The sequence below is a fragment of the Kitasatospora sp. CM 4170 genome (genome assembly GCF_032110285.1).
Taxonomy (GTDB): domain Bacteria; phylum Actinomycetota; class Actinomycetes; order Streptomycetales; family Streptomycetaceae; genus Kitasatospora; species Kitasatospora aburaviensis.
In genome coordinates this window covers 3,731,452-3,777,500 of record NZ_CP134877.1, presented here as the reverse complement: position 1 = coordinate 3,777,500, position 46,049 = coordinate 3,731,452, and the positions used below count along the sequence as shown (strand labels likewise).

Sequence of the window (46,049 nt, the reverse complement as noted above, 5' to 3'; positions counted from 1 at the left end):
GTTAGGGGTGAAAGGCCAATCAAACTCCGTGATAGCTGGTTCTCCCCGAAATGCATTTAGGTGCAGCGTCACGTGTTTCTTGCCGGAGGTAGAGCACTGGATAGGCGATGGGCCTCACCGGGTTACTGACCTTAGCCAAACTCCGAATGCCGGTAAGTGAGAGCGTGGCAGTGAGACTGTGGGGGATAAGCTCCATGGTCGAGAGGGAAACAGCCCAGAACACCGACTAAGGTCCCTAAGCGTGTGCTAAGTGGGAAAGGATGTGGAGTCGCAGAGACAACCAGGAGGTTGGCTTAGAAGCAGCCACCCTTGAAAGAGTGCGTAATAGCTCACTGGTCAAGTGATTCCGCGCCGACAATGTAGCGGGGCTCAAGCACACCACCGAAGTCGTGTCATTGCAGCATGAAGGGCCAACGCCTGCTGTGATGGGTAGGGGAGCGTCGTGTGCCGGGTGAAGCGGCGGTGGAAACCAGTCGTGGACGGTATACGAGTGAGAATGCAGGCATGAGTAGCGATACAAGAGTGGGAAACTCTTGCGCCGATTGACCAAGGGTTCCTGGGTCAAGCTGATCTGCCCAGGGTAAGTCGGGACCTAAGGCGAGGCCGACAGGCGTAGTCGATGGACAACGGGTTGATATTCCCGTACCCGCTTTGAAGCGCCAACGCTGAACCTCTTGATGCTAAGCCCGTGAAGCCGGCCCGGAGTCTTCGGACAAAGGGACGTGGTGGAGCCGGTGACCCAACGGGGTAGTAGGTGAGCGATGGGGTGACGCAGGAAGGTAGTCCAGCCCGGGCGGTGGTTGTCCCGGGGTAAGGGTGTAGGCCGTGAGGTAGGCAAATCCGCCTCACATTAAGGCTGAGACCTGATGCCGAGCCGATTGTGGTGAAGTGGATGATCCTATGCTGTCGAGAAAAGCCTCTAGCGAGTTTCATGGCGGCCCGTACCCCAAACCGACTCAGGTGGTCAGGTAGAGAATACCGAGGCGTTCGGGTGAACTATGGTTAAGGAACTCGGCAAAATGCCCCCGTAACTTCGGGAGAAGGGGGGCCATTCCTGGTGACGAGTCTTGCACTCTGAGCTGGGGGTGGCCGCAGAGACCAGCGAGAAGCGACTGTTTACTAAAAACACAGGTCCGTGCGAAGCCGTAAGGCGATGTATACGGACTGACGCCTGCCCGGTGCTGGAACGTTAAGGGGACCGGTTAGCTCCATTTCGGTGGGGCGAAGCTGAGAACTTAAGCGCCAGTAAACGGCGGTGGTAACTATAACCATCCTAAGGTAGCGAAATTCCTTGTCGGGTAAGTTCCGACCTGCACGAATGGCGTAACGACTTCTCGACTGTCTCAACCATAGGCCCGGTGAAATTGCATTACGAGTAAAGATGCTCGTTTCGCGCAGCAGGACGGAAAGACCCCGGGACCTTTACTATAGCTTGATATTGGTGTTCGGTTCGGCTTGTGTAGGATAGGTGGGAGACTTTGAAGCAGCAACGCCAGTTGTTGTGGAGTCGTCGTTGAAATACCACTCTGGTCGTGCTGGATGTCTAACCTGGGTCCGTGATCCGGATCAGGGACAGTGTCTGGTGGGTAGTTTAACTGGGGCGGTTGCCTCCTAAAGGGTAACGGAGGCGCCCAAAGGTTCCCTCAGCCTGGTTGGCAATCAGGTGTTGAGTGTAAGTGCACAAGGGAGCTTGACTGTGAGACTGACGGGTCGAGCAGGTACGAAAGTAGGGACTAGTGATCCGGCGGTGGCTTGTGGAAGCGCCGTCGCTCAACGGATAAAAGGTACCCCGGGGATAACAGGCTGATCTTCCCCAAGAGTCCATATCGACGGGATGGTTTGGCACCTCGATGTCGGCTCGTCGCATCCTGGGGCTGGAGTAGGTCCCAAGGGTTGGGCTGTTCGCCCATTAAAGCGGTACGCGAGCTGGGTTTAGAACGTCGTGAGACAGTTCGGTCCCTATCCGCTGTGCGCGTAGGAGTGTTGAGAAGGGCTGTCCCTAGTACGAGAGGACCGGGACGGACGAACCTCTGGTGTGCCAGTTGTTCTGCCAAGGGCATGGCTGGTTGGCTACGTTCGGGAGGGATAACCGCTGAAAGCATCTAAGCGGGAAGCCTGCTTCGAGATGAGCACTCCCACCTCCTTGAGAGGGTAAGGCTCCCAGTAGACGACTGGGTTGATAGGCCGGATATGGAAGCCCTGTGAGGGGTGGAGTTGACCGGTACTAATAGGCCGAGGGCTTGTCCTCAGTTGCTCGCGTCCACTGTGTTGTTCTGAAACAACGACCCCCACCGCTCTGCGGGTGGGCGGCAGATAGTTTCATAGTGTTTCGGTGGTCATAGCGTGAGGGAAACGCCCGGTTACATTCCGAACCCGGAAGCTAAGCCTCACAGCGCCGATGGTACTGCAGGGGGGACCCTGTGGGAGAGTAGGACGCCGCCGAACAATTCTTCTGAAGAACCCCCATCCGGGTCCCGGATGGGGGTTCTTCGCATTTCCGGGGACTGCCCGGTGCCGGCAGAAGGAATGCCGAGGAAGGGCATGCCGCAAGGGGCGCCCGTCGCCCGTCGCCAGGCACGTGCGAGGGACCATGAGGGGCCCACGGGAGACTGCGAGTGCCCTATGCCCTATGCCCTATGGCCTCCACTCCCCGTAGAGGTCCGCTCCCGCCGACCGCTCCGAGGCCCCTCGGACGGGCCAGGAGAACTCCTGAAGAGCCGGACCGGGAGACCCCTGAGACCCCTGAGCAGGCCGGAGCAGGCCTGAGCCGGCCGGAGTCGACCCCCGGCCCCGAAGGTGCACAGCCGTACACAAGAGCCCCGCTGCATCACGCAGCGGGGCTCTGGCATATCAGCGGTGGCGCCGTTGGTCAGAGGCGGCCGGCGGCCTTGAGGGCGAGGTAGGCGTCGGCGAGGGCCGGGGCCACCGAGGCGGGCGGGGCGTCGAGGACGGTGATGCCCTGGCGGGTCAGGCGGTCGGCCGTGCGGCGGCGGTCGGCGCGCGTCTGCTCGGCGGCGGCCGCGCCGTACACGGCCTCGACGGTGCCGCGGCCGGCGGCCAGCTCGTCCAGGCGGGGGTCGGAGACCGAGGCGAGGACGACCTCGTGGCGCTTGGTGAGCATCGGCAGCAGCGGGAGCAGACCGTCCTCCACGGGAGCCGCGTCGAGCCCCGTGAGCAGGACGATCAGCGAGCGGTGCGGTGCCATCTTCAGTGCGGTGGCCACCATCGACCGCATGTCCGTCTCGTAGAGGGCGGGTTCCAGGACGGCCATCGCGTTGGTGAAGGCCGGCAGGATCTCGCTGGGGGAGCGCCCGGCCACGGAGACGCGCTTGCGCAGGTCGTGGGCGAGCAGGTCAACCCGGTCGCCCGCCTTGGTGGCGAGCGCGGTGAGCAGCAGTGCGGCGTCGAGCGAGGCGTCGAGGCGCGGCGCGTCGCCGACCCGGCCGGCGGAGGTGCGACCGGTGTCGAGGACGACCAGGATGTGGCGGTCGCGCTCGGGGCGCCAGGTGCGGACCGCGACGGTGTGCCGGCGGGCGCTGGCGCGCCAGTCGATGGAGCGGACGTCGTCGCCGGCGAGGTACTCGCGCAGTGAGTCGAACTCGGTGCCCTGGCCGCGGGTCAGGACGGAGGTGCGGCCGTCGAGTTCGCGGAGGCGGGCGAGCCGGGAGGGCAGGTGCTTGCGGCTGTTGAACGGGGGCAGGGCGCGGACCGTCCAGGGGACGAGGTGCGAGCCCTGACGGCCGGCCAGGCCGAGCGGGCCGAGGGAGCGGACCGTCACCTTGTGGGCGTGGTGGTCGCCGCGCCGGGTCGGGGTGAGGAGCGTGGTCACGCGCCGCCGCTCGTGACCCGGGATGCGCAGGCTGTGCCGGGAGGCGGTGAGCTCGGTGCCGGGCCGCCAGGCGGAAGGGGCCCAGGCGTCGCGGACGCGGGCGCGGAGCGGGCGGCCGGAGGGGTTGGTGACGGTCAGTTCGACCGACGCGGGCTCACCGAGACGGACGTTGGTGTCGCCGCCGCGGGCGAGCCGGAGGCTGCGGACCGGGGCGGCGAGCACCAGATCGACGACGACGGCGAGCAGGACCGTGCCGGTGACGGCGGCGAGGCCGGCCGCGGACGGCAGGAGCAGGCCCACGACGAGCGCGCCGAGTGCGGCGAGGAGGGCGGTACGCCCGGTGAGGGCCATGCGGTGCGCTCCTTCGTCGAAGCGGGGTCGTCAGGAATGGGGGGCGTCAGAACTGGGACGGGGAGCGGGCCATGGGGGCCGGCGGCGCGGCGCGGTGGGGCGGGCGTTGCGCACCCGCCCCACCCGGGGTGCGTCAGCGCGGGGCGGGCGTCTGCGCGAGGACGGCCTGGATGACGGAGTCGGCGGTGACGCCCTCCATCTCCGCCTCGGCGCGCAGCGCGACGCGGTGGCGCAGGGTGGGCAGGGCGAGTGCCTTGACGTCGTCGGGGGAGACGTAGTCGCGGCCGGCCAGCCAGGCCCAGGCGCGGGAGGCGCCCAGCAGGGCGGTGGCGCCGCGCGGGGAGACGCCGATGGAGAGCGAGGGGGACTGCCGGGTGGCCCGGCAGAGGTCGACGATGTAGGCGAGGACCTCGGGCGAGACGGTGAGCTTGGCGATCTGCTCGCGGGCGGCGGCGATGTGCTCGGGGCCGGCCACCGGGCGGACGCCGGCGGCGCCGAGGTCGCGCGGGTCGAAGCCGGCGGCGTGCCGGGCGAGGACCTGGAACTCCTGGTCGCGGTCGGGCAGTGGCAGGACCAGCTTCAGCAGGAAGCGGTCGAGCTGGGCCTCGGGCAGCGGGTAGGTGCCCTCGTACTCGACCGGGTTCTGCGTCGCGGCGACCAGGAACGGGACGGACAGCGGGCGGGGTTCGCCGTCGACGGTGACCTGGCGCTCCTCCATGGCCTCCAGCAGGGCGGCCTGGGTCTTCGGCGGGGTGCGGTTGATCTCGTCGGCGAGCAGCAGGTTGGTGAAGACCGGGCCGGGCTGGAAGGAGAACTCGGCGGTGCGGGCGTCGTAGACGAGGGAGCCGGTGACGTCGCCGGGCATCAGGTCGGGGGTGAACTGGATGCGCTTGGTCTCCAGGCTGAGCGCGGTGGAGAGGGTGCGGACCAGCAGGGTCTTCGCCACGCCGGGAACGCCTTCGAGCAGCACGTGGCCGCCGCAGAGCAGGGCGACGACGAGGCCGGTGACGGCGGCGTCCTGGCCGACCACGGCCTTGGCGATCTCGGCGCGCAGGGCGGTGAGCGCCTGACGCGGGTCACTGGTGGTGCCGGGGGTGGCGGGCGCCGTGCCGGGGGTGATGCGGAGCTGGGCGGTGGCCTGTTCGGTCACGGCTTCCGTACCTGCCTTTCGAGGGTGTCGAGGTCGTCGGCGAGCCGCAGCAGGGCGGCGTCGTCGGTCGGGGGCGGGCCGTACAGGAGGGCCTGGACGTCGCCGGCGGGGCGGTCGGGGAGGCGGTCGAGGACGGCCGCGCAGAGCGCGGTGGGGTCGGGGACCCCGGCGTCGAGCGGGACGCCCAGGGCCGGGGCGAGGCGGTGCGCGGCGGCGCGGCGCAGGGCGTCGGCGGCGCGGCCGCGGGCCTTGGCCCGGCGGTAGAGGCGGGCGCGGCCCTCGGTGGTCTCGGCCGCGCGGACCACCACCGGCAGGTTCTCGCTGATGACGGGGCCGAGCCGGCGGGCGCGCCAGAGGGCGGCGAGCAGGACGGCGACGACGAGCTGGTAGCCGCCCCAGCGCCAGCCGTCGGGGACGAAGTCGCCGAACTCCTTCCGGCTCCCGCCCTCGGCGAGCAGGGCGCCGTAGTCGGGCAGGTGCCAGGTGACGCTGGGCCGGGAGCCGAGCAGGCCGAGCGCGAGCGCGGCGTTGCCGTCCTTCTTGACGAGCTCGTTGGTGAGGAAGTCGCCGCTGCCGAGGACGACGACCTCGGCGTCCCGGCCGGTCCGGAGCGTCACCAGCGGGTAGCCGTGGCCGCGCGGGTAGCAGCCCTCGCCGCGGCTGCCGGCGGTGTAGAGCAGGCCGCCGAGGTGGGCGGTGCCGGCCCGGACGGCCTCGGGGAGCGAGCACTGGGCGGCGGTGCTGCGGACGGCCGCGTAGGGGGCGCCGCCGCCCTCGTCGGAGGGGCGGACGCCGGGGACCAGGGCGCTGAGCGCGGCCGGGCCGGGCGAGAGCAGGACCAGGCGGGTGTGCTTGGCGGCGGCGAGGGCGCGCAGCTGCTCGGGGGTGAGCAGGTCGGGCTCGGGGATGACGAGGGTGTCGTTGCCGGCGGGTCGGCCGGTGAGGTCCTCGGTGATGTCGACCTTGAGGCCCTCGCGCTGGAGCAGGGCGACCACGGCGTGGGTGCCGGTGGCGTCGTAGGAGCGCGGGTCGAGCCGGGGGTAGCGGCGGTCCTGGTCGAGGCCGGCCAGCACGGTGGCGGCGAGCAGCAGCAGCGCGGCGCTGAGCAGGTACCAGCGGGAGCGGCGCCAGAGGCTGCGGCCGGTGGGCGCGAGGCTGGTGCGCGTGAGGCCGGTGGCGCTGCCCGGGGCCTGCGACGGCGGGCCGGCCGGTGCGGCCGGGCCGCCCGGCGCGGCTGCGGCGGAGGGCGCGGCCGGGGCGGGAGCCTCGGCGGGCTGCGGCGGCAGGGCCGGTCCGGGGGTGGTGGTGGTCATGCCGCTCCTCCCGGCGCCGCGGCGAGGGCCGGGCGGGCGCGTTCGAGGGCCTGGTCGAGGTCGCGGAGGAGCTGGTAGGCGGCCCGGTCGGCGGTGCGGTCGCCGTAGGCGATGTCGTCGAAGGTGCGGGCGGCCGCGGTGAGGGCGGCGGCGTGCTCGGGCAGCGAGCGGCCGGCTTCGGCGGCGGCTTCGTCGGCGGTGCGGCCGGGGCGGGCGTCGAGCAGGGTGCGTTCCTCCAGGGCCCGGACCAGTGCGCGCATCTGCTCGCGGACGGCCTCGGCCCACTCGCCGGCGGCGGCGTGCCGCTCGGCGTCGGCCCGGTACTGGGCGGCGGTGCGCGGTCCGGCGGTGCCGAAGACGTCGAGGGTGGTGCGGGCGGCCCGGCGGGGGGCGCCGAGGCGCCACCAGAGGCCGGCGCCGATCAGGACGGCGACCACCAGGAAGACGATCAGCCCGGTGGTCCCGCTGGTGCCGTCGCCGGCGATGGTGTCCAGCGCGTCGTTGATCCGGTCCATGATCCAGTCGTAGACCCGCTCCTGGAGGCTCGGGTCGTGGCGGTGGTAGTCCGCCTTGAGCAGCTCGTCGCGGGCGGCCTCGCGGGCCGGGTCGCGCGGCACGGTGATCGGCGCACCGCCGGCCGCCCGCGGAAGGTCCCCCCAGTTCGGCATCCGGTTCAGAGCCTCGCCGCGCTGGGGTTGCTCTGGCCGTTCCAGCCGGTGGCGCCGTACTCGGACAGGCCGGCGGCGCGGGCCAGCTCGATGTCCAGCGCCTCGCGCCGGATCCGCTGGTCGACGTAGAGGAGCACGCCGATGGCGGCGGTGAACGGGATGGTGATCGTGGCGGAGATGACGCCGGCGATGGCGGTGGTGATCAGCATCGCGGCGGGCAGGGTGGCGGCGTCGCCGTTGTCGACCTGGCCGGCCAGGTCGTCGAAGCCGAGCACGAGGCCGACGACGGTGAACGGCACGCTGATCATCCCGGCGACGATGGCGGCCATCAGCTGGCTGAGCAGGTTGATGCCGAACAGCCGCCACCAGGAGCCGCGGACCAGGCGCCGGGAGCGGGAGAGGGCGGTCAGGATGCCCTGCTTCTCCAGCATCAGCGCGGGGGCGGCCAGGCTGAGCTGGATCCAGAGCCAGAGCGCGACCGGGACGCTGAGCAGGCCGACCACGAAGAGCAGGGCCGCGATCACGGGCTCGTCCGCCCCGGACAGCAGGTAGCCGATCAGCGGGGTGAAGCCGAGCAGGACGACGCCGGCGCCGATCAGGCCGGTCAGCAGGGTCAGGCCGACGAGCTGGAGCATCCGGGGGCGGGCGTCGCGCCAGGCGTCCCGGACGGTGGCGTTCTGCCCGAGGATGGCGCGGCTGACGACCATGGTCAGCAGGGCGGTGGCGACGACGCCGAGCAGCATCGTCAGCGGCAGGCTGACCAGCGCGCCGAGGATCGGGGTGAGGTCGCCGGTGTCGCCGTTCACAGCGAACTGGGTGCCGGTGACGGCGGCCTGGTGGACCACGGCGACGCCGAGCGAGAGGCCGAGCGTGGTGCGCCAGTGCCTGCGGATGGTGGAGACGGCTCCGTCGAGGAGTTCGCCGAGGCCGAGCGGACGCAGCGGGATGACGCCGGGCTTGGGGCTGACCGGGACGCCCCAGCCGTACGGGCCGGGCCCGCCGTAGGGGAGCTGCCCGCCGGGACCGGGCTGCGGGCCGCCGTGGCCGGCGCCCCAGGCGGGCGGCGGGGTGGGCACGCCCTGGGGTGGTACCGACTGCCCGGGCACGGCGGCGGGCGTGTCGGCCGGGGGCCGGGGCTCGTCGCGGGGCGGCTCGGACGAGCTGGGCGAGGCCCAGCCCGGAGTGTCGGTCATCACTGCTCCTCGGAGGGCTTCAGGGTTCGCGGCGCCGGGTGGATCTTCATCCGCGCGCAGCGCCCATCGTGCCATGGTGGTCGGACGGGCCCCAGGGGTATCCGGTTGCTGTACGGCAACGGGGGCGTGCGGGGTGGCCGCGGGGTGGCCGGGTGGCGGCGGGCGGCGGTCATTCGCCCGGTATGGCCGGAATTCGCCGGGTGGCTTGTTGGCCGTTCTGGAGCAATGGGACTGCTGTGCGGCAGGTCACAATCCGGTAATGAGAAGATGGACCCATGAAGGGACGCGTCCTCGTCGTTGATGACGACTCCGCACTGGCCGAGATGCTCGGCATCGTGCTGCGTGGTGAGGGTTTTGAGCCGTTTTTCGTCGCGGATGGGGACAAGGCGCTAGCCGCGTTCCGGGAGACCAAGCCCGACCTGGTGCTACTGGACCTCATGCTGCCCGGTCGGGACGGCATCGACGTCTGCCGCCAGATCCGGGCGGAGTCGGGCATCCCGATCGTCATGCTGACCGCCAAGACGGACACCGTGGACGTCGTGGTCGGCCTGGAATCGGGCGCCGACGACTACGTCACCAAGCCGTTCAAGCCCAAGGAGCTGGTGGCCCGGGTGCGCGCGCGGCTGCGCCGTGCCGAGGAGCCGACGCCCGAGCAGCTGACCATCGGCGATCTGGTGATCGACGTGGCCGGTCACTCGGTGAAGCGGGACGGCCGGGGCATCCCGCTGACCCCGCTGGAGTTCGACCTGCTGGTCGCGCTGGCCCGCAAGCCCTGGCAGGTGTTCACCCGCGAGGTGCTGCTGGAGCAGGTCTGGGGCTACCGTCACGCGGCGGACACCCGACTGGTCAACGTGCACGTCCAGCGGCTCCGCTCCAAGATCGAGAAGGACCCGGAGCGCCCCGAGATCGTGGTGACCGTCCGCGGCGTCGGCTACAAGGCCGGGCCCAGCTGACGTGGTGTACCGGGCTGACGAGACCCCGTCGGGTACCGCGACCGGCGGGGGCGCCGCCGTGCGCGGGGACGTGCTGAGTTCGACCACGCGCAGCCGCCGCCGGCGCGGGCCGCGCTCCCTGTTCGCGATGGTCGCCCGTCAGCTGCGCTGGCCGGTCCAGCGGGTGGTGGCCCTGTACCGCCGCTCGATCCAGCTGCGGGTGGTCGCGGCCACGCTGCTGCTGTCCGTCGTGGTGGTGCTGGTGCTGGGCGTGGTCGTGGTGGCCCAGGTCCGCAACGGCCTGCTGGACACCAAGAAGGACTCGGCGCGCAACCAGGCCAAGTCCGGTTTCCTCACCGAGCTGAAGAAGATCGACGAGGCGAAGGACCTGCGCCTCAAGGCGGGCGCGACCGCGGACCCGTCCACCGAGGAGATCGGCACCTGGCTGCTGAAGCAGGTCGGCGACCTCGCCGCCGGCGGGCAGGGCGTCTACTCGGTGATCGCCACGATGCCCGGCAGCGGCCAGACGGTCACGCCCGAGCAGACCGGCCTCGGGCCGCGCTACTCCGGCGACATCCTGCCGAACAGCATCCCGGAGAGCCTGCGGGCCAAGGTCTCCTCCGAGACCGGGATCTTCGACCAGCCGACCGTGATCCACCGCGCCGCCGAGAGCGGCGGGCGGACCGAGCCGGGCCTCGCCATCGGCACGCGGTTCTCCGGCCCGACCGGTGCGCCGTACCAGCTGTACTACGTCTTCTCCTTCGGCCAGGAGACCAACACCCTGGGCCTGGTCACCGGGACGCTGGCCACCGCCGGCGTCTTCGTGGTGATCATGATGGGCGGCATCGCCTGGCTGGTGGTGCGCCAGGTGGTCACCCCGGTCCGGATGGCCGCCGGGATCTCCGAGCGGCTGGCCGCCGGGCACCTGGAGGAGCGGATGAAGGTCACCGGGACGGACGACATCGCCCGCCTCGGCGAGTCCTTCAACCGGATGGGCAACGCGCTGCAGGCGCAGATCCGCCAGCTGGAGGAGCTCTCCCGGGTGCAGCGGCGCTTCGTCTCGGACGTCTCGCACGAGCTGCGCACCCCGCTGACCACGGTGCGGATGGCCGCGGACCTGATCTACGACAGCCGCGAGGACCTCGACCCGATGGCGGCCCGCTCGGCCGAGCTGCTCCAGGGCCAGCTGGACCGCTTCGAGTCGCTGCTCGCCGACCTGCTGGAGATCAGCCGCTTCGACGCCGGCGCCGCGATCCTGGACGCCGAGCCGGTCGACCTGCGCGACATCGTCGCCCGGGTCGTCGAGGCCGCCGACCCCCTGGCCCAGGCCAAGGGCAGCGCGGTGGTGATCCGCGGCGACGGCGAGCCGGTGGTGGCCGAGGTCGACTCCCGCCGGATCGAGCGCATCCTGCGCAACCTGGTGGTCAACGCGCTGGAGCACGGCGAGGGCCGCGACGTCGTGGTCCGGCTGGGTTCGGCCGACGGCGCGGTCGCGGTCGGCGTGCGCGACTACGGCATCGGGCTCAAGCCCGGCGAGGCGTCCCGCGTCTTCCACCGCTTCTGGCGGGCCGACCCGTCCCGGGTGCGGACCACCGGCGGCACCGGGCTCGGCCTCTCCATCGCGGTCGAGGACGCGCACCTGCACGGCGGCTGGCTGCAGGCCTGGGGCGAGCCCGGCGGCGGCTCGCACTTCCGGCTCACCCTGCCGCGCACCCGCGGCGGCGAGATCAGCCGGGCGCCGTTCCGGCTGGAGCCGGAGGACTCGCGCAACAACCGGGGCCTCGGCACGTACGGGACGCCCTACCGCCGGGCGATCCGCCCGGCCGGCGCCACCGCGCTGACCGCCGCGGAGGACGCCGTCCCGGAGACCCCGGACGTCTCCGGCAGCGGCTTCGGCAGCGGGCTCGGCGGTGTGCTGAGCATCGGCCCGGGCCTCGGCAACCCCCGGCTGCCGGAGGGGCCGCGCGCCGACCCCTCGGACGTGCGGACCGCGGGCGCCGGGTACGGTGCCACGGGCGCCCAGGTCATGGTGGACCCGACGCCCGGGCGGCCGTCGGTGGCACAGCGGACGGCGGGGCCGGACGCTGCGGACGGGCCCGGGGCGGCGGAGGTCGCGGTCGGCGCGGGCGGGACGGACATGGAGGGGTCGCAGCGTGCGAAGGACCAGCAGGACTGAGCCGCGGCTGGCCGCGGCGGCCGGCGCGGTGGTGGGAACCCTGCTGGTGGGCGGCTGCGCCGCGATGCCGGACTCCGGCGGCATCGGCAAGGTCGAGCTCTCGCAGGGGACGGCCGACAAGAACCTGCAGGTCAGGGTCTTCCCGGTGGGCCCGGCCAAGGGCGCCGAGCCGGGAAACCTGCTGGCCGGCTTCCTGGACGCGCTGACCTCGGACGAGAGCTACGACACCGCCCGCCAGTACCTCACCGCCGAGGCCGGGATGCGCTGGAAGCCGGACGCCGGCATCAAGGTGCTCGCGGCCAACCCCGTGGTGCCGTCGAGCCAGAAGGTCACCGACGCCGACACGGCGTTCGCGATCCGCGCCTCCAGCCGGGTCGTCGCCGAGGTGGACGACAAGCACGCCTACCGGTTCGCGGACGGCCAGCGGGACGTCGCCCTCCCGTTCTCCTTCGTCCGGGAGAAGGGCGGCGAGTGGCGGATATCCGAGCTGCCCGACGGCGTGGTCATCAACGAGACCAACTTCCGCAACAGCTACCGCCAGGTGGACCGCTTCTTCTACGCGAAGCAGGACCCGTCCGCGGCCGCCGCCCCGGAGGTGCTGATCGCCGACCCGATCTACCTGCGGCGCCGGACGGACCCGCTGACCTCGGCCGCCCGCGCGGTGGTCTCCGGTCCGTCCGACTGGCTCTCCCCGGTGGCCCAGACCGCCTTCCCGACCGGCAGCACCGTCGATCAGGTGAGCGTGGACGAGAGCCGCACCGCCCGCGTGGTGCTCAGCGGCGTCGACCTCGGCAGCACCATGCTCTGCCGGCGGATGGCCACCCAGCTCTTCTACACCCTCGCCGACCAGGGCAAGGGGCAGGTCGAGCGGCTGGACCTGAAGGGCCCGCGCGGCGCCGGCTGCCAGGCGAGCCGCACCGACGTGCCGTTCACCGGCCCCGGCGCGCTGGTCGGACCGGCCGCGGGCCAGCAGTACCTGCAGCGGGCCGAGGACGGCGTGCTGATGGAGGTCCACGACACCGAGGGCAGCACCGTCCGCGGCCCGCTCGGCAAGCCGCAGCCCGGCAAGCAGCCGCTCGGCACCATCGCGGTGGCGCGGGACGGCGGCCGCGCCGCGGCGATCGGCGCCAACGGCCACCAGCTCTTCACGGTCGGGCTCTCGGACAACGTGCGGACGATGCCCGAGCCGCTGCTCACCACCCCGGCCCGCGCCGGGGACAAGGCCGAGGACGGGCTGGCCTCGCCCAGCTGGGACGGCCGCGGCGACCTCTGGGTGGTCGACCGCGACCCGCAGAACCGCCGGGTGCTGATGGTGCGCGGCGACAAGCCCGTCCCGGTGCCGGTCGAGGGCCTGGACGGGAACACCGTGCAGGACCTCAAGATCTCCTCCGACGGCGTCCGGGCCGCCCTGGTGCTCAAGGACGTCCGCGGCACCCGCTCGCTCTGGCTGGGCCTGGTGGTCCACGGCGGCAGCAAGGACGCGCCGACCGCGCAGGTCGTCGGGCTGCGCCCGGCCGCGCCGCTGCTCACCGAGGTCGCCTCGGTGTCCTGGGCGGAGGCGGACCAGCTGCTGGTGCTGGGCAAGGAGAACGGCCGGCTGCCGCAGCTGCACTACATGAGCACCGACGGCTCGCAGAACAGCGAGGCGCCGCTGCAGGGCGGTGAGGGGATGTCCTCGGCGGAGGCGTCCGAGGCGCGCGGGGACGTCCTGCAGGAGGTCAAGCCGGTGCTGGCGCGGCAGGCCGCGGACGGCAAGGTGTACCGGCTGGTCAACAGTCAGTGGCGGGAGGTCAACCCGACCTTCCGGGCGTCCGCCTTCGTCTACCCGGGCTGAGGCCCGCCCGCGCGGGCTGCGGTCGGGCCGACCCGGGCTGAGCTTCGCGCTCCCACGCGGGCCGAGGCCGGCGGTTCACCCGGGCTGAGGCCCGCGGCGCGGGACGGCGGCCGCGACGGTGGCGGCCGCCTTCGGGGCGAGCCCGGCGGCGGTCAGGGCCCGCGCGGCCTCGGCCAGGCTGGCACCGGTGGTCACCAGGTCGTCCACCAACACCGGCTGACGCCCCTTCAGCCGACAGTCCGCGCGCGGCAGTACGGTGAGCGCGCCGTGCAGGTTGCGCCGCCGCTCGGCGGCGGAGAGCCCGGCCTGGTCCGCGACCGCCCGGGTGTGCCGCAGCAAGGGCGCCGTACGGGTGTCCAGCCCCGACCGGCGCAGTGACCGGGCGGCCGCGTCGGCCAGCCGCAGCGTCGGGTCGTGGCCGCGGGCGCGGACGGCGGCCGGGGCGGAGGGCATCGGGACCAGCAGCAGCGGTGCCTGCCCGGCACGCGGCCCGAGCGAGGAGCGCACGGCCCGGGCGAGCGCGTCGCCCAGCGGGCCGGCCAGCCGCAGCGCCCCTCGTTCCTTGTGGGCGAGCAGCAGTTGGCGCACCGGGTCGGCGTAGGGGGCGGCGGCGTGCACCCAGGGCAGCGCGGTGGGTCCGGGCCGGGAAGTGGCCAGCGCACCGCGGCAGACGGGGCAGAGTTGGGTGCGGTCGGTGCCGCAGCCGGCGCAGCGGGCCGGCAGCAGGACGTCCAGGAGGCCGGCCAGTGCGTGGGCGAACGGGCCCTGGGCGGTCTGCGGACGGGTGGGCGTGGAGGTGGGCGGCACGGCTGCTCCTGGCGGCTGCAGGCACGGAGAGTCAGCAAAGGATGCGCCGTACGGGGGGTGTTGTCCAGGTATTTACCCATGTTTCACTCGCTGGAGGGTAGACAGGGTGCAATAGCTTGACGGCCAGGCCACAGCATCGGGTCATACCCACTTATCCGCCTGGGGAGGCGAAAACCCCCTGTGAGGTGTTCGATGAGGCTCCAGGGGGTTTCAACCGTCCCTGATGGGGAGGAAGTGAGGTGAGGGCCAGTCGCTTCCGCCGTTCGCGGTGGAGCGGGGGGCCGGCAGTGGATTGGCTGGTCCAGCTGGGTCTCAGCCCGATTCGGTAGCACCCGGATCGGCGTCAGCACGAGGGATCGGAGTTCTGCGTGGACATCGTCGTCAAGGGCCGCAAGACCGAGGTGCCCAAGAGGTTCCGGGATCACGTGGCCGAGAAGCTGGAGAAGGTCCAGAAGTTCGACACCAAGGCGATCAGCCTCGATGTCGAGGTGTCCAAGGAACACAACCCGCGGCAGGCCGATCGGTCGGACCGCGTGGAGATCACTCTCCGTACCCGTGGCCCGGTGATCCGGGCCGAGGCCGCCGCCGGCGACCCGTACGCGGCGCTCGACCTGGCCTCGGCGAAGCTCGACGCGCAGCTGCGGAAGTCCGCAGACCGGCGCCGGGTCCACAAGGGCGGCAACGGCCGCACCCCCATCAGCGTCGCCGAGGCGACCGCGGCCCTGGCCGCGCTGCCCGAGCCGTCGCAGCCGGAGGGCGTGACCAACGGGGCCGTCCGCAAGACCATGATGGGATCCCTGGAAGTGGAGGGCGAAGGCCCGCTGGTGGTCCGGGAGAAGACCCACCCGGCCGCCCCCATGGCGCTCGACCAGGCGCTCTACGAGATGGAGCTGGTCGGCCACGACTTCTACCTCTTCGTGGAGAAGGACAGCGGTCTGCCGAGCGTCGTCTACCGCCGGCACGGCTACAACTACGGTGTCATCCACCTGAAGGCCGACGGCTCGGCCATGGCGGCCGGCGGCGCGGGCGGTGCGATCGGCGGGGCCGACGACGAGGACTGACCGTTCGAACAGTGTGGGAGAGGTGACCCCGGTGGCGGCTGCCGCCGGGGTCACCGGCGTTCCGGGGCGCTCCCGGGGTCACCCGATGCGGGGCGATCGGCGTCGGAGGGTGACCGCGGGGCCTCCCGGCCGTGGAATGATTGGCGCACGACGACCGGCGACGGGGGAGGAGCGGATGGGGGATCACTTCGGGCTGGGGCCCGCCAAGGGGCCTGTCGCGGGGGTGACGACCGGGCCCGGGGGGGAGCCCGAGTACGCCCTGCACCGGGGGGAGCCGATCCGTGTCCTGGTGGTCGACGACCACGCGCTGTTCCGCCGCGGGCTGGAGATCGTGCTCGCGGAGGAGGAGGACATCAAGGTCATCGGCGAGGCCGGGGACGGCGCCGAGGCCGTGCTCAAGGCCGCCGACCTGCTGCCCGACATCATCCTGATGGACGTCCGGATGCCCCGCCGCAGCGGGATCGAGGCGTGCACCGCGATCAAGGACGTGGTGCCCAGCACCAAGATCATCATGCTGACGATAAGCGACGAGGAGGCCGACCTCTACGAGGCGATCAAGGCGGGGGCCACCGGCTACCTGCTCAAGGAGATCTCCACCGACGAGGTCGCCACGGCGATCCGCGCGGTCGCCGACGGGCAGTCCCAGATCAGCCCGTCGATGGCCTCCAAGCTGCTCACCGAGTTCAAGTCGATGATCCAGCGCCGCTCCGACGACCGGGAGCTGGTACCCGCGCCCCGGCTGACCGACCGGGAGCTGGAGGTGCTGAAGCTGGTGGCCACCGGGATGAACAACCGGGAGATCGCCAAGGAGCTGTTCATCAGCGAGAACACCGTGAAGAACCACGTGCGCAACATCCTGGAGAAGCTGCAACTGCACTCCCGGATGGAGGCCGTGGTCTACGCGATGCGGGAGAAGATCCTCGAAATAGGGTGACGGCGGCGCCCGCGGGGCGTTCCTGACGCCCCCTAGCCGTCGAGCAGCCCCTCCAGGGCCGGGCGCAGCGACTCGTCGTGCAGGGCCTCGACCCGCACGGCGTCGCAGCCCACCCAGGCGGCCGCCTCGCGCAGGGCGGCGGCCAGCGCCTCGACGTGCCGCGCGGCGTCCAGCGAGATCTGACGCGCCACCAGGGTCCGCCCCTCGCGGGCCGGATCGACCCGGCCGACCAGCCGGCCGCCGGCCAGCAGCGGCATCGCGAAGTAGCCGTGCACCCGCTTGTGCTTGGGGGTGTAGGCCTCCAGCTTGTGCAGCATGCCGAAGATCCGCTCGGTGCGCGGGCGGTCCCAGATCAGCGAGTCGAACGGCGAGAGCAGCGTGGTGCGGTGACGGCCGCGCGCCGCGGCGGCGAGCGCCGCGGGGTCGGCCCAGGCTGCGGCGGTGGAGCCGGCCGGGCCCCAGCCGGCGACCTCCACCGGGACGAGCCCGGAGTCGGCGACCACGGCGTCCACCTGCTCGGGACGGAGCCGGTGGTAGTCCAGCAGGTCGGCCCGGGTGGCCACACCGAGCGCGGCGCCGGACTGGGCGACCAGGGTGCGCAGGCACTCCTCGTCGGTCGGCTCCGCGTGGAACAGCTCGGCGGGGACGGCCTGTTCGGCCAGGGCGTAGACGCGCTTCCAGCCGCGGCGCTCGGCGCAGACCACGTCGCCGAAGGCGAGCGCCCGCTCGACCGCGATCTTGGTGTCGGACCAGTCCCACCAGTCCGCCGTCTTCTTGGCGCCGCCCAGTTCGGTGGAGGTGAGCGGGCCGTCGGTACGCAGCCGGGCCAGCACCCCGCGGTAGGTGGCCTCGTCCACCTGCTGGCCCCAGACGTGGTTGCGCTCGCGGTACCGGCGGCGGCGGAAGGCGAACAGCGGCCACTCCTCGACCGGCAGGATGCAGGCCGCGTGCGACCAGTACTCGAAGGTGGTGCCCGCGCTCCAGTAGGCCGCTTCGACGGCCGGCCGGCCGACCGCGCCGAGCCGTGCGTAGGGGACCAGCTCGTGCGAGCGGGCCAGCACCGAGATGGTGTCGAGCTGGACGGATCCCAGGTGCCGCAGCATCGCGCGCACGCCGCCCCGGCGGTCCGGTGCGCCGAGCAGCCCCTGGGCGCGCAGGGCGATGCGGCGGGCCTCGTCGGCGCTCAGGGTGGCGACGGGGGAGGGGGCCGGAGCGGCGGGCATGGCGGTCATACCGGCGAGCGTAGACCTGGGGTCCGACAACGGAGGTCCGGAGGGCGGCGGGGGTCCGGAGGGCGGCGGGCCCGGCGGGGCCTGCCGAGGCCCGTGCCCGGTGGGCGCCGGACGGCGACGCGGCGCCCACCGGGCCGGGCCGCCCCCGGCGCCTCAGCCGACGGGGCCGGTACGTCGGTCGGGGCCGTCGACGCCGGCGGTGCCGGTGGTACCGGCGAGGTCGGTGGCGAGCAGGCCGCCGATCCAGGCGTCGTGGAACCGGCCGCGCTGCTCGGCGTACGAGCGCAGGGTGCCCTCCATGCGGAAGCCGACCTTCTCGGCGACCGCGCGGGACGGTCCGTTGCCGACGTAGGCCACCCACTCCAGTCGGCGCAGGCCCAGCTCGGTGAGGCCGTAGCGGGCCACCGCGCGGGCGGCCTCGACGGTGTACCCGCGGCCGCGGTGCTCCTTGGTCGCCCACCAGCCGACCTCGGCGGTGCCGGTGCGTCCGGGGTTGCGGGTCAGGCCCTGGCTGCCGACCAGGGCGCCGCTCCCCCGCTCGAACACGCACCAGACGAGGGCGTCGCCGGTGCGCCAGCCGTTGGCGGCGAGGTCGTGGACGAAGAACGCGGCGTCCTCGCGGCGGTACGGCACGGGGACGACGGTCCAGCGCTGGATCTCCTCGTCCTGGCAGGCCCGGTGGACGGCCTCGATGTCGGACTCCTGCGGGGCCCGCAGCACGAGGCGCTCGGTGGTGAGGGTGACCGGGCCGGCGGTCGGCCGGCCGGGCTGCTGGTCCTGCTGCTCCTGCTGCTCCTGCTGTTCCGTGGTCTCTCCCATACACGGATTATTCCGTGCAGAGAGGAATTCGAGCATTCGATTAACCACCGTTACCGCCCAACTCCCCGGGAAGCTGACCGATTTGCCCCGGTGGGCGGCGCTATCGTGGCATGTGCTCGCACGAGTGACACGGGAATAGCGTGCTGACGCACCTCCCGGGGTGTTGGACTCCTCGCATACGATGGCCCGTGCGGTGGGGTGGACCCGCCGTGCAGTCGTCCAGTGCCAATACAGGCAAGGAGCCCGCTCAAGTGTCCGTCTTCGACAAGATCCTGCGCGCCGGCGAAGGCAAGATCCTTCGCAAGCTGCAGCGGATTGCTGCCCAGGTCAACTCCATCGAAGAGGACTTCGTCAACCTCACCGACGCCGAGCTGCGCGCGCTGACCGACGAGTACAAGCAGCGGCTCGCCGACGGCGAGACCCTGGACGACATCCTCCCCGAGGCGTTCGCCACCGTGCGCGAGGCCGCCAAGCGCGTGCTCGGCCAGCGCCACTACGACGTCCAGCTCATGGGCGGCGCCGCCCTGCACCTCGGCTACGTCGCCGAGATGCGCACCGGTGAGGGCAAGACCCTGGTCGGCACCCTGCCCGCGTACCTCAACGCGCTCACCGGCAAGGGCGTGCACCTGATCACCGTCAACGACTACCTCGCCGAGCGCGACTCGGAGTGGATGGGCCGGGTGCACCGCTTCCTCGGCCTCGAAGTCGGCGTGATCCTGGGCAACATGACGCCCGCCGAGCGCAAGCGCCAGTACGGGATGGACATCACGTACGGCACCAACAACGAGTTCGGCTTCGACTACCTGCGCGACAACATGGCCTGGTCGAAGGACGAACTCGTCCAGCGCGGCCACAATTTCGCGGTGGTCGACGAGGTCGACTCGATCCTCATCGACGAGGCCCGTACCCCGCTGATCATCTCCGGCCCGGCCGACCAGGCGACCAAGTGGTACGCCGACTTCGCCAAGCTGGTGCAGCGCCTGAAGATCGACCGCGACTACGAGGTCGACGAGAAGAAGCGCACCGTCGGCGTGCTGGAGGAGGGTGTCAGCCGGGTCGAGGACTACCTCGGCATCGACAACCTCTACGAGTCGGTGAACACCCCGCTGGTCGGCTTCCTGAACAACGCCATCAAGGCCAAGGAGCTGTACAAGCGGGACAAGGACTACGTCGTGATGAACGGCGAGGTCATGATCGTCGACGAGCACACCGGCCGCATCCTGGCCGGGCGCCGCTACAACGAGGGCATGCACCAGGCGATCGAGGCCAAGGAGGGGGTGGAGGTCCAGAACGAGAACCAGACGCTGGCCACCATCACCCTGCAGAACTTCTTCCGCCTCTACGACAAGCTGGCCGGTATGACCGGTACCGGCACCACCGAGGCGGCCGAGTTCCACCAGATCTACAAGCTCGGCGTGGTGCCGATCCCGACCAACAAGACGCCGCTGCGCATCGACCAGCCCGACCTGATCTACAAGTCGGAGCCGGCCAAGTTCGCCGCCGTGGTCGAGGACATCGCCGAGAAGCACGAGAAGGGCCAGCCGGTGCTGGTCGGCACCGTGTCGGTCGAGAAGTCCGAGTACCTGTCGCAGGAGCTGCGCAAGCGCGGCATCCCGCACGAGGTGCTGAACGCCAAGCACCACGAGCGCGAGGCGCAGATCGTCGCGCAGGCGGGCCGCAAGGGCGCCGTCACCGTCGCCACCAACATGGCCGGCCGCGGTACCGACATCATGCTCGGCGGCAACGCCGACCACCTGGCGGCGGCCGAGCTGGCCCAGCGCGGGCTCTCCTCGGTCGACAGCCCGGAGGAGTACGAGGCCGCGTTCCCGGCCGCGCTGGAGAAGGCCAAGGCGTCCGTCAAGGCGGAGCAGGACGAGGTCAAGGAGGCCGGCGGCCTCTACGTCCTCGGCACCGAGCGCCACGAGTCCCGCCGGATCGACAACCAGCTGCGCGGCCGCTCCGGCCGCCAGGGCGACCCGGGCGAGTCCCGCTTCTACCTGTCGCTCGGCGACGACCTGATGCGCCTGTTCAAGGCCGGCATGGTCGAGCGCGTCCTCTCCATGGCCAACGTGCCCGAGGACGTGCCGATCGAGTCCAAGATGGTCACCCGCGCGATCGCCTCGGCGCAGACCCAGGTCGAGCAGCAGAACTTCGAGATCCGCAAGAACGTCCTCAAGTACGACGAGGTGCTGAACCGCCAGCGCGAGGTCATCTACGGCGAGCGCCGCCGCGTGCTGGAGGGCGAGGACCTGCAGGAGCAGGTCGGCCACTTCATGGACGACACCGTCGAGGCCTACGTCAAGGCGGCCACCGGCGAGGGCTTCGAGGACGACTGGGACCTGGAGAAGCTCTGGTCCGCCCTCAAGCAGCTCTACCCGCTCACGCTGGAGCTGGAAGAACTGGAGGAGGAGGCCGGCGGCTCCGCCGGGCTGACCCCGGAGTTCCTCACCAAGGTCGTCCAGGAGGACATCCAGGCGCAGTACGGCGCCCGCGAGGACCAGCTCGGTGCGGAGATCATGCGCGAGCTGGAGCGCCGCGTCGTCCTCTCGGTGCTGGACCGCCGCTGGCGAGAGCACCTCTACGAGATGGACTACCTCCAGGAGGGCATCGGTCTGCGGGCCATGGCGCAGCGCGACCCGCTGGTCGAGTACCAGCGCGAGGGCTTCGACATGTTCACCGCGATGATGGAGGGCATCAAGGAGGAGTCCGTCGGCTACCTGTTCAACCTGGAGGTCCAGGTCGAGCAGCAGGTCGAGGAGGTCCCGGTCGAGGACACCGCGGTGATGCTCGACAAGCTGGAGAAGGACGCCGCCCGCCCGGAGATCAAGGCCAAGGGCCTGGAGGCCCCGAAGCCGCAGCGGCTGCACTACACGGCCCCCTCGGAGGAGGTCGGCGGCGGTGTGGTCGAGGGCGAGTTCGACGAGTACGCGTCGGAGGACGAGGGCGACGGCATGACCCGGGCCGAGCGCCGCAAGGCCGCCAAGTCGGCCAAGGGCCGCCGCCGCAAGGGCTGATCCGCGGCCGGGCCGACCGGTCCGCCGCCACGCAGGGCGCCGCTCCCGTACGGGGACGGCGCCCTGCGCCGTTCCGCGGGCGGGCCGGCCGGGCCGCCCGCGGAACGGCCGGGTGGACGAGGGCCGCGCCGGAACGGGCCGGGCGGGTGCGGGCGAGGGCCGCGCGGGGCCGGACCGGGCGGCCCCGGCCCGGCGCGAGGCGGCCGGCGCCGCGGCCGTGCTCACCGGGCCTCCACCGCGGTGCACTGCCACTGCCCGGCGGGCCCGCGCAGCTCCAACCGGAACGCCACCATGTGGTGCCGGCTGCCGAGGTCGACCCGGACACAGGCCTCGACCGCGTCCGGGGAGGGCGACCGGTCGTGCACCGGCCCGAGACGGGGCCGGGCGGCGCCGCCTCGCCGCAGCGCACCCGCACGGACCAGCGAGGCGAGCTGGCCGTAGCCGTCCAGCGAGGTGTGGCGCATCAGCTGGCCGGACGGCCGGGTGCCGATGAGCACCTCGACCAGCTGGTGGGCGAAGCGGGTGGTCAGCCCGGCCCGCAGGCCCGGGTCGGTGGCAGCGGTGCCGGGGGCGCTGCCGGCGGCGGTGGCACAGGTCGCCCGGGGGTGGCGCGGCTGCCGCCCGCCCGCCGGCTGCCGGCAGGGCTGGACGGCGGGGTGCGGGTGGCGCAGCGGGTGGGGCCGGTGCGGCCGACTGCCGCCGTGCGGGGCGGGCGACGGGTGCAAGGCGGTCACGGGTGCTCCTCGGGGACGGTCGTGCGACTACGGACGGACCTTTGCTAGCCGGGCCCCGCGCGGTCCGGCAACCGCGTTGTGGGGCGCTCCCGGGCGGTCGGAAGGTTCACCTATCCGGATGAACGGGCCAGGGCGGTGGCGGGCCCCCACAGCGCCCGCACGGCACCCGGTTGACGCGCGGGGCCAGGCGGGAGGGCCCGAAAGGGGACGGTCCGGCTCCGCACGTCACCGGCCGGGCCGCCGCCGCGGCGTTGCGCCGCCGACCGCTCGGCGCGCACGATCGGAGCCGGACCGGAAACCACCGGCGGGCGGACCCCAACGCCCGGCACGGCGACAACCGCCCCGACGACGACAGGCGGCCGGCATGACGACACGGGTATCGCGGCCCCCACCCGCAGGGGCCGGAGCGGCGGCGCAGTGGCCGGCGTACACAGCGCAGGCCGCGCCGGCGGCGCACGCGCGGCCCGCGGAGACCGGGGCGGCGCCGCAGGCCACCGCCGACGGCACCCCCAGACGGGGCCTCGTCCTGGGCGGCGGCGGGATGCTCGGCGCGGCCTGGACGGTCGGCGCGCTGTGCGCCGTCGAGGAGGCGACCGGCCACCGCCCGGGCGACGCCGAGGTGCTGCTCGGCACGTCGGCGGGCGCGATCCTGGCCGCGCTGCTGACCGGCGGGGTCGGCGCCGACCAGCTCCGCGACCACCAGCGCGGCCTGCCCGTCACCGCGGGCCCGCTGGCCCGGCTGGACTTCGACTACGACACCGCGGTCGGCGGCGCCCTCCCGCCGCGCCCGCGCGTCGGGATCGGTTCGCCCGGGCTGCTGCGGGACGCCGTCCGGCACCCGCGCGCGCACCCGTTGCTGACCACGGTCTCGGCGATGGCGCCGCACGGCCGCGGCTCGCTGGCCACGGTCGGCGAGCTGGTGCGCGGCCTGCACGGCCCGGGCGGCTGGCCGGCCGCCTCGCCGCTGCGGGTGGCCGCGGTGGACTACCGCACCGGCCACCGCGTGGTCTTCGGCGACCGCGGTGCGCCGCCCGCGGCGATCGCCGATGCGGTGATGGCCTCCTGCGCGATCCCGGGCTGGTTCACCCCGGTCCGCGTGGACGGCTCCGCGTACGTCGACGGCGGCTGCTGGTCGGCCACCAACGCCGACCTGATGATCGGCCGCGGCCTGGACGAGGTCTTCGTGCTCGCCCCGATGGCCCTGCGGTTGGAGCCCCGCGAGCGCGACGGGAGCGGCCGCGGCACCCTGGCGGCGCTGCGCGAGTGGCACGCCGCCCGGGACCGGCCGCGCGGGGTGCTCGCCCAGCTGGTCGGCGGCTACCGCCGGGCGGTGACCCGCCAGCTGATGCGCGAGGCCGGGCTGCTGCGGGCGACCGGCGTCCGGGTGCACCTGCTCGCGCCCACGCCCGCCGACCTCGCGGTGATGGGCCCGAACCTGATGGATCCGGCCCGGCGCGCCGCGGTGCTGGAGAGCTCGCTGCGCACCAGCCGGGCCGCCCTGGACGGCGTCCGCTGACCGGCCGGGTCGGCCCGGTCCGGACCGGGCCGCGCCACCCGGCGGCGTACCGCGAACGGGCGCGCGCCCGGCGCGCACGGCGCGGGCGAGCGCCGAACCGTGATCACGAGCGCCCTCGCGCAGCTTATTCTTGGGTCGCTGGAAGCTGTGCCGCTGGACGAACCGGAGAGTGCCACCGATGCGCGTGTACGTGCCCACCACCCTGACCGGCCTGGCGGCGGCGCACCCGGGCGGCGCCCTGGAACAGACCGCGGCCTACGCCGTGACCCCCGCGCTGCGCGAGTGGTACGTCAGCGACGACATCGAGGAGCTGGAGTACGCGGCGCTCAACCGGGCCGCCCAGTCCTCGCTGCGGCTGCTGGCCGCCGACCCGCAGGCGCCGCGCCGCCGGGTCGTGGTGGCCCTGGACATCGCGGACTCCGCGGTGAAGCCGTTCCCCGGCGACGAGTACCAGGACCAGGCCTCGCTCGGCCGCGTGGTGCTGGCCGGCCCGGTGGCGCTGGCCAAGGCGGCGGCCGTGCACGCCGACGTCTCCGACACGGACGTGGTCGAGGACGTCGCGGCGGCGGTCGAGGCGGTGGCCCGGGCGGACGCGGGCGACCAGGACGCCCAGTTCACCGTGGACGGCGCCGAGGACCACGAGCTGCTCTGGTTCGCCACCCAGGAGATCCCCGCGCTGCTGGCCTGAGCCCGCGGCCCCGGCCTGCGGCGGGGTGAGCCCCGTCCTACCGGTCGGGTGACGGCCGGGGTTACCGTTCCCTCCGTGCGCACTCATATCGTCTGGGACTGGAACGGGACGCTCTTCCACGACATGGAGGCGGTGCTCGGCGCGAGCAACGCCGCGTTCGCGAGCGTCGGCATCGGGCCGATGACCATGCAGGAGTACCGGGAGCAGTACGAGATCCCGATCCCCCGCTTCTACCAGCGGCTGCTCGGCCGGCTGCCCTCCGAGGCCGAGTGGCTGCTCCTGGACGACGCCTTCCACGTCCGCTACCGCGAGCTGAGCGCGGCCTGCGGGCTGACCGAGGGCGTACTGGAGCTGCTGGCCGACTGGCGGGCGGCCGGCCACAGCCAGTCGCTGCTGTCGATGTACGAGCACGAGAAGCTGGTGCCGATCGTCGACGGCTTCGGGCTGACCGGCCACTTCCTGCGGGTCGACGGGCGCAGCGGCCCGTCCGGCGGGCAGAAGGCGGAGCACCTCACCCGGCACCTGGCCGCGCTCGGCGAGCACGTGGACCCGGCCCGGACGGTGCTGATCGGCGACGCGGCGGACGACGCGCTGGCGGCGCTGCACGCGGGCGCCCATGCGGTGCTGTACACCGGCGGCTCGCACACCCGGGAGAAGCTGGAGCCGGTGGGCGTCCCGGTGGTGGACAGCCTGGCCGAGGCGGTCGAGCTGGCCGGGCGGATCGCCGGCTGAGCTCCACGCCGGCCCCCGTCGGGCCCCGGCTGAGCCCCCGCCGGGCCACGCCGCCGTCGGCGCGGGCCGGTCGACGTGGTGCGGACCACGTCCTCCGGTGGCGTGTCTGAGCGGGCGAACCGGCCCTCCCCTCGTCAGGCTGGATTGACGCCAGCCCACCCCCGGCGAGGAGAGCGAGAGCCGCCATGCCCATCGACGCAGTCACCCAGGTCCCGACCCCGGGCAACGAGCCGGTGCGGGGCTACGCGCCCGGCAGCCCGGAGCGGGCCCGGCTGGTGCGCCGGCTGGACGAGCTGGCGGCCGAGCAGATCCCGCTGCCGATGACCATCGGCGGCGAGCAGCGCTTCGGCGGCGGCGAGCGGATCGACGTCGTCCAGCCGCACCACCACGCGGCCAGGCTCGGCGTCCTCGGCAACGCCACCCGGGAGGACGCCCGGGCGGCGGTGGACGCGGCGCTGGCGGCCGGGCGGGAGTGGCGCTCGCTCTCCTTCGACGACCGGGCCGCGGTCTTCCTGCGCGCCGCCGACCTGCTCGCCGGACCCTGGCGGGAGACGCTCAACGCGGCCACCATGCTCGGCCAGTCCAAGACGGTGCAGCAGGCCGAGATCGACTCCGCCTGCGAGCTGATCGACTTCTGGCGGTTCAACGTCGACTTCGCCCGGCGGATCCTGGCGGACCAGCCGATCTCCTCGCCGGGGGTGTGGAACCGCACCGACCACCGCCCGCTGGAGGGCTTCGTCTACGCGATCACGCCGTTCAACTTCACCGCCATCGCCGGCAACCTGCCGACGGCCCCCGCGCTGATGGGCAACACCGTGGTCTGGAAGCCCGCGCCGACCCAGACGCTGGCCGCGCACCACCTGATGCGGCTGCTGGAGGCGGCCGGCCTACCGCCCGGCGTGATCAACCTGGTGACCGGTGACGGGCAGCAGCTCTCCGCGGTGGCGCTCGCCGACCCGGCCCTGGCCGGGCTGCACTTCACCGGCTCCACCGCCACCTTCCAGTCGCTCTGGAAGACCGTCGGCGCCAACATCGCCGGCTACCGGACGTACCCGCGGATCGTCGGCGAGACCGGCGGCAAGGACTTCCTGCTGGCCCACCGCTCGGCCGACCCGGACATCCTGCGGACGGCGCTGGTCCGCGGCGCCTTCGAGTACCAGGGCCAGAAGTGCTCGGCGCTCTCCCGCGCCTACCTGCCGCGCAGCGTCTGGCAGCGGATCAAGGACGACTTCCTGGCCGAGGTGGACGCGCTGGCCGTCGGGGACGTCACCGACTTCTCGAACTTCATGGGCGCGCTGATCGACCGGCGGGCCTTCGAGAAGAACCGGGACGCGATCGACCGGGCGAAGAGCGACCCGACGGTGGAGCTGGTCGCCGGCGGCCAGTACGACGACGCGATCGGCTGGTTCGTCCGTCCGACCGTGCTGGTCTCCTCCGACCACCGCAACGAGATGTTCCGGACCGAGTACTTCGGCCCCATCCTCGCCGTGCACGTCTACGAGGACTCGCGCTGGGAGGACGTGCTCGGCCGGGTCGACGGCGGGGCTCCCTACGGCCTGACCGGGGCGGTGATCGCCCAGGACCGGTACGCGATCGCCCAGGCCGTGGAGGCGCTGCGGTTCACCGCGGGCAACTTCTACATCAACGACAAGCCGACCGGCGCGGTCGTCGGCCAGCAGCCGTTCGGCGGTGGCCGGGCCTCGGGCACCAACGACAAGGCCGGCGCGGCGCAGAACCTGCTCCGCTGGACCTCCGCCCGCTCGATCAAGGAGACCTTCGTCCCGCCGACCTCGTACGGCTACCCGCACATGGGCTGACCGGCCCGCCGGGTGCGCGGGGCGTTACCGCTGGTGGCGAAGCCGACGGCGAACATGACCGGCCGGTTTGGACACGGTGTCCAGGACGGCCGGATCTTCCTGCAGGATTGCGCCTCCCTGTCCCCTGACACCTTCGATTCCTCCCGTTAGGCTGGCTGGCGTCGTCGGGTGGCTGCAGGCCGAATGTCTCGTCCTACCCGCTGAACAGGCTTTTCATGCGTGCCATGGAAGTCTTTCAGTCGGTCGGTGCGGCAGGATTGCGGAAGACCCGGCGGTGCACACCCACACACCACCGAGTCACGCAACGGCGCGCGACAGGAGCCATGAAGTCATGCAGACCAAGCTGGACGCAGCCAAGGCCGAACTGCTCACGAAGGCAGCAGCAGCCGCTGAGAACAGCCAGGTGGGGGGAGCGGCGCCGGGGGAGGGCCTGAGCAACGGCGCTCTGACCGCGTACCTGCACCACTACTACCTCCACACCGCGCCCGAGGACCTGGTCGACCACGACCCGGTCGACGTGTACGGCGCGGCCGCCTCGCACTACCGGCTCGGGCTCAAGCGCCCGCAGGGCACCGCCGAGGTGCGGGTGCACACCCCCTCGGTGGAGGAGAACGGCTGGTCCTGCGGCCACACCGTGGTCGAGGTCGTCACCGACGACATGCCGTTCCTGGTCGACTCGGTCACCAACGAGCTGTCCCGCCAGGACCGTGCGATCCACATCGTGATCCACCCCCAGCTGGTCGTCCGCCGTGACATCACCGGCAAGCTGCTGGAGATCCTGGACATCGACGCCTGCGCCCGCAGCAAGGCCGCCGGCGCCGAGTGGCCCGCCGACGCCACCGTCGAGTCGTGGATGCACATCGAGATCGACCGCGAGACGGACCGCGAGGACCTCCGCTCGATCGAGGCCAACCTGCGCCGCGTGCTCGGCGACGTCCGCGAGGTCGTCGAGGACTGGGGCAAGATGCGCGACTCCGCGCTGCGCATGGCCGACGAGCTGGCCGAGCAGCCCCCGGCCGGCCTGCCCGAGCAGGAGGTCGGCGAGGCCTGGGAGCTGATGCGCTGGCTCGCCGACGACCACTTCACCTTCCTCGGCTACCGCGAGTACGACCTGGTCGAGCACGAGGGCGAGGAGGTCCTGAAGGCCGTCGCCGGCACCGGCCTCGGCATCCTGCGCTCCGACCCGCTCAGCCACGACGACGACCACCACCCGGTCAGCGAGGCCTTCGGCCGGCTCTCCGCGCCGGTGCGCGCCAAGGCCCACGAGAAGAAGCTGCTCGTCCTCACCAAGGCCAACAGCCGTGCCACCGTGCACCGCCCGGCCTACCTCGACTACGTCGGCGTGAAGAAGTTCGACGCCAACGGCGAGGTCGTCGGCGAGCGCCGCTTCCTCGGCCTGTTCTCGGCCGCCGCCTACACCGAGTCGGTCAGCCGCATCCCGGTCGTGCGCCGCAAGGTCCAGGACGTCATCGCCCAGTCCGGCTTCTCCACCGAGAGCCACGACGGCCGCGACCTGCTGCAGATCCTGGAGACCTTCCCCCGGGACGAGATCTTCCAGACCGCGGCCGACGAGCTGCTCCAGATCGCCACCAGCGTCCTCTACCTGCAGGAGCGCCGCCGGCTGCGGCTGTTCCTGCGCCAGGACGAGTACGGCCGCTACTTCTCCGCGCTGGTCTACCTGCCGCGCGACCGCTACACCACCCGCATCCGGCTGCGCCTGATGGACATCCTGATGCAGGAGCTCAACGGCGCCTCGATCGACTACACGGTCTGGTCGACGGAGTCGGTGCTGACCCGTCTGCACTTCGTCGTCCGGGTCACCCCCGGCAGCGAGCTGCCGCACCTGACCGACGCCGAGATCGAGCGGATCGAGGCCAAGCTGGCCGAGGCCGCCCGGTTCTGGATGGACGGCTTCAACGACCAGCTGCACCTGGAGCTGGGCGAGGAGAAGGCCGCCGAGCTCTCCCGCAAGTACGGCAACGCCTTCCCCGACGGCTACCGCGCCGACTTCACCGCGCGCACCGCGGTGGCGGACATCAAGCAGATCGAGTCACTGCACGGCGAGGGCGACTTCCGCCTCAACCTGTACCAGCCGGTCGGCGCCGGCGACGACGAGCGCCGCTTCAAGATCTACCGGGTCGGCGGCCCGATCTCGCTCACCGAGGTCCTGCCGGTCCTGCAGCGCCTGGGCGTCGAGGTGCTCGACGAGCACCCGTACGCGCTGACCCGCGCGGACGGCACCAGCGCCTGGGTCTACGACTTCGGCCTGAAGCTGCGCGAGGCCACCGGGCTCACCGACGAGGCGCGCGAGCGCTTCCAGGAGACCTTCGCCGCCACCTGGATGGGCAAGGCCGAGAACGACGGCTTCAACGAGCTGGTCCTGACCGCCGGGCTGACCTGGCGCCAGGCGATGATGCTGCGCACGTACGCCAAGTACCTGCGCCAGGCGGGCTCCACGTTCTCCCAGGACTACATGGAGGACGCGCTCCGCAACAACACCCACACCACCCGTCTGCTGGTCAACCTCTTCGAGGCCCGGCTGAGCCCCAGCCACCAGCAGGGCGCCGCCGAGCTGACCGAGGGCATCCTGGAGGAGCTGGCCGGCGCGCTGGACGAGGTCGTCTCGCTGGACGAGGACCGCATCCTGCGCTCCTTCCTGCACCTCATCAAGGCCACCCTGCGCACCAACTTCTTCCAGCACACGGGCGACTCGGGCGAGTGGCACTCCTACGTGTCGATGAAGTTCGACCCGAAGGCCATCCCGGACCTGCCGGCCCCGCGCCCGGCGTTCGAGATCTGGGTCTACTCGCCGCAGGTCGAGGGCGTGCACCTGCGCTTCGGCAAGGTCGCCCGCGGCGGTCTGCGCTGGTCCGACCGGCGTGAGGACTTCCGCACCGAGATCCTCGGCCTGGTCAAGGCGCAGATGGTGAAGAACACCGTCATCGTCCCGGTCGGTGCCAAGGGCGGCTTCGTCGCCAAGCAGCTGCCGGACCCGTCGGTGGACCGCGACGCCTGGCTGGCCGAGGGCATCGCGTCCTACAAGACCTTCATCTCGGCGCTGCTCGACATCACCGACAACCTGGTCGGCGGCGAGGTCGTCCACCCGGCCGACGTGGTCCGCCACGACGAGGACGACACCTACCTGGTCGTCGCCGCCGACAAGGGCACCGCGACCTTCTCCGACATCGCCAACGGTGTCGCCGAGTCGTACGGCTTCTGGCTGGGCGACGCGTTCGCCTCCGGCGGCTCGGCCGGCTACGACCACAAGGGCATGGGCATCACCGCCCGCGGCGCCTGGGAGTCGGTCAAGCGCAACTTCCGCGAGCTCGGCGTCGACACCCAGGCCGAGGACTTCACGGTGGTCGGCATCGGCGACATGTCCGGTGACGTCTTCGGCAACGGCATGCTGCTCAGCGAGCACATCCGCCTGGTCGCCGCCTTCGACCACCGGCACATCTTCCTCGACCCCAACCCGGACGCGGCCGTCTCCTACGCCGAGCGCCGCCGCCTCTTCGACCTGCCGCGCAGCTCCTGGGACGACTACGACAAGTCGCTGATCTCCGCGGGCGGCGGCGTCTTCCCGCGCAGCGCCAAGTCGATCCAGCTCAGCCCGCAGGTCCGGGCCGCGCTGGGCATCGAGGACGCCCGCCTCACCCCGGCCGAGCTGATGAAGGCGATCCTGCAGGCGCCCGTCGACCTGTTCTGGAACGGCGGCATCGGCACCTACATCAAGGCCGCGGCCGAGACCAACGCCGAGGTCGGCGACAAGGCCAACGACGCCATCCGCGTCAACGGCGAGCAGGTCCGGGCCCGGGTCATCGGCGAGGGCGGCAACCTCGGCTGCACCCAGCTCGGCCGCATCGAGTACGCGGCCTCCGGCGGCCCGCAGAGCGCCGGCGGCTGGGTCGACACCGACGCCATCGACAACTCGGCCGGCGTGGACACCTCGGACCACGAGGTCAACATCAAGATCCTGCTCAACCAGGTGGTCGCCGACGGCGACATGACGGTCAAGCAGCGCAACGCCCTGCTCGCGGAGATGACCGACGAGGTCGGCCGCCTCGTGCTGCGCAACAACTACGCGCAGAACGTGGTGCTGGCCAACGCCGTCGCCCAGGCGCACAGCATGGTCAACGTCCACTCCCGGATGATCAACCGCCTGGAGGCGGGCGGCCAGCTCGACCGGGCCCTGGAGTTCCTGCCCGCCGAGCGGCAGATCCGCGAGCGCCAGCAGAACGGCCGCGGGCTCTCCCAGCCCGAGCTGTCCGTGCTGCTCGCGTACACCAAGATCACCCTGGCCGACGAGCTGCTCGCCACCGAGCTGCCCGACGACCCGTTCTTCCGCACCGCGCTGCACGAGTACTTCCCGAGCGCGCTGCGGGCGAAGTTCGCCGACGCGATCGACCAGCACGCGCTGCGCCGCGAGATCATCACCACGCTGATCGTCAACGACACGATCAACCGCGGTGGCTGCACCTTCGCCTTCCGGCTGAAGGAGGAGACCGGCGCCACGTACGAGGAGATCGCGCGGACGCACACCGCCGCCCGGGCCGTCTTCGGCCTGGAGGAGATCTGGTCCGAGATCGAGGCCCTGGACAACAAGGTCCCGGCCCGTGCCCAGACCAAGATGCGGCTGCACTCGCGCCGGCTCGTCGAGCGCGCCACCCGGTGGATGCTCAACAACCGCCGCCAGCCGCTCGACATCGCCGGCACCATCGAGTTCTTCCACGACCGGGTGAACCAGGTCTGGGGCTCGCTGCCCAAGCCGCTGCGCGGCGAGGACCTGGCGTGGTTCGAGTCGGTCTACAACGAGCTGGCCGCGGCCGGTGTGCCGGAGGCCCTGGCCACCCGGATCGCGGGCCTGTCCTCGACCTTCCCGACCCTGGACATCACCGAGGTCGCGGACCGGTCCGGCAAGGACGTCGCCGAGGTCGCCGAGCTGTACTACGACCTCGCCGACCGCCTCCAGATCACCCACCTGCTCGACCGCATCATCGAGCTGCCCCGGGTCGACCGCTGGTCGTCGATGGCCCGCGCCGCCATCCGCGAGGACCTCTTCGCGGCCCACGCGGCCCTGACCGCCGACATCCTGGCCTGCGGCCCCGAGGGCGCCACCCCCGAGGAGCGGTACACCGCCTGGGCGGAGCTCAACGCCACCCTGCTGAACCGCGCCAAGAGCACCCTCGACGACATAAGGGGTTCGGACAACTACGAGCTGTCCAGCCTCTCGGTCGCGATGCGCGTCATCCGCACCCTGCTGCGCACCGGTTCGATGCGCTGACGGCAGTCGGCTCCACCGGCGGGGCCCGCGTCTTCGGACGCGGGCCCCGCCGCGTTGTCCGCACACATGTTCGGTACGGTTGCCTGCGAACGAGGGGGATGATCACTGTGCGGAAGACGTGGACCGGGCGTACGACGGGGGCCGTTCTGGCCGTGGCGGTGGTCGTCACCGGGGCGGCGGCCTGTGGGCCGGACGGGGCGGACACGACCGCGGCGGCGTCGGCGGCCACCGCCACCCCGATCCCGGAGCCGTTCGGCACCGGCGGATACCGGGGGCTGAAGCTCGGGATGACCAAGGACGAGGCGCTCGCCACCGGTGCCCTGGAGACCGCACCGGTCTCGCTGCTCAACGGCTGCACCGACCTCGCCTACAAGGGCGGCCCGGCCCCGGACCCGGTCCGGATGGCCGCGGAGACGGACGCCAGAGCCAAGTCGGACGCGTACCTCGCCAAGCTGGACGAGATCGCGGCGAAGCTCAAGTCCCGCGAGAAGCCGGCGCCGGGCGCCTCGCCGCAGGAGATGCAGGAGTTCTACAAGCGGGAGAAGGCGCGGCTGGATCAGGACGCCGCCGACATGAAGGACTTGGACCGGCTCTCCCAGGACGCCAAGGCCCTCGAAACGGCCCGCAAGAACCGCGACCAGGCCTTCCTGGCCACCGGCCGGGCCGGCTTCGGCACCACGGGCCTGCGCGAGCTGGTCGCCCCGGCCGGGACCCGCACCGCGGAGGGGATCGGCGCCGGCTCGACCCTGGACGAGCTCAAGCAGGCCTATGACGCCAAGGGCCTGAAGGCGGCGGAGAAGGACGGCCGGTTCGAGATGCCGGCCGAGGGCCGTCAGAGCAGCGAGGGCTGGGTGTACGAGTTCACCATGGACGGCGCGAAGGTCGCCGGCCTCGCCCTGGTCAAGCGCGGAACGTACTGCTCCTGACGCCCTGCCCCCGGCCCTCCTGACCCTTCGTCGGGCGGCGGGCCGGGGCGGGCGGCCCCACCGGCCGCCCGCCGCCGGTCAGTGCTTGGCCGCCCGCTGGAGGGCGCTGGCGAGCAGGGCGAGGTCGGTCGGCCCGTTGCCCAGCTCGCGGACCGGCCGGCGGGCCGGCGGGGCGCCGAGCTGGAGCGGCTCTATGGCGACGACGGTGGGCCGCAGGGTCGCGGTGCGGGGGATGCGGCCGCTGATCCGGGCGGTCTGGAAGGCGGTCACGCCGCCGTCCGGCAGCCGCAGGTAGCCGCGGCCGGGGGTGTCCTCGGCGAGCGAGGCGGCGTCGCCGAGGTGGATCAGCAGGTCGGAGTCGGCGGGGTCGTCCGTGCGCAGGGCGATCCGGAGCAGCGCGGCGTCGTCGACCTCGGTGCCGGCGCTCTCCTCCGGGCGGCCGGTGGTGACCGCGAGGTGGACACCGAGCGGGCCGCCGCGGCGGGCGACCGCCGCCAGCGCGCGGGCGAGCGGGCGGCCGGCCGGGGAGGTGGGGGAGAGCAGGGCGTCGTAGTCGTCCACCACGACGACCAGCCGGGCCGGCACCGGCGCGGCGGCGGGTCGGCGGGGTTCGGCCGTGCGCGGCGGACCGCTCTTCGAGGCCTGGGCCGGCACCTGGGCCAGCGGGCCGGCGGCCCCGACCACGGCCGGCACCGGCACGGCGGGCCGCTGCGCGTCCAGGCCCCCGCCGGCGAGGCCCCGCTCGCCGTCGAGGATGCGGGCGGCGTGCCAGGAGGCGAAGTCCAGGCCGTCGAAGAGCCGCTCGCGCAGGGCGAGTTCGTCCTCCAGCGCCTCGGCCGCGAGCAGCGCGGCGCGCGGATCGGCGGCCGCGTTCACATGGCCGGTGACGTGCGGCAGTTCGGTGCAGCCGTCGAGGCCGTCCTCCACCGCGCGGCCCTCGATGATGGTGACGGCCAGCCGCTCGGGCCGCTCGGAGACGGCCAGCGAGGCGACCAGCGTGCGCAGCAGCTCGGTCTTGCCGGAGCCGCGCGCGCCGCCGACCAGCAGGTGCGGGCCGCCCGGGTCGGGGGAGGGGAGGGTGAGCTCGGGGTCGGCGAGGTCGAGCGTGCAGAGCTCGTCGCGGGTGGTGCCGAGCAGGGCGGTGGCGGCGCCGATGCCGCCGGCGTGGGCCGCCCAGCGGGCGGACAGCTTGGCCGGGGTGACGGTGTCGAGCTGGAGCAGGTCGAGCAGGCGCAGCGCGTCCGGCAGCGGGCCGCGGGCGGCCGGGACGGCCTCGCGCAGCGGGGCCAGCACCCGGGCCAGCCGCTCCGCCCAGGCGTCCGAGACGGCGTCCAGCGCGATCTCGTGCAGGGTCTCTCGGCCGCGCGCGACCGGCCGGTCGAGCGAGAGGTGGGTGCCGACCTCCCCGGTGATCAGGGCGGTGGCGCCGAGCCCGCGCGGCAGCAGCTCGGGCTGTTCGGCGAGGCAGATCGGGAAGATCCCGACCGCCGGGCCCTGGCGCAGCAGCAGGTCGAGCGCCTGCCGGGCGGACTCGGTGGCCGGGCGGCCGTCGACCACGACCACGGTGGCCGGGTGGCCGCCGAGGCCGATCGGGCCGCTGAGCCGGGCGGTGAGCTCGCCGAGCCGGGCGGTGGCCTGCTCGTCGTCGAGGCCGATCAGCAGTCGGCAGTCCTGGCCGTCGGTGGGGCGCAGGTGCGGCAGCCAGAGGGCCCAGGCCCAGGTGTCGGCGCGGTCCTGGGCCGGGCGGGCCGGGTCGGCGTCGACCACGACCAGGCTGAGGCCGGTGGGTGGGTGCAGCGCGGCGAGCTGGGCGACGACGGCACGGGTGAGGGCGTCGAGGCGCTCGCGCGGGCCGCTCAGGCCGAGGCTGCCGGCGGTCTGCAGGTCGAGGGTGACCGGGACGGCCGGCAGCAGGGTGCCGGGGCTGGTGCCGGGGCCGCCGGGCCGGTCGCCGGTGCCGAGGCGGAGGGTGAGCGCGTCGGGGTGGCCGGGGCCGCGCTCCCAGAGCCGCGGGCCGGGGCCGAGGGCGTTGAGCAGCAGGGTGGCGAGGTCGGGGAAGCGTTCGCGCTGGGCGGCGGTCTGGCGGAGCCGGACGGCGGCGTGGTGGCGCTCGGCGCTCTCCTCGGGCGGTTCGGCGGCGGAGCGGCCGAGCCGGAGCGAGAGCAGGCCGCGACCGCGGCCCGCGGCGGGCTCGGGGGCGGCCGGCGGTTCGGCGGCGGGCGGGGCGGGCCGGGCCGGCGGGGGCGGGGCGAGCTGGAGGTGGCCGTGGCCGTCGGGCAGCGCCGCGCGGACCGGTGCCCCGGAGCCGTCCCCGAGGTCGGGGGCGGTGACCTGGAGGGTGGACTCGCCGATCCGGAGCAGGGCGGTGCCGTCGAGCGGGACGGCCTCCTCCGGCGGGCCGGGCGGGACGAGCCGGCCGTCCAGCGTGGTGCCGTTGGTGGAGCCGAGGTCGCGGACGGTGACCCTGCCGTCCTCGCCGAGGTGGAGGGCGAGGTGGAGGCGGGAGACGTCCGGGTCGTCGAGCGGGACGTCGGCCTCGCCGGAGCGGCCGACCCGGATCTCCCGGCCGTGCAGCCGGTGCACGCCGCCGGCGTCGGGGCCGCCGACCACGCGCAGCTCGGCGGCGGCGGTGCCGTCGTCGGGGTCGTCGGCGGTCGGGTCGGGCTCGTTGAGGCTGAGCACCGCGCCGTCGAGCAGCGGCGGGTGGCCGAGCAGGGTGTGTTCGTCCACCCGGTGCGCCCCGGCGTAGAGGTGCACATGGGTGGCGGCCCGTGGGCCGCGCACGCCCACGGCGCCCGCGAGGGCGCCCGCGACGGAGCCGAGCGCGGTGCCCACGGGCGCGGTGACCAGCACGTCCACGTAGGGGATGGCGGAGCCGGCGGCTGCCGGGCCGCTGCGCGGTCGGAGGACGGTCAGCCGGATCTGCATCTCGCCCGCGGTCCCTTCTGCTGGTGATGACGCCTGGTGCTGACGCCCGCTGCCCTGCCTGCCGGCGGTCGGCGCGCCTGTCGGCGGCCGTGACGGCACTGGGCCACAAGAGTGGCGAGTGTCATCCTGCCATCCGTCACCGACAGTCCGCGCACGGTACCGGATTTGACGATCTTGCGATCATCGCCATGTTGCGGGCGACGGGGAGTCAGGTCAACCGCCGCCCTCCGGGCCCGGCCAGGTGGTCTCCGGGGACCCCGTGGGGGATGTCCCCGAGACCCGTGCGCGCCCCTCGCCGGTCACCTCAAAAACGTGAACGGACACCGTTAGAGTGGCCGGAACACGGGCCCGGCAGGCTCACCGCACCGGCGGAGGAGCGCACCGCGGCCGGCACGGCGAGGAGTGCGACAGGTGCGGCCAGTCGGCAGCAAGTATCTGCTTGAGGAGACCCTCGGACGGGGGGCCACCGGCACCGTCTGGCGCGGACGGGTGCGCGGCGACGTCGCCGTGCCCGGCAGCGAGCCGGGGCAGCAGGTGGCGATCAAGGTGCTGCGCGAGGAACTGGCGGCCGACCCGGACGTGGTGATGCGGTTCCTGCGGGAGCGCTCCCTGCTGCTGCGGCTCACCCACCCCAACATCGTCAAGGTCCGCGACCTGGTCGTCGAGGGCGAGCTGCTGGCCCTGGTGATGGACCTGATCGAGGGGCCGGACCTGGCCCGCTACCTGCGCGGCAACGGCCCGTTCAGCCCGATCGCCGGCGCCCTGCTGATGGCCCAGGTGGCCGACGCGCTGGCGGCCAGCCACGCCGACGGCATCGTCCACCGCGACCTCAAGCCGGCCAACGTGCTGCTCGCCTCCAGCGTGGTGGACGGCACCGAGCAGATGCACCCGATGCTGACCGACTTCGGCATCGCCCGGCTCGCCGACTCCCCGGGCATCACCCGCACCCACGAGTTCGTCGGCACCCCGGCGTACGTCGCGCCGGAGTCCGCCGAGGGCCGCCCGCAGACCTCCGCGGTGGACGTCTACGGCGCCGGGATCATGCTGTACGAGCTGGTCACCGGCCGGCAGCCGTTCCAGGGCGACGGACCGCTGGCGATCCTCCAGGCCCACCTGGCCCAGGAGCCGCAGCGCCCGTCCACCATGCCCGACCCGCTCTGGACGGTGATCGAGCGCTGCCTGCGCAAGGACCCGGCCCAGCGCCCGAGCGCCGTCTCGCTGGCCCGGGCACTGCGCGTGGTGGCGGCCGGCGTCGGCGTGCACGCCTCCCCGGCGGCGGTGGACGCGGCCCTCGCGGTCGGTGCGCTGCTGCTGCCGGACCCGCAGCCGACCGCCGTCCCCGGCAACGCTCCGGACGGCGCCGGCCCGGTCGGCACGCCCGGGGCCGACGACCGCACCCAGGTGCTGCCGGCCGGGCAGCCGGGCGGGCAGTTCGACCCGGCCGCCGCGACCCGGGTGATGGGCACCCAGCCGCCGGCGGCCCCGTACGGCGCCGCCGACCGCACCCAGGTGATGCCGCCGACGGCGGTCCCCCCGACCCCGCCCGGACCGCCGCAGGCCGAGGCGCCGCACCCGTGGCAGACCCAGCTGCGGGCCGCCCGGGACCGCAACCAGCAGACCGAGATCGGCTACTTCGACCCGGCGGACTTCGACGCCCCGCAGGTCGCCCCGCCGCCCTACCAGGCCGGACAGGGCGGCCAGGCCGGCCCGCCCGGGTACCGGCCGCCGCAGCCGCCGCCGCGCGGCTACCAGCAGGCCCCGCCGCCGCCCGGGTACGCCCAGCGTCCGCCGGTCGCCCCGCCGCCCTACCAGGCGGGGCAGGGCGGCCACGCGCCGTCCGGCGGCCGCCCGCAGCCGCCCTCGCCCGGCTACAGCCAGCCGCCCTCGCCCGGCTACGGGCAGGCCCCGCCGCCCGGGTACGGGCAGCCGCAGGGCCGTGCGGCGCAGCAGCCGCCCGGCGGCTACCAGGCCCCGCCGCCGCAGCCGGCCCCGCCCGCCGTGCCGCGCCGGGCGGAGCCGCCCGCGCCGCAGTACCGCGAGGCCCCGCAGCGCCGGGAGGCGCCGCCGGAGCCGGCCCGCCGGGAGCCCCGGCCCGCCCGCGAGCCGCGCCCGCGCAGCCGCAACCGGATGTACATCCCGGGCCTCGGCTGCCTCAAGGGCTGCCTGATGGTGCTGCTGGTGCTGGCCGTGGCGGCGGTGGCGCTGTGGAACTTCACGCCGCTGCCGGAGTACTGGGCCACCGTGCAGAGCTGGTTCCACACCGCGAGCGACTGGGTGGGCGACCTCGTCGGGAGCTCGAAGACCTGACCCGGGGGAGTGTCGCCGGGCGGGCACCGCGGTTCCGGCTGCCCACCCCGGCGGCAACTTTGACGCTTTGTCGACAATTCACAGGATTTCCTGCCCGCCAGGACCCGCCGAGCGGCCTCAGGCGGCCCGCGGAGGGGTCCGGGGCGCGTAGGTTGGTCGCTGTTGTCCCGCCCCACCGAGCGTCCCGGACCCTCCCGGTGCGCTCCCGCCGCCCACGGAGCAGCATTGGCACGCAAGATCGGCAGCCGCTACACCGTCCACCAGGTGATCGGCCGCGGCTCGGCCGGGACGGTCTGGCTCGGCGAGGGGCCGGACGGCCCGGTGGCGGTCAAGCTGCTGCGCGAGGACCTCGCCGCCGACCAGGTGCTGGTCGGCCGCTTCGTCCAGGAGCGCGCCGCGCTGACCAGCCTCGACCACCCCCGGGTGGTCGGCGTGCGCGACATGGTCGTCGACGGCAGCGACCTCGCCCTGGTCATGGAGCTGGTCCAGGGCACCGACCTGCGCTCCCGGCTGGAGCGCGACGGGGCGCTCGCCCCGCAGACCGCCGTCTCGATCATCGCGGACGTCGCCGACGGCCTGGCCGCCGCGCACGCCGCCGGCATCGTCCACCGCGACGTCAAGCCCGAGAACGTCCTGCTCGACCTCGCCGCCGTCCCCGGCCCCGGCGGCGCCCCGCGCGCCAAGCTGACCGACTTCGGCGTGGCCCGCCTGGTCGACGCCCCGCGCCGGACCAGGGCCACCCGGATCATCGGCACCCCCGACTACCTCGCGCCGGAGATCATCGAGGGCCTGGAGCCGCGCGCGGCCGTCGACATCTACGCCCTCGCCACCGTCCTGTACGAGCTGCTGGCCGGCTTCACCCCGTTCGGCGGCGGCCACACCGGCGCGGTGCTGCGCCGCCACGTCACCGAGCAGGTGCCGCCGGTGCCCGGCCTGCCGGACGGGCTCTGGCGGATCATCGCCGAGTGCCTGGCCAAGGCGCCGGCCTCCCGGCTGCGCGCCGCCGAGCTGGCGGACCGGCTGCGCGAGCAGCTGCCCGCACTGGCCGGGCTCCCGGTGCTGGCGATCCCGCAGCAGGGCCGCGCCCCGGCCGAGGAGGCGCTCACCCCCGGCGAGGCGGTCTACGCCGAGGTGGACGCCGGCCCCGGCACCCACAAGCGCCGCCGCGGCCCGGCCGTCCCGCTGGTGCCCGGTGCCGCCCCCGACTCCACCCGCGACACCCACACCAGCCTGCGCCGCCCCTCCGCGCAGGAGCTGGCCTCCTACGCGGCGGAGTCCCGCGCCCAGCGCGCCACCCCCGGCGCCGCCCACCGGCGGGACCGCCAGGCCCTGCTGCGCCGCCGCCGGGTGCTGGCCGTGCTGGTGGCCGTCGTCCTGCTGCTGGCCGGCGCCGCGGCGGCCTGGACGGCCTTCGCCGCGACCGCCCCGGACGCCGGCCACCCGGCCCGTCCGGCGGTCCACTCCACCGCCCCGCGGGCCCCGTAGCGGACCGGGGGACCCCGGTGTCGTCATGACCACCCCCGGAACCATTACCCTGGGGGGCGTGGCAGCCGTCGATCCTTCCGAAGAGCTCAAGAACCTCGAAACGACCATGGGGTCGATCGAGGCCGTCCTCGACCTGGACAAGATCCGGGCCGACATCGCGCGCCTGGAGGAGGAGGCAGCCGCCCCCGACCTGTGGGACGACGTCGCGAACGCGCAGAAGGTGACCAGCCGGCTCTCCTTCCTCCAGGGCGAGCTGCGCCGGGTCGGGACCCTGCGCGGCCGTATCGACGACCTCGGCGTCCTGTTCGAGCTCGCCGAGGCCGAGGACGACGCGGACACCCGCGTCGAGGCCGAGAACGAGCTGGAGGCCGTCAAGAAGGCGGTCGAGGAGCTGGAGGTCCGCACCCTCCTCTCCGGCGAGTACGACGCCCGCGAGGCGCTGATCAACATCCGCGCCGAGGCCGGTGGCGTGGACGCCGCCGACTTCGCCGAGCAGCTGATGCGCATGTACCTGCGCTGGGCCGAGCGGCACGGGTACCCGACCGAGGTGTACGACACCTCGTACGCGGAGGAGGCCGGCATCAAGTCCGCGACCTTCACCGTCAAGGCCCCCTACGCCTACGGCACGCTCTCGGTCGAGCAGGGCACCCACCGCCTGGTCCGCATCTCGCCGTTCGACAACCAGGGCCGCCGGCAGACCTCGTTCGCCGGCGTCGAGGTCCTCCCGGTCGTCGAGCAGTCCGACCACGTCGACATCGACGAGTCGGAGCTGCGCATCGACGTGTACCGCGCCTCCGGCCCCGGCGGCCAGGGCGTCAACACGACCGACTCGGCGGTGCGCATCACGCACATCCCGACCGGTGTGGTGGTCTCCTGCCAGAACGAGCGCTCGCAGATCCAGAACAAGGCGTCCGCGATGAACGTCCTCCAGGCCAAGCTGCTGGAGCGGCGCCGCCAGGAGGAGCGCGCGGCGATGGACGCGCTCAAGGACAGCGGCAGCTCCTGGGGCAACCAGATGCGCTCCTACGTGCTGCACCCGTACCAGATGGTCAAGGACGTCCGCACCGAGTACGAGGTCGGCAACCCGCAGGGTGTGCTGGACGGCGACATCGACGGCTTCATCGAGGCCGGCATCCGCTGGCGCAAGCAGCGCGAGACCGCCGCGCAGTAGTCAGACGTGCGAAAGGGCCCCCCGACCGGTGTCGGGGGGCCCTTTCTTTGCGCGTCCGACGCGTCAGGCCAGCGCCTGCCGGGCGATCAGTGCCACCGCGAGCAGTCCGGCCAGCAGGGCCAGCAGCATCGCGGGCGAGAGGGCGGCGAACGGGCCGTGCTGCTCCTGCAGTCGGGCCCGGTTGGCGCGGCAGACCGGGCACCGGCCCTCGCTCACGCGGCCGTTGCAGTTGGCGCACACCAGATGGTCGCACGTCATGCGATCTCCTCCTTGCTGCTGAGCCAACGCACCGGACGGGGCTTTGGTTCCTTCTCTTGCCCTGTGCGGGGGAGCGGCCGATCACGGCCACCACCTCCACTCTGCCAGGTTCCGGGCGTTCCGGCCCCCGCGCTGTGAGATGCCTCCTAATTTTCCGGGCATAACGGGGCATTGTCCCCCAGGTTTCGTCAAATGTCGCGGGCGGGCCCTGCGGGCCCGGCGCCGCTTCGCGTATGGTCCCAAGCCGGGAGCGGCCCTTCCGTTCCCTCCGCCCGTCCCCGGGCCGGGCGGCCCTGGGGTGGATCGACCGAGGACTGGCGCCGCCTAGGATGGCCCCCGTGATGCAGCCGTGATCAGATTCGACAACGTCTCCAAGACCTATCCCAAGCAGAACCGTCCCGCCCTGGACAACGTCTCGCTGGAGATCGAGAAGGGTGAGTTCGTCTTCCTGGTCGGCTCGTCCGGCTCGGGCAAGTCCACCTTCCTCCGCCTGTGCCTGCGCGAGGAGCGCCCCAGCACCGGCGAGGTGCACGTGCTGGGCAAGGACCTGGGCAAGCTGTCCAACTGGAAGGTGCCGCACATGCGCCGCCAGCTGGGCACCGTCTTCCAGGACTTCCGCCTGCTGCCCAACAAGACGGTCGCGCAGAACGTGGCCTTCGCCCTCGAGGTGATCGGCAAGCCCAAGAGCGCCATCAACAAGGTGGTGCCCGAGGTGCTCGACCTGGTCGGCCTCGGCGGCAAGGAGGACCGCATGCCCGGCGAGCTCTCCGGTGGTGAGCAGCAGCGCGTCGCGATCGCCCGGGCGTTCGTGAACCGTCCGATGCTGCTGATCGCGGACGAGCCCACCGGCAACCTCGACCCGCAGAACTCGGTCGGCATCATGAAGCTGCTCGACCGCATCAACCGCACCGGAACCACGGTGCTGATGGCCACGCACGACCAGGCCATCGTCGACCAGATGCGCAAGCGCGTCATCGAGCTCGACAAGGGGCTGCTGGTCCGCGACCAGGCCCGCGGCGTCTACGGGTACCAGCACTGATCCCGTAGGCCGCCGGCCGTCCCGCCAGACCAGCAGTACCGACCCTGGAGTTGTTAAACGCATGCGCGCCCAGTTCGTCCTGTCGGAGATCGGTGTGGGTCTCCGCCGCAACCTGACGATGACCATCGCGGTCGTCGTCAGCGTCGCGCTCTCCCTCGCCCTCGCCGGTGCCTCGCTCCTGGTCCGTGACCAGGTGAACTCCATGAAGGGGTACTGGTACGACAAGGTCGAGGTGAGCATCTACTTCTGCACGAAGTCGGACGCCCGCAACTCGCCGCAGTGCCAGGCGGGCGCGGCGACCGACCAGCAGATCGCCGACATCAAGTCCCAGCTGGACAAGATGGACTCGGTGGTCCAGTCGTCGACCTTCGAGAACTCCACGGAGGCGTACAAGCACTGGAAGGAGATGAACCCGGAGAACCCGCTCATCTCCGTCCTGGGCCCGGAGGCCATCCCGCAGTCCTGGCGGGTGAAGCTCAAGGACCCGACCAAGTACGACGTCATCCAGAGCGCCTTCGCCGGCAAGCCGGGCGTGAAGTCGGTCGAGGACCAGCGGAAGATCCTGGAGAACCTCTTCGGCCTGCTGAACGGTCTGCAGACGGCGGCGTTCGTGATCATGGTGCTGATGCTCTTCGTGGCCCTGCTGCTGATCGTCAACACCGTCCGGGTGTCGGCGTACAGCCGCCGGCGCGAGACCGGCATCATGCGTCTGGTCGGCGCCTCGAACTTCTACGTCCAGATGCCGTTCATCGCCGAGGCCGCGTTCGCCGCGCTGCTCGGCGCGGTGATGGCCTCCGGGCTGCTGCTCGGCGGGCACTTCTTCGTCCACAACTGGCTGGCCGACCGGGTGCAGTTCATCCACTTCATCGGGCTCGGTTCGGTGCTGGCGGTGATACCGCTGCTGGTGGTGGTCGGTATGGGCATGGCCGGCATCGCGGCCTTCTTCACCCTCCGCAAGTACCTCAAGGTCTGACCCCGCCCGGCCCCGACGGCCCCGTACGGCACTGCGCCGTACGGGGCCGTCGGCGTTCCGCCGTCCCCCGTTCCGGCCCGCCGTGCCGCGCGCTGCGCCTACACTCCGATGCCATGCCAGAAACTCCGCGCAGGGCACGTCAGGCGGCCACCCTCAGCCTGGTGTTCGGCGCCGTGCTGCTGGCCGGCGCCGCCGCCGGCGGCTGGGGCGACTCGGACGCGCCGGGTCGGCGCCTGTCCGCCGACGCCGCCCCGGCCGCCGTCGCCACCCTCGCGGCCGGCCAGGACCCGGCCGGTGCCGCGCTCTCCGAGCAGCAGGCCGAGCACCTGATCGGCGCCAACGGCGACCGCTGGGGGGCCTACTACAGCGCGCAGGAGTACGCCGAGTTCAGCCAGGGCCTGGACGGCCGCTACCTGGGCGTGGGGCTCTCGGTCGGCCGCGGCCAGGACGGCGTGACCGCCGTCTCGCAGGTGCAGCCGGGCGGGCCGGCGGCCGAGGCCGGGATCGCGGCGGGCGACCGGCTGCTGCGGATCGGGGCGGACCAGGCCGACCGCCTGCCGGTCACCGAGGTGGTGGCCCGGCTGCGCGGGCGCGAGGGCGAGCGCCAGGTCGGCTCGGAGGTCGTGCTGGCCGTCCAGCGCGCCGACGGGGAGGTCCGCGAGGTCCGGCTGCGCCGGGCGCTGCTGGACAGCCAGCAGGTCGCGGTCGAGCGGCTGGACCGGGGCGTCGTCCGGATCGCCGTGCGGGCCTTCACCAGCGGCGTGGCCGAACAGGTGCGCGCCGCCCTGCGCGGCCCGCACGCCGGCGTGGTGCTCGACCTGCGCGGGAACTCCGGCGGGCTGGTCGAGGAGGCCGCCGGCACCGCCGCGGCCTTCCTGGACGGCGGCCCGATCGGCTCCTACCAGGAGCGCGGCGAGACCCGCGAGCTGACCGCCCCGGCCGGCGGCGACCAGCGGACCCCGCTGGTGGTGCTGGTCGACGGCGGCACCATGAGCGCGGCCGAACTGCTCACCGGCGCCCTCCAGGACCGCAGCCGGGCCGTCGTGGTGGGCGCCCGGACCTTCGGCAAGGGCACCGTCCAGCAGCCCAGCCGGCTCGCCGACGGCGCGGTGCTGGAGCTGACCGTCGGCCGCTACTTCACGCCGTCCGGCCGGTCCCCGGAGGGCGGCGGCCTGACCCCGGACGTGCCCGCGGCCGGCACCGAGGACGCCGGGGCGCTCGCGCTGCGGGTGCTCGCCGGGCTGGGGACGCGCACCTAGGACGCGCACCTAAAGGGGCTGCCCCGACCCCGGCGGAGGTGCGAGAATGCCCGTGTTATGGCAAAGGAAACCGGACAGAAGCTGATCGCGCAGAACAAGAAGGCGCGGCACGAGTACACCATCCTCGACACCTACGAGTGCGGTCTCGTGCTCACCGGCACCGAGGTCAAGTCGCTGCGGGAGGGGCGGGCCAACCTGGTCGACGGCTACGCCTACATCCAGAACCACGAGGCGTGGATCGACAACGTCTTCATCCCCGAGTACACCCAGGGGACGTGGACCAACCACGCGGCGCGGCGCAAGCGCAAGCTGCTGCTGCACAAGCTGGAGATCCGCAAGATCGAGACCAAGGTCCGGGACGCCGGCCACACCCTGGTCCCGCTCTCGCTGTACTTCAAGGACGGCCGGGTGAAGCTCGAACTCGCGCTCGCCGTCGGCAAGAAGCTGTACGACAAGCGTCAGACGCTGCGCGAGAAGCAGGACACCCGCGAGACGGCGCGGGCCGTCGCGGCGGCCCGGCGTCGCCAGAGCTGACCCCCGCGCGGCGCGCGGTTAATCCGCTGGACCCCCGCTGGCCGCCTCGCGTACTATGGCGCCAGCAACACGGACGGCCACCGTCCGAGCTGTTTCTCAACAAAACATGGGGATGATCGGTTTCGACAGGGGACGTCGAAACAGGAGAAGCGAGCCGAGGAACGCGGCAATGATCTCGTTAACCATCTGTCGCAAACAAATAATCGCCAACTCTAAGAGCGATTCCCAGCAGTTCGCTCTCGCTGCCTAATAAGCACCGATAGCGCTTGGGTGTCAGACCGGGGAGTTCCCGACCCGGACCCTGGCATAATCTAGGGAACTCAACCGTCCGCCCGGGCTGCGGGGGTGGATGGGAAATCAAACAGCAGCTGGGCCTGTTGGCGGCTTGTCCGCGTGACCGCCAGGGCCGAGAAACTCACAGCGGACTGCGCTCGGAGAAGTCCTGAATCCACTCCACTGGACCCGGGTTCGATTCCCGGCATCTCCACCACCCCATGTTCACAGTGAAGGCCGTCCACCGCACCGCGGGGGGCGGCCTTCGCGTTTTCCCGGCTCCCGGTGCGCCGCGCCGCGGGGGCGGGGGCGTAGGATCTTCCGTCCGCTCGTTTCCCAGAGCCGGACTCCCGCTTCAACCACCGAGGCCATGCAGAGCAACACGGACACCACCGCCGCCACCGACTCCGAGACCGTCCGCGAGCGCGAGATCGCCGGCGAGCAGCACCACCTCGACACGGTCTACCACCGCCTGGAGGAGAAGCTCGCCGAGGCCGAGTACATCCTGGAGGACGCCGCCAAGCGCGTGCACGTCGGCACCCCCGGCGCGCTCGCCGAGCGCGACGCCCAGGTCTACCGGGCCGGCGCGCACCTCCAGCGGCTCAACAACGAGTTCGAGGACTTCCTGTTCGGCCGGATCGACCTCCAGCAGGCCGACGCCCCGGAGGAGCACGGGATCCCCTCCAACACCCCCCTCGACCCGGCCGACCCGGCCGTCGCCGAGACCCTGCACATCGGCCGGCTCGGGGTACTGGACGCGGAGTACGGCCCGCTGGTGATCGACTGGCGGGCGCCCGCGGCCGCGCCGTTCTACC

General features: G+C 72.8%; 31 protein-coding genes, 2 rRNA genes and 1 other RNA gene (2 of these 34 only partly in view). 23 read left to right on the top strand and 11 right to left on the bottom strand.

Translation table 11 applies throughout. The annotated features are described in order from the left end of the window. Both RMN57_RS15725 and rrf read left to right on the top strand, forming a co-directional pair. A 23S ribosomal RNA gene (locus RMN57_RS15725) occupies positions 1-2,248 on the top strand; it begins 872 nt to the left of the window's first position. Between the two features lie 80 nt (positions 2,249-2,328). Continuing rightward, a 5S ribosomal RNA gene (rrf, locus tag RMN57_RS15720) occupies positions 2,329-2,445 on the top strand. Between the two features lie 424 nt (positions 2,446-2,869). On the opposite strand, the gene RMN57_RS15715 is transcribed toward rrf, so the two are convergent. The 5 genes from RMN57_RS15715 to RMN57_RS15695 form a co-directional block, all read right to left on the bottom strand. After that, positions 2,870-4,180: a DUF58 domain-containing protein gene (locus RMN57_RS15715; RefSeq protein ID WP_313764016.1), complete on the bottom strand. Its 1,311-nt coding sequence runs from the start codon at positions 4,178-4,180 to the stop codon at positions 2,870-2,872. Between the two features lie 133 nt (positions 4,181-4,313). Then, on the bottom strand, positions 4,314-5,300 hold the full coding sequence (locus tag RMN57_RS15710; RefSeq protein ID WP_313767837.1) for a MoxR family ATPase: 987 nt from the start codon (positions 5,298-5,300) through the stop codon (positions 4,314-4,316). Between the two features lie 26 nt (positions 5,301-5,326). Beyond that, complete coding sequence (locus RMN57_RS15705; RefSeq protein ID WP_313764015.1) at positions 5,327-6,643, bottom strand: DUF4350 domain-containing protein; 1,317 nt, start codon at positions 6,641-6,643, stop codon at positions 5,327-5,329. Continuing rightward, the gene (locus tag RMN57_RS15700) at positions 6,640-7,311 is read right to left on the bottom strand and encodes a DUF4129 domain-containing protein (protein WP_313764014.1); all 672 of its coding nucleotides are present in this window, start codon (positions 7,309-7,311) and stop codon (positions 6,640-6,642) included. The genes RMN57_RS15705 and RMN57_RS15700 overlap by 4 nt, the downstream gene beginning before the upstream one ends. 5 nt (positions 7,312-7,316) lie before the next feature. Next, on the bottom strand, positions 7,317-8,504 hold the full coding sequence (locus tag RMN57_RS15695) for a hypothetical protein (protein ID WP_313764013.1): 1,188 nt from the start codon (positions 8,502-8,504) through the stop codon (positions 7,317-7,319). A gap of 275 nt (positions 8,505-8,779) precedes the next feature. Here RMN57_RS15695 and mtrA point away from each other — a divergent pair, with 275 nt between their 5' ends. The 3 genes from mtrA (at position 8,780) to RMN57_RS15680 (ending at position 13,446) form a co-directional block, all read left to right on the top strand. Next, complete coding sequence (gene mtrA / locus RMN57_RS15690) at positions 8,780-9,457, top strand: MtrAB system response regulator MtrA (protein WP_030061806.1); 678 nt, start codon at positions 8,780-8,782, stop codon at positions 9,455-9,457. A gap of 127 nt (positions 9,458-9,584) precedes the next feature. Next, positions 9,585-11,612 carry an MtrAB system histidine kinase MtrB gene (gene mtrB, locus RMN57_RS15685; protein WP_313764012.1) on the top strand — a complete coding sequence of 676 codons (2,028 nt, stop codon included), beginning with the start codon at positions 9,585-9,587 and terminating at the stop codon, positions 11,610-11,612. Continuing rightward, positions 11,590-13,446, top strand: coding sequence for an LpqB family beta-propeller domain-containing protein (locus tag RMN57_RS15680; protein WP_313764011.1), 1,857 nt, complete (start codon positions 11,590-11,592; stop codon positions 13,444-13,446). The genes mtrB and RMN57_RS15680 overlap by 23 nt, the downstream gene beginning before the upstream one ends. A gap of 75 nt (positions 13,447-13,521) precedes the next feature. Here RMN57_RS15680 and RMN57_RS15675 read toward each other — a convergent pair whose 3' ends face one another. After that, positions 13,522-14,253: a ComF family protein gene (locus RMN57_RS15675; protein ID WP_313764010.1), complete on the bottom strand. Its 732-nt coding sequence runs from the start codon at positions 14,251-14,253 to the stop codon at positions 13,522-13,524. A gap of 368 nt (positions 14,254-14,621) precedes the next feature. On the opposite strand from RMN57_RS15675, the gene hpf reads away from it, so the two are divergent. Further along, positions 14,622-15,314: a ribosome hibernation-promoting factor, HPF/YfiA family gene (hpf, locus tag RMN57_RS15670; RefSeq protein ID WP_313764009.1), complete on the top strand. Its 693-nt coding sequence runs from the start codon at positions 14,622-14,624 to the stop codon at positions 15,312-15,314. A 175-nt stretch (positions 15,315-15,489) separates the two neighbouring features. Beyond that, positions 15,490-16,248, top strand: a complete 759-nt coding sequence (locus RMN57_RS15665) for a response regulator transcription factor (RefSeq protein WP_313764008.1) — start codon at positions 15,490-15,492, stop codon at positions 16,246-16,248. 32 nt (positions 16,249-16,280) lie between these two features. On the opposite strand, the gene RMN57_RS15660 is transcribed toward RMN57_RS15665, so the two are convergent. Continuing rightward, positions 16,281-17,471, bottom strand: a complete 1,191-nt coding sequence (locus RMN57_RS15660; protein ID WP_380234049.1) for a winged helix-turn-helix domain-containing protein — start codon at positions 17,469-17,471, stop codon at positions 16,281-16,283. A gap of 162 nt (positions 17,472-17,633) precedes the next feature. After that, positions 17,634-18,299, bottom strand: coding sequence for a GNAT family N-acetyltransferase (locus tag RMN57_RS15655; RefSeq protein WP_313764006.1), 666 nt, complete (start codon positions 18,297-18,299; stop codon positions 17,634-17,636). Between the two features lie 251 nt (positions 18,300-18,550). Between RMN57_RS15655 and secA the strand changes: the two genes are divergently transcribed. After that, positions 18,551-21,313, top strand: a complete 2,763-nt coding sequence (secA, locus tag RMN57_RS15650) for a preprotein translocase subunit SecA (protein ID WP_313764005.1) — start codon at positions 18,551-18,553, stop codon at positions 21,311-21,313. Positions 21,314-21,534: 221 nt separating this feature from the next. Here secA and RMN57_RS15645 read toward each other — a convergent pair whose 3' ends face one another. Beyond that, positions 21,535-22,047 (bottom strand): Rv3235 family protein, encoded by a 513-nt coding sequence (locus RMN57_RS15645; RefSeq protein WP_313764004.1) that lies wholly within the window; start codon positions 22,045-22,047, stop codon positions 21,535-21,537. 364 nt (positions 22,048-22,411) lie between these two features. Between RMN57_RS15645 and RMN57_RS15640 the strand changes: the two genes are divergently transcribed. The 6 genes from RMN57_RS15640 (at position 22,412) to RMN57_RS15615 (ending at position 33,007) form a co-directional block, all read left to right on the top strand. Then, positions 22,412-23,563, top strand: a complete 1,152-nt coding sequence (locus RMN57_RS15640) for a patatin-like phospholipase family protein (RefSeq protein WP_313764003.1) — start codon at positions 22,412-22,414, stop codon at positions 23,561-23,563. Between the two features lie 178 nt (positions 23,564-23,741). Beyond that, on the top strand, positions 23,742-24,251 hold the full coding sequence (locus RMN57_RS15635; RefSeq protein WP_313764002.1) for a DUF6912 family protein: 510 nt from the start codon (positions 23,742-23,744) through the stop codon (positions 24,249-24,251). Positions 24,252-24,326: 75 nt separating this feature from the next. Next, on the top strand, positions 24,327-24,983 hold the full coding sequence (locus RMN57_RS15630) for an HAD family hydrolase (protein WP_313764001.1): 657 nt from the start codon (positions 24,327-24,329) through the stop codon (positions 24,981-24,983). Between the two features lie 191 nt (positions 24,984-25,174). Then, on the top strand, positions 25,175-26,800 hold the full coding sequence (gene pruA, locus RMN57_RS15625; protein WP_313767836.1) for an L-glutamate gamma-semialdehyde dehydrogenase: 1,626 nt from the start codon (positions 25,175-25,177) through the stop codon (positions 26,798-26,800). Positions 26,801-27,131: 331 nt separating this feature from the next. Next, entirely contained in the window at positions 27,132-32,081 is a 4,950-nt protein-coding gene (locus RMN57_RS15620) for an NAD-glutamate dehydrogenase (protein WP_313764000.1), read from the top strand. 98 nt (positions 32,082-32,179) lie between these two features. After that, positions 32,180-33,007 (top strand): hypothetical protein, encoded by an 828-nt coding sequence (locus RMN57_RS15615; RefSeq protein WP_313763999.1) that lies wholly within the window; start codon positions 32,180-32,182, stop codon positions 33,005-33,007. Positions 33,008-33,085: 78 nt separating this feature from the next. Here the strand turns inward: RMN57_RS15615 and RMN57_RS15610 are convergent, their stop codons facing one another. Further along, positions 33,086-35,935, bottom strand: a complete 2,850-nt coding sequence (locus RMN57_RS15610; RefSeq protein WP_313763998.1) for an FtsK/SpoIIIE domain-containing protein — start codon at positions 35,933-35,935, stop codon at positions 33,086-33,088. 411 nt (positions 35,936-36,346) lie between these two features. Here RMN57_RS15610 and RMN57_RS15605 point away from each other — a divergent pair, with 411 nt between their 5' ends. The 3 genes from RMN57_RS15605 (at position 36,347) to prfB (ending at position 40,898) form a co-directional block, all read left to right on the top strand. Next, positions 36,347-38,242, top strand: coding sequence for a protein kinase domain-containing protein (locus tag RMN57_RS15605; RefSeq protein ID WP_313763997.1), 1,896 nt, complete (start codon positions 36,347-36,349; stop codon positions 38,240-38,242). 225 nt (positions 38,243-38,467) lie between these two features. After that, positions 38,468-39,727 carry a serine/threonine-protein kinase gene (locus RMN57_RS15600; RefSeq protein WP_313763996.1) on the top strand — a complete coding sequence of 420 codons (1,260 nt, stop codon included), beginning with the start codon at positions 38,468-38,470 and terminating at the stop codon, positions 39,725-39,727. A 58-nt stretch (positions 39,728-39,785) separates the two neighbouring features. Next, entirely contained in the window at positions 39,786-40,898 is a 1,113-nt protein-coding gene (prfB, locus tag RMN57_RS15595) for a peptide chain release factor 2 (RefSeq protein WP_313763995.1), read from the top strand. Positions 40,899-40,961: 63 nt separating this feature from the next. Here prfB and RMN57_RS15590 read toward each other — a convergent pair whose 3' ends face one another. Further along, complete coding sequence (locus tag RMN57_RS15590) at positions 40,962-41,156, bottom strand: hypothetical protein (RefSeq protein WP_238862823.1); 195 nt, start codon at positions 41,154-41,156, stop codon at positions 40,962-40,964. 349 nt (positions 41,157-41,505) lie between these two features. Here RMN57_RS15590 and ftsE point away from each other — a divergent pair, with 349 nt between their 5' ends. The 6 genes from ftsE to RMN57_RS15560 form a co-directional block, all read left to right on the top strand. Next, the gene (gene ftsE / locus RMN57_RS15585; protein ID WP_148644607.1) at positions 41,506-42,195 is read left to right on the top strand and encodes a cell division ATP-binding protein FtsE; all 690 of its coding nucleotides are present in this window, start codon (positions 41,506-41,508) and stop codon (positions 42,193-42,195) included. Between the two features lie 61 nt (positions 42,196-42,256). Then, entirely contained in the window at positions 42,257-43,168 is a 912-nt protein-coding gene (gene ftsX, locus RMN57_RS15580) for a permease-like cell division protein FtsX (protein WP_238862822.1), read from the top strand. A gap of 113 nt (positions 43,169-43,281) precedes the next feature. After that, a complete protein-coding gene (locus RMN57_RS15575) occupies positions 43,282-44,427 on the top strand; it encodes a S41 family peptidase (protein WP_313763994.1) in 1,146 nt (381 codons plus the stop codon). A gap of 57 nt (positions 44,428-44,484) precedes the next feature. After that, a complete protein-coding gene (gene smpB / locus RMN57_RS15570) occupies positions 44,485-44,961 on the top strand; it encodes an SsrA-binding protein SmpB (protein ID WP_313763993.1) in 477 nt (158 codons plus the stop codon). Positions 44,962-45,069: 108 nt separating this feature from the next. Next, positions 45,070-45,451, top strand: a transfer-messenger RNA (tmRNA) gene (gene ssrA, locus RMN57_RS15565). 153 nt (positions 45,452-45,604) lie between these two features. Continuing rightward, positions 45,605-46,049, top strand: the 5' portion of a protein-coding gene (locus RMN57_RS15560) for a UvrD-helicase domain-containing protein (protein WP_313763992.1). The gene runs 1,859 nt beyond the window's last position; 445 of the gene's 2,304 nt are visible here — the first part of the coding sequence; it begins with the start codon at positions 45,605-45,607; its stop codon lies off the right edge, out of view.

Excerpts from the sequence above, each read along its gene's own strand:
- RMN57_RS15695 (WP_313764013.1), bottom strand. The coding sequence starts at position 8,504 with ATGACCGACACTCCGGGCTGGGCCTCGCCCAGCTCGTCCGAGCCGCCC.
- RMN57_RS15590 (WP_238862823.1), bottom strand. The coding sequence starts at position 41,156 with ATGACGTGCGACCATCTGGTGTGCGCCAACTGCAACGGCCGCGTGAGC.
- RMN57_RS15700 (WP_313764014.1), bottom strand. The coding sequence starts at position 7,311 with ATGCCGAACTGGGGGGACCTTCCGCGGGCGGCCGGCGGTGCGCCGATC.
- RMN57_RS15575 (WP_313763994.1), top strand. The coding sequence starts at position 43,282 with ATGCCAGAAACTCCGCGCAGGGCACGTCAGGCGGCCACCCTCAGCCTG.
- RMN57_RS15620 (WP_313764000.1), top strand. The coding sequence starts at position 27,132 with ATGCAGACCAAGCTGGACGCAGCCAAGGCCGAACTGCTCACGAAGGCA.
- RMN57_RS15665 (WP_313764008.1), top strand. The coding sequence starts at position 15,490 with ATGGGGGATCACTTCGGGCTGGGGCCCGCCAAGGGGCCTGTCGCGGGG.
- RMN57_RS15715 (WP_313764016.1), bottom strand. The coding sequence starts at position 4,180 with ATGGCCCTCACCGGGCGTACCGCCCTCCTCGCCGCACTCGGCGCGCTC.
- smpB (WP_313763993.1), top strand. The coding sequence starts at position 44,485 with ATGGCAAAGGAAACCGGACAGAAGCTGATCGCGCAGAACAAGAAGGCG.
- RMN57_RS15660 (WP_380234049.1), bottom strand. The coding sequence starts at position 17,471 with ATGCCCGCCGCTCCGGCCCCCTCCCCCGTCGCCACCCTGAGCGCCGAC.
- RMN57_RS15640 (WP_313764003.1), top strand. The coding sequence starts at position 22,412 with ATGACGACACGGGTATCGCGGCCCCCACCCGCAGGGGCCGGAGCGGCG.
- RMN57_RS15655 (WP_313764006.1), bottom strand. The coding sequence starts at position 18,299 with ATGGGAGAGACCACGGAACAGCAGGAGCAGCAGGAGCAGCAGGACCAG.
- RMN57_RS15635 (WP_313764002.1), top strand. The coding sequence starts at position 23,742 with ATGCGCGTGTACGTGCCCACCACCCTGACCGGCCTGGCGGCGGCGCAC.
- mtrB (WP_313764012.1), top strand. The coding sequence starts at position 9,585 with ATGGTCGCCCGTCAGCTGCGCTGGCCGGTCCAGCGGGTGGTGGCCCTG.
- mtrA (WP_030061806.1), top strand. The coding sequence starts at position 8,780 with ATGAAGGGACGCGTCCTCGTCGTTGATGACGACTCCGCACTGGCCGAG.
- ftsX (WP_238862822.1), top strand. The coding sequence starts at position 42,257 with ATGCGCGCCCAGTTCGTCCTGTCGGAGATCGGTGTGGGTCTCCGCCGC.
- RMN57_RS15705 (WP_313764015.1), bottom strand. The coding sequence starts at position 6,643 with ATGACCACCACCACCCCCGGACCGGCCCTGCCGCCGCAGCCCGCCGAG.
- RMN57_RS15610 (WP_313763998.1), bottom strand. The coding sequence starts at position 35,935 with ATGCAGATCCGGCTGACCGTCCTCCGACCGCGCAGCGGCCCGGCAGCC.
- RMN57_RS15615 (WP_313763999.1), top strand. The coding sequence starts at position 32,180 with ATGATCACTGTGCGGAAGACGTGGACCGGGCGTACGACGGGGGCCGTT.